Source organism: Vibrio sp. 10N.286.48.F5, assembly GCF_041469785.1.
GTDB lineage: Bacteria > Pseudomonadota > Gammaproteobacteria > Enterobacterales > Vibrionaceae > Vibrio > Vibrio crassostreae_C.
Window position 1 is genome coordinate 33,837 of the sequence record NZ_JBFRLG010000041.1, and the last position, 57,671, is coordinate 91,507.

Here is a 57,671-nt window from a genome sequence, read left to right on the forward strand (position 1 = left end):
AACCTCTCCAGTTCTAACCTAACTAGCTCTGACTATATGATTGGTGCTGCGTTGGCCGTGTTGATTTCAATCATCAGCATTATTGCGACGCTCGTTATCTCAAGAAAAAGACAAGCTCTAAAGTCGGGTGATTCGCGACAGCAACAACAATCACTTGAAGCGCAGCTTAGCTCGAAGGACCTTACGATTAAGCAGCAAAAACGCCAGCTGAACACTATGTTCCACGAATTGAAGAAGCAGAAAAACAGCAAAGGTCTGAGTAATTTGCAGGTGGCCTGCGCGCTATTTGGCTACACACCTAGCTCAATCCCCGACCAGAAAAGCATCAAGATCCGATACAAACAGCTATCAAAGATCTACCATCCAGATGGTCACGGATGTGACGAAGAAATGAAACGTTTGAACAATGCGCTAAAAACCATTTTACAAAATGTTACAAAATCGTAAACAAACACACATCTTCATTTTCCTAGATCTCAAAGATATCGATTTTATTGGTGTTGCAATCGATCCCCCTCTCAAAAATGGGTAACAAACTATTAACTAATGGGTCTTACTTGTGTCATAATTTGCGCCGAAAATACACCTGACTTAAACAGGTGAGGAGAGAATATGTTCACAATAGAAGGCGTTTGTGATTGGTGCAAAAAGCCAAGCCTAGTTAAAAAGCACGACTACCTAGATGGTAAGTGTCATCATGCATGTAACGAGTGCAATGATATTGCAACCATTGATGTTCGCCAGTTCAATATTGGTGAAATGGAAATGAGAGCAAAACTCTCCCAAGCGACATTGAGATAAGCAACACCGTGAAATATAAGAAAGCGCCTAAGGCGCTTTTTTTGTGCCTGTGGTTTTAGATCTTCTTTCTTCTTTCTTCTTTGTTCTCTCTTCTATACAGGTATATACAGTACTTTTCTGCAAAAACCAGTGTATACACCTGTATAAAGCTCACATTTATTCAACTTATGATACAAAACAGCAGATTCATTCAAATTTAATTTATCGAATACTTTCAATGGTTTAATCATTTACCATCCATAACCTCAGACGAAATCGTCCAATAATCCCGCAAAAAACGCTTGACCTTATAAGTAACTAAAACTACTGTATACACATACAGCATGTATATAAGGACAGCAAAATGATTCAAGCACACGTTAAAGCACAACACTCTAGCCCGCTAGTTCACTGCGCATTTACATCAGTTTCTCGTAAAAGCAAAAATTCAAACGAGGAAGCGTTGTTTGCAAGAATGGCGTTGCTGTCCAATCAACATCAGTGGTTACTGTTTACGGCTCAAACACCAAGACCATCGGCTAAGCAGCTTAAGCAACATAATGTTTGCTGCGACCGCGTTATTCATATGAAAGCCTCTCATCAAATGACTGAGGTAGAGACTGTCGAGAAAGCAATCCGCTCTAAGAATGCGAGCGCGATTGTTGCAAGTGCATCGATTGATCAGTTCAGCCAACAGTACCTAAGAACATTAGGGTTACGCTTTCAATGTGAAGTCTTCTTTATGGATGCAAATTCAGAGCGTATTCACTAAGCCACCTTGCTTAATAACATGTTGGCTTAATAACATTTTGGCTCAAAAACATGGTCCACAAACATAGCTTAATCTTTTAGCTAACAAACTTAATTTAACTTAAGAAACAATTCGCCAAAACACAGTCCAAACATACTGCCTTCCCCTGCCCTACAATTCGCCCATTTTTTAGCGGATTGTTAGGCGGGGGTTTTTATTTAAACAACAGATTTAGCAAACGTTTGCTTTTTCTCTGGAAGCAAATAGTAGATTGGGTATAATGCCCGTCTAATCATGTGCACACCGCACTTCTCTGTATGACGTTTGATAAAAGATAGGAATGTCTAAATGAGCCTTGCTGATCAAGTTCTTGCCGTAAATGATGACCTACCAATCCGTACTGATAAACCTGTCCACAGTGGCAAGGTTCGTTCGGTCTACTGGTTAACTGAAGAAGATAGCCAACGACTAATTAAAGAGAAAGGCTACGATGTAGCACCAGATGCGCCTTTAGCAATCATGGTGATCAGTGACCGTATCTCTGCATTTGATTGTATCTGGCGTGGTGAAGGGAATCTTAAAGGTGTTCCAGGTAAGGGAGCGGCTCTGAATGCTATCTCTAACCACTGGTTCAAATTGTTTAAAGACAACGGACTTGCTGACAGTCATATTCTTGATATCCCTCACCCGTTCGTATGGATTGTACAAAAAGCTCGCCCAGTCATGATCGAAGCGATTTGTCGTCAATACATCACTGGTTCAATGTGGCGTGCATACGCAAACGGCGAACGTGAATTCTGTGGTATCGAGATGCCTGAAGGCCTTGAGAAAGACAAGAAGTTGCCTGAGCTACTGATCACGCCTTCAACAAAAGGGATTCTGAAAGGTATTCCTGGCGTTCCAGAAGCTGACGATGTGAACATCACACGCAACAACATCGAAGATAACTTCGCAGCATTCAACTTTACTCAAGCAAGCGACATCGCGCATTACGAAAAACTTCTTAAAGAAGGCTTCAACGTAATCAGCCAAGCGCTAGCAAAAGTAGACCAAACCTTTGTTGATACCAAATTTGAGTTTGGCTACGTCAACGATGCTCAAGGCAAAGAAAAGCTTATCTACATGGACGAAGTCGGTACTCCAGATTCATCTCGCATTTGGGATACTCAGGAATATAACAACGGCAACATCGTTGAGAATTCAAAAGAAGGCTTCCGTCAGTTCTTGCTTAACTACTTCCCTGATGCCGACATTCTTTTGAATAAAGAGCGTATGCCAGAACGTGAAGCATTGGCTCGTGACAATGAACTTCCACTGGATTCACTAATGTCTCTGTCTCGCACTTACCTTGATATCGCAGCGAAAATCACAGGTGCGGAGATCGTACTGAGCGAAAATCCGAAGCAAGAGATCATCGATGTACTGCGCGCTGACTATGGTCTAATCGACTAGTCGCTTAATCTCAAAATAAAAAGCTCGAAAGCTAATAAGCTCGTAGACTCAAGTTTTAGATACTAAAAGGGCCTCAATATTTGAGGCCCTTTTTACGTGTACGTTTTTACTATTCCTCGAGAGAGATTATAGGCGAGCTGAAGTTACAGCTTAATCGTGAACTCTTCTCCAGAATTACCCGCAATCACTAAATGACTGCGCGATTCAATATACTCGATCTGCTCTTCTTCAAGTGAATATGGCATCACCACTTTGAGCTCATTGATCCCTTCCAGCTTAGCGAGCTTGAGTAAGGTAACAATGTTCGACTCATCACTTTTACGCGTCGACATTGATTTCAATGCCATCTGCCATAAACGATCCTCTGGGGTGCCCAACTCTTTAATGCTATCTCGCCAGACGGTACTGAACACTGGCGCAATTGTGGTGAGTGCTTCCAGAAAAGTCCATTTTTTACTGCATGAGGCGCCAAGAAATGTTGTGTAATCGAACTCTACACGCGTCTCTTCCTGTTTATCCATGATGTCCCCCGACACTTTGGCAACACAATATACTCAATATCTATCAACTCTTTCTTTATAGCAATAGGATATAGAAGAATAGTCTTTTATGACCTTTTGATTGGTTAAAAAGGCATATAAAAATCAAACTTGTAACAAAATAAGCACTGAAAAATCATATATGCATCTATTTGATTAATATTTTAGAGATAAAACTTATCCATCTATTTGATATCAATTATTCGACTCGCTTTTTTGAACTGAATACGCCAACCAGACCATGTCGGTAGCTCCCAACGTTTTGGCGATAACTTTCGGCTACCCGACTGATAATGGACGTAAATCAGCTTTCTTGCGGGCAAGTATTCAACATCGAGTTGCAAGTCGGCAAGGCTCAATGCAAACGGGTATTTTTCCGAAAATTCTGAGTAGAGCCAAGTTGGAATGCCATCGAACGGTATGTCTGCATGATCGAACATTTCCAATTCGCTGACATCAGTAACACCTAGTACTTCAAGCTGCTCTATAAACCATAACTCAAAGTTAATGTTCTCAATTTCTGGTGTGTATTTAGTTTGTTCATCGAGACCAAGTTTCACATACAACTGCCAGTGTTTGATTTCTTGAGTGCGAGCCTTTGCAAAACCGGGAAGCTGCTCTCCATTTAACACAAGGTCGACGATAGGTTTTAACGATAGTTGCCCTTCAGCGGCGACGAGTTTGGTTGTAATCGTGCGGCCTGCGTACACCAATGCCATCTCGGTAAAAACACCATCATCATTCACAACGGTTTCGCCTTGCTCCCACTCTCCTAGTTCAGCATCAATGAGAAGCTCAAGAGGAATGGGTGTCGTGACCGTCGCTAAGGTCAGTGTTTGCTTAACGCCTCTTCCCGGCAAGCTGTGAGTATCCAACACCAACATCGCTTGTGCATTATCAGGGAAACGGTTCTGACGACCGAGCACCACTTCTAAAACACCATTGGCAAAGGCTTCTTTCCTTTTCAGTCGGCGCACAAACACCAGTTCAGGATGCAGATTCACAATGGTCTTGAGCAATTCAATGCGTTGGAAACGTGACGCGACTTCTAGCTGAGGAAGTTCAAATACCTCCCGCATTTGCTTCGCCAATCCTTGAGCTTCATTCAGAGCCTGTTGGTCGATGTCTAAATGCGGATATTCTCGACCGCGCACAATCTGAATCAACAGGCTTAAATCACACCCTTCCTTCTCTTGTTGCGCGAGCGCTTCAAGATGTTCTGCATTGTTTGGTAACTGATACAAGCGAGCAGGAACGGACAGCGCCGCAGTGAGATCAACCATCGCCTCTTTTAATGCTTTGGTTTTGATTCGAGTAACGATATCGGCATACAAAGCATCAATCGGCAACGGATACAGCTTTTTACCATGCTCGGTAACTTGATGGTCGGCGTTAATCGCTTCCATCGTCAGCAAGGTTTGAGTTGCACTGTTGAGTGATTTCTCTGGAATAGGGTCAAGGAAGGACAAGCTCTCAAGCGGAGATCCACAACATGCTGCGGCCAACATAGGTTCAGTCAGCTCTTCACGCTGCAATTCAGGCGGTGTGACTAACTCTAACGCCGCATGTTCACCATATAGACGCACGCAAACGCCATCCATTACCCTACCCGCGCGGCCAGCTCGCTGTTTGGCACTCGCTCGTGATATGGATTTAAGCATCAGTGTGGCTCTGCCATTACGCTGAACGGTGCGTCTCTCTAATCCTGAATCTATCACCACGCCAATGTCAGGAATGGTTAATGAGGTTTCTGCAACGTTGGTCGCAAGGATGACCTTTCTCAAACCATTACCTTCAGTATGGATATTCCGACCCGATAACGCTGAATCTCGCTCTGTATCACTGACCGACGCATGCAATTTAACAACTTGGATATCTGGATTTTTCGCTAAGGCTTGTTCGCATTGCACGATCTCTTTTTTACCCGGTAGAAAAACCAACATATCGCCAGAAGAAGCGATCAACTGATGATTAACTTCTTCCACGATACGCTGCTCTAGATGTCGGATATCAGGCAGTGTTCTGGATTCATTCGCTCTGTGCTCAATCTCAACTTGATAGGTTCGCCCTTCACAGCTTATGCGATTCGCATCCAAATAATGAGCAAGGCGTTCACCCTCAATGGTTGCTGAAGTGATCACCAAACGATGGCTCGCTTTTTGTTTCAGAATCGCCACCAGCAGATCAATGTCCCAGCGCCTCTCGTGAAACTCATCCACCACGATCACATCAAAACTAGCTAATCCATCTTCTGATAACCAACGCAGCGCGATACCGGGCGTCACAAAAACAACGTTAGTTTGCTCGTTGTATTCCGACTCAAGCTTAATCGCATAGCCCACTTTGCTACCCAACTTCTCGCCTGATCGCTGCGCGAGATATTTAGCCAGTGATGTACACGCGATGCGTCTTGGCTCCACCACTAACACTCGTCCATGCTGAGAAGCCCAAAGTGGCAGGCGCGTTGATTTACCTGATCCGGTTTCCGCCTCTACGACAAGGTGAGAATTAGCGATTTGTTCGTGGAATACGTTTTGATAAGCATCGATGGGAAGTAATGACATAAAATGGCGAGTAGCGAAAAAGTGTGAGCAAAGTATAACGAATTATCGTGTTGAAATTCGATAAGTGTGGGACAGAGGTAAGAATATCATTTTGTTTGCTCAGATCGCGGAGAAACTATTTACAATTGAATAACTAAACCGTTATCATTTTTTAGTTACCCTTTCTCCCATATTAGGCATCCAATGAACAACGATAAACGCCCTCTATATATCCCTTATGCTGGTCCTGCTCTACTAAGTACACCTCTTCTAAACAAAGGCAGCGCATTCTCTGCTGAAGAGCGCAGTTCTTTCAACCTTGAAGGTTTGTTACCGGAAACAACCGAAACAATCCAAGAGCAAGTAGGACGTGCATACAAACAATATTGTAACTTCGAAAGTGATATGGATAAGCATATCTACCTTCGTAACATCCAAGACACTAATGAAACGCTTTTTTATCGTTTAGTTCAAAACCACATCTCTGAAATGATGCCTATCATTTATACGCCAACAGTTGGCGCAGCATGTGAGAACTTCTCAAATATTTACCGTCGTGGCCGTGGTCTGTTTATCTCATACCCGAACCGCGATCGTATCGATGACCTACTGAATAATGCGACAAACCACAACGTTAAAGTTATCGTGGTTACGGATGGTGAGCGTATTCTTGGTTTGGGAGACCAAGGCATCGGTGGTATGGGTATTCCAATTGGTAAGCTAGCACTTTATACAGCTTGTGGCGGTATCAGCCCAGCTTACATGCTACCAATCGTGCTCGATGTGGGTACTAACAACCCTCAACGTCTTGCTGACCCAATGTACATGGGCTGGCGTCATCCTCGTATTACGGGTGCTGACTACGATGCATTCGTTGAAGAGTTCATCCAAGCGGTTCAACGCCGTTGGCCTGATGCATTAGTTCAGTTCGAAGATTTCGCACAAAAGAACGCAATGCCACTGCTTGAGCGCTACAAAGATCGCATCTGTTGTTTCAACGATGATATCCAAGGCACAGCAGCCGTAACGGTTGGTTCTCTACTTGCAGCATGTAAAGCAGCAAACAGCAAACTTTCAGATCAACGCATCACCTTCTTAGGTGCGGGTTCTGCAGGTTGTGGTATTGCTGAAGCTATCATTGCCCAAATGGTGTCTGAAGGTATCAGCGATGCACAAGCTCGCTCTCAAGTTTACATGGTTGACCGTTGGGGTCTGCTACAAGAAGGCATGCAAAACCTGCTTGATTTCCAACAGCGTCTGGTTCAAACCAACGAAAACACCAAAGACTGGGAAAGCGATGGCACTGGTTTCTCTCTACTAGACGTAGTTCGCCACGCGAAACCAACCGTATTGGTTGGTGTGTCTGGTGCTCCAGGTCTATTCAGCAAAGAAGTCATCAAAGAGATGAACCTACACAGTGAACGCCCTATCGTGTTCCCACTGTCGAACCCAACAAGCCGTGTTGAAGCGACGCCAAACGACATTATTCGTTGGACTGATGGCCAAGCACTTGTTGCGACAGGTAGCCCATTTGAGCCAGTCGTTCACAACGGCACAACTTACCCAATCGCTCAGTGTAACAACAGCTACATCTTCCCAGGTATTGGCCTTGGTGTATTGGCTGTGAATGCTTCACGCATCACTGACGAAATGCTAATGGAATCAAGCCGTGCACTTGCTACGTGTTCTCCACTAGCAATCAATGGCACAGGTGCTCTACTTCCACCATTGGAAGAGATCCACACGGTATCTAAGAAAATTGCTCTTGCGGTAGGTAAAAAGGCGATTGAACAGGGCGTTGCTCTAGAGATCACTGAAGAAGCACTGCAACAAGCGATTGACCAGCACTTCTGGCAGCCAGTTTACCGTCGCTACAAGCGCACGGCATTCTAATAAAGCGTACTGCGCTTGGAATAAAGAGCGTTAACGACTCTTATATGAGCCTCTGCAATTGCAGGGGCTTTTTTCTTTAAACTGTCTTGTCTTTTTAACTGATTTTTCTCATTTTTATTTGGTATTATCGAGCACTCAAAAATTAATGCTCAGTGAAAGGACCATACCGAGAGTGAAATTTGATTCTCACATTATCCGTAGCTACATAAAAAAAGCTTACAAAAAACTGCAAGGTTTTCTGTTTGGCGCTTTCCTCGTGTTCTTAGTAGGCAGCGCTGCGGTTATTGCGATCGATTATTGGGTTTCATGGCAAGCGGAAGATCGCATCATCTACGATATAGATGAAGTGCCCGAGCTTGAGGTCGCCGTTGTGCTTGGCACAAGCAAATATTTGGGTAGAACACTCAACGACTATTATAAACATCGAATTGAAGCCGCGATTGAGCTGTTCGATCGTGAAAAAGTTGACCAATTTCTACTGAGTGGCGATAACGCTCATCGCTCTTACAATGAGCCGTGGACGATGAAACGCGACTTGTTGAAAGCGGGTGTCCCCGATGAACGCATCAATCTAGATTACGCAGGTTTTAGAACCTTGGACTCGATTGTTCGCGCTAAAAAGATATTCGATACTGATAATTTTCTGATCATCACTCAGAAATTCCACTGTGAAAGAGCGCTCTTCATCGCCAATTCTTACGATATTCATGCGCAGTGTTTGGCGGTTTCAGGACCAACTCACCATTCGGGAACCTCAATACGTTTACGTGAAGTGTTTGCGCGCACCAAAGCATTCCTTGATCTGTATATTATGGGGACAACGCCAAAGTTCCTTGGACCTAAAGAGCCGATTCAACCGAGTCCAAAACCGGAATCATTTCCGATTCCAAACCCTATTACTGACCCCACTGTAAACCCTGTTGTAGACCCTACAACAAGCCCTATTTTAGAACCAGCAGAGACCGATGTGTAGAAAACTACACATTTTGAATTTGTTGCCTCACACTTCCCCATTGTTAAGCAAAAACACACCAACACTCCTTTATTAACTTGAGTAACATTCTTCCAACAAAGTCTGACCCTACATCAAGCTATATACCTCGAAAATAATAAGCACGACTCAATGAAGTCGTGCACCAATAAAACGAGGATAACAAAAGGAGCGTCTTATGACGGCACTTGTTACTACACTGAAACACTGGTTGTTTACCCGCAACAGCATGATATTAATTGGTAATTTCACGTTATTTGCACTTTTGCTCAATAATCTTCCTTTCGAAGCGCAAGTGAATACGGGTTTGAGTATTCTCGTGTTCGTTGCCATTTTATGGTTAACAGAAGCGATTCACGTCAGCATCACCGCTTTGCTCGTTCCCCTATTGGCTGTCTTGTTTGGTGTATTCAACACGCCCGCTGCGCTGGCTAACTTTTCGAACCCAATCATCTTCTTGTTCATGGGTGGCTTCGCATTGGCAGCCGCGCTGAACAAGCAAGAGTTAGATAAAGCGATTGCTGACAAAGTACTGTTGATTGCAAAAGGCAGAATGTCAGTCGCCGTGTTCATGCTGTTCGGTGTGAGTGCGGGTCTATCCATGTGGATCTCTAACACAGCCACCACAGCAATGATGCTTCCTCTTGTTCTAGGCATCATGAACAAAGTTGACCAAAGTGAAGACCGTAACACCTACGTGTTCGTACTATTGGGTATCGCTTACTGTGCTTCAATCGGTGGTATCGCAACCTTAGTGGGTAGCCCACCAAACGCAATTGCTGCCGCAGAAGTTGGTTTAAGTTTCACAGAATGGATGGCGCTAGGTCTACCTATCTCAATGATCTTATTGCCAATCACAATGGTTGTCCTGTACGTGATGACTAAGCCAAAGCTCGACCATAAATTTGAGCTAGACCACGCTCCTGTAGAGTGGACAAACAGCAAAAAAATCACACTGTCTATCTTCCTTTTAACCGTAACGCTTTGGATATTCGGAAAACCAATCAACGCAATGATTGGCGGATTCTCTAAGTTTGATAGCTTGGTAGCGATTGGTGCCATTGTACTGCTTGGCGCTTCTAGAGCGGTTGAATGGAAAGACGTTGAGAAGACAACGGATTGGGGTGTGCTTATCCTGTTCGGTGGCGGTATCTGTTTAAGTAACATTCTGAAAGCGACCGGAACCAGCGTATTCCTAGCACACTCACTAAGCGGATTTTTAGAAACAGCAGGTATACTTCTTACGATTCTAGCCGTAGTAGCGTTCGTGGTATTCCTAACGGAGTTTGCGAGTAACACAGCGAGTGCGGCATTGCTTGTCCCTGTATTTGCAACCATTGCTGAAGCGCTGGGTATGTCACCTGTTATCTTATCTGCACTGATTGCGATTGCCGCATCTTGTGCCTTCATGCTACCAGTCGCGACACCACCTAATGCGATTGTATTTGGCTCTGGTCACATCAAACAAAAAGAAATGATGCGAGTCGGTATGGTGTTGAACTTAGTTTGTATCCTAGTACTAACACTGTTCGCTTGGATCTTCTGGTAAGCACTAACGCCCTATAGACTTATGTTTATAGGCAAGAGCTTATAGGAATGCCCCCAAAACTGGTTGAACTTCCCCCGGCTCAACCAGTACAAAAATGCCCGTTCAGCTAACAAGATCAGCTAAACGGCCATCTAAAAACAAGAAACGCTTTTCCCTTTTGGTGGCCCCGCGCCACCTTTTTTGTATCAACTTGCCACCAAGCACTCATTACCGTTCTAAGATCTGGCTCTCACGCCACACTTGGCACCAAACGCGTCCAACCTAACAGCAACATAGAAGCACACATAACCCAAACGACAGTGGCTAAAGAAAGCGTCGATACCAAATTGTAGCGATAACTGAACACATAAACCGCGCCAAGATAAGCCGCGTATGGCACAAGCGAGAACAAACCAAAGAGTGCCGTGGTACGTAACTCCACCATGGTTTGTTCCGTGCCAACAATGTAGTGAGCAATCAGAGCAAAGGTCGGAAACAACGGTACTAAGCCTGCTATGTAAAAGCTCTTACTTTTCGACAGCAGCGCAATCAACAAAACAGCCGCCGCACCAAGCAAACATTTAAAGAACAGTGAGATCATTTTTTATACGCTATCCAAGCAAATCAACAAAGGCTCTAGAGGGTAAACTCATATAGCGCCCATAAAAATGCCACACGTCACATATGCACGTGTGGCTTATAAACTAACCAAAACAATTTTCAGATTAGTGACTCAAGATCACCTGATTTCGGCCTGAATGCTTCGCTTGATATAGAGCTTCATCAGCGCGAGCAATGGTCTCTGTCACCCGCTCTTGTTTCATCTCAGCAATACCGATACTGCAAGTGAGTGGATCGCCATGAACCCAAAGGTGCTGACTGACTAAAAGTCGGATTTTCTCGGCCTTTCTTTGTGCTTCGCCAAGATCAGTCTCCGGGCAAAAAACAATGAACTCTTCACCACCCCACCTCACTAATTTGTCGGAAGCGCTGATCGAACTGCCGACCACCATGCTGAATTCTCGTAAAATATGATCACCCATTTGGTGTCCGTATTTATCGTTGACGCTCTTGAAGTAGTCAATGTCGAGATACAACATACTCAACTTTCCATGCCCCTGCTTTACCTGCTGAGACTGCATTTTTAGCCAATCACGAATCGCGTGTCGGTTGAGAATCCCAGTCAGTTCATCACGATGAGCCTTTTCTGAAAACTCAAAGTTTTGCTCTCTCAGTGCTCGATTGACGTTCTTTAAGTGATGATGTCTTTTCTCTGCGATCACCATGCGTTTTCTTGAACGGTTTAACTCAGACAATAAGAATACGGTGCCTGTACCAACCCAAACAAACAGTAAGATAAGGAACAAGCTTTCGCCTGAAATATAAGATCCCTCGAACTCAATACTACGGATGACTATTCTGTGGTGACCCAGTTTCGCACCAGACGCAGTAGCAAACTCGACCATATTCACATTCGAATACTCAGGCGCTGAATGCTCTAGCGCAATCTCGTTATCCGCTAACCACCATGTCATTACTTGCAGGTTTTTGATCGGAATCTCTATCACACCACCATCCACGCCAGGAGAAAACTCCATTCCGTTGTACTTATGCGTGTACTCGTCATCAGGAACCGAATAAGCAGGATTGTAATTACGCAGGTAAGTTCGCAAACGACCGCTAGAATCGGCCTCCGCATGGTAATCAATATTGACTCTAAAGGTGTGGTACTGAGAAAGGTCAAGGCCAGTGGTAATGTCTGGGTTGATACGAATCGATAGGCCGCAATAAGGCCACGGATACTCAGACTTTTTAAGCTCACAGTCGAGAATATACTGACCATTTTGATAAGATAATTGGGACGTACTGACGCCTCTATCCACTTGATCGCTGGTCGCGATAAACTCATATTTATGCGGCGTAATTGCCGTTATCACACGATTTCCGCTCACACGGTAATACTGGACAATCGCCAGTGTCGTGATAACTAAAAAGATGACTATTTTATGGATCCACTTCACGTCTAAGCTTCCGGCTTAAGGTCCCTATAGTTGGGATTTCACGATAAAAAATAAGTTAGGTAAATTAGTGATCTTAATGCCAATAATTTACTAAAAAACGTTATATCACGCCTGAACAAAATGTCATACCATAATTTTGAGCGAGCGTTTACTCATCAATTATCCATCGCAATAATCAAGTAATATTGCGTATTAAAACGGACTCTATTTGTTATACTCATCGCATAATCATCGTTAACCGTAGCGCCTGCTTACAGAGCGTCCGAGTCGACGAAATAATAATCAAAATACAACGAGTAATGTCATGTCTTTATTAGCAAAAGGAACACTCAAGAAAATGAGTGCTTCGCTCGATGGTGCGGTTACCTACCGTTTACCTGTCGGTGAAGAGTTTGTAGAGCTAAACCCTCTGATTGGTAAAACCATCAACCTTACCCATACCGGCAATATTTTTTGTTGTTCGTGTGGTAAGAAAACCAAGAAAAGCTACTCTCAAGGCCACTGCTTTGTGTGCATGAGAAAGCTAGCAAGCTGCGACATGTGCATCATGAAGCCAGAAACTTGCCACTACGATGAAGGTACTTGTCGTGAGCCTGAATGGGGCGAAGCGAACTGCATGGTTGATCACTTCGTTTACCTATCGAACACATCAAGCCTTAAAGTGGGTATCACTCGTCATACTCAAATCCCGACTCGCTGGATTGACCAAGGTGCTACTCAAGGCCTACCAATCTTGAAGGTAAAAACTCGTCAGATTTCTGGCCTGATTGAAGTTGAGTTAGCCAAACACATTGCCGACAAAACCAACTGGCGCACGTTGCTAAAAGGCGACGGTGACGATATGGAGTTGGTAGAAAAAGCCAAAGAACTCTTGCCACTAGTAGAAGATAAGATTCAAGAGATCAGAGCGAAGTTTGGCGACGATGCAATCGAGATTCTTAGTGAGAACATCACTTCACTGAGCTACCCAGTTGAGCAGCACCCGATGAAGATTGTGTCGCACAACTTTGATAAGAACCCTGAAGTATCTGGCGTGCTGCAAGGTATTAAAGGCCAATACCTTATCTTGGATACTGGTGTGATTAACATCCGTAAATTTGGCTCTTACGAAGTAGAAGTGTCTGCATAACTTGTAGAACTTAAACATTTCTTATAGTTAGAAGCGCTTAGTGAATAGCCAAAAAATAAAATGCCCTCAAGTGATGACTTGAGGGCATTTTTCGTTGTCGATCCTATTCGCTTTCGATGACGATTTTAGGCGTTAGAGCGCAACCACATCTCCGTCTACACAATTCTTGCCGTTGGCTTTCGCGCGATAGAGAGATTGATCGGTTAAATTCACGAGTGCATCAATCGTGACACCGTCTTCACAGGCTTGGCTATCACTGATTCCGATACTGACACTCGAATTAAATCGTAACTGTTCATCGATTCTGAATTCAACTTGATTGAACTGTTGGCGAATCTCTTCTGACACTTCATGTGCTGTTTCAAGAGACGTGTTTGGGATAAATATAATGAACTCTTCGCCACCCCAACGGCCTGCGACTCCGCCGGCTTTCTCGGCACTGCGCTTGGTAATATTAGCCAAAGCACAAATGACCTCATCACCGACCATATGACCGTAAGTGTCATTAATCGACTTAAAATCATCGATATCTAGCAGCATACAAACAAGGTAGTTTTTAGAGGACATGTGCTCTCTCAACCACTCATAAATCGCTCTGCGGTTAAGTAAGTCGGTCATTTCATCGAAGTTCGCTTGGTGAACCAATTGCTTTTCCAACATCACCTTTTGAGTCACATCTTCGAGCACAACCTGAACGGCCGGCTGACCTTGCCAAGTAATCGCATTATCGTAAATATTGAAGAATCGATGAATGCCATCGAACCCAATGTTTTCAACCACAGTGCTGGTTCCCGACAACTCACCCGACACGATCGCTTGATAGTGCTTACTGATGCCATCCGTATTCTGTTTTGGCACCAATGTAAGGATAGAGTCCAGCTTTAAAACCTCTTCTATGGAAGAACCACCCTGCATTTTAACCCACGATTGATTGACCATCAGCGGTTTGAACTCTCGGTGAACCAAGATGCCCTGCCCAGATTGCATGATCATATCGTGATACATCTTATCTTGTTCACGCACCGCATTTTGTAGCTGAATCGCAGGGGAAAGATCGATCACCGTGACTTGCAGTGCTGGCCGACCTTGCCACTCTGTCACATGGTCGATAGAAAGCACAGTGAACTCTCTGCCATTACGATCAATATTGGTATAGGTGTGAACCTGAGGGTCGCGTTGACCACTGATCGTTTCAAGGTAATTTTGATAGGCTAAAACATGGTATTCTTCTGAGATTAGATCTAGGAAGCTATCTATATTAGTAAGTAGTTCTTCGGGTGATTGGTATCCATAGATGCGAGCATAATTAGCGTCTACACTAACTACATTCATATCTTGAATAGTTATTACACCGTACGTGGATTCGAAATTTATTGAAGACATTGCCAACTCCGCACTCTCGCTACACTCCACAAACTGGAGCATAACAACACATCCTACCAACGCTTCCACACAATCTTTCACGCGTTAGGGGCATTAATATGGTATCTAGTATATCGTACTGCTACAGGCTTCTCTACAATTCTATCGCTAACACGAGTCACTAAAAGTAGACAAGTATCTCAATCCTATTACTCGCGTCAAAAAACAAAAAAAGATAACGTATATCTATGTAAGCATTAGCTTTTCTTTTTTCCGCTTTCAAGTTGGTAGCTAGAGCTAATCACGACTCTTTTCAAATCCGTTCATTATTCACTTCTATCTTGTTGGCTGTTCGCTTGAAACCTTGTCGGTTATTCATTCCAATCCGAAAAGTAAGCGACTAAGAAGTCGATCGCTAGTCTTGCTCTCTGGGGTAAAAAACGGCGGTTTTGATATACGACCCAACTGCTGGTTCCTGCTCCCCAATACTCTTCAAGCACTGGGACAAGCTTTCCATTACTAAGGCCACCATTGAAGCTGCTTTTGGGTAGGTAGACAACACCAAGCCCCTCTTCACATGCTTTCAGTACTGCACTCGAATTGTTGCTGCGCCAGCGCCCATGCACTCGCACCGCATTTAACGGTTTACCCTCTTTCTCAAATAGCCACTGATCACTGTTGGCGATAATACAGCTGTGCATTTTTAACTGCTCTGGATGAGTCGGCGTACCAAATTGCTCTATGTAGTCTTTACTGGCTGCCGCCGCCATCGGGCGATCGACGAGCTTTCTTGCCACCAATCCTGAATCGTCCAATCGGCCATAACGAATCGCGAAATCGATGCCATCTTCGATGAAGTTAACCATCTTGGTATTGAAATTCATTTCTATGGTGAGCTCAGGATGATCTTTAGCAAATGCCATCAGCGCCGCCGCGACATGGTTTTCTGCAAACGCGCCTGCGGCACTCACACGCAAAGTACCGCTAAGCTGAGCCTGCTGAGAAGTCACTTGCTCGTTCGCTTGCTGAAGCCCAATGACCAAATCTCTACACTGCTGATAATAGGTATGACCCGATTCGGTCAGGCTCACCATTCGTGTAGAGCGTGCAAGCAGTGCCACACCCACTCTCTCTTCTAACCTTGAAACTTGGCGACTTACATGACTGGTACTGCAACCCAGTTGTTTTGCTGCTGCAGAAAAGCCGTGACATTCGGCTACCGCCACAAACTCATTAATCCCTTCAAAGCTATCCATACTTCACCTGTTAACGTCTAACGAATTCACATTCGACTAATTCACATCTTACTATTGCTATATAGCAATAATGTTTTGCCTATTCGGCATATTATCACTCAAATGGTTTACTACTAGTATTACAGGTAACGAAACAGCGGCATCTAAATTGAAAACTTTGGTTTTCTAAATAAAAACCACGATGCCTAAAGAAAAACCACAACGCTGAAACCAAACAAACGTGCTCAAAGGGACAAATCATGAAAAAAATACTAATACCTGTAACTAACCACGCAACACTAGGCGACACAGCTCAAGCGAACGGTACTTACGCGCCTGAACTGACTCATGCTCTGAAAGAGATCATTGCTGCGGGTTTTGAGTACGACATCGCGTCTATCAAGGGTGGTAAAGGCCCATTGTATGGGACAGATATTGAAGGGGATTCAGTAAACGCTGAGATCTTGGCTGATGATGACTTCCAGAACCGCATTAACAACACGATTCCTGTAAGCCAAATTAACGTAGAAAGCTACGATGCTATCTTCTACCCAGGTGGTTTCGGTTTGCTTTCTGACTTAGCAACCGACGAGCAATTCGCAACGATTGCAGCTAAGCACTATGAAGATGGCGGTGTGATCGCATCTGTATGTCACGGCCCAGCAGCACTGCTTCCGATTGTTTTAAGCAACGGCGAGAAGCTATTGAGCTCAAAATCGGTGACTGGCTTTACTCGTGAAGAAGAGATCGACTTTGGCACAATCAATGACATTCCGTTCTTATTGGAAGAGTCTCTTGCTCGCAGCGCAGCGCGTTTCAACAAGGTTCAACCTTGGCAAGAGCTTGTGATTGTTGATGAGCGAGTGATTACTGGCCAAAACCCAACCAGCGCGCACGCAGTAGGTGCAACTCTAGTTAAGCAGCTGTCTTAGTTAAATCAGAAACTTAATCGAGTAACGGTTTTAGTCTTAGTAACCGTCCTAATAGAATAACTGTCGTTAAACAGATATAAGCTCAATCAAATAAAAAGAGCATGCTTCCTACTCAATATTCTTGAGAGAAGCATGCTCTTTTTTTCGATCTAAAGGCACAAACGCAAAGGTCAGTGCCTTCTTATTAATTACTTCTTGCTAATATTTTCTCACTAATGGCTTCTCGCTAGTTACTTCGCAAGACCCCTTCAAGCACATTGAACAACAAGTCGATCTCTTCAATCGAGTTGTAATGCATACAACCAATACGCACCACGCCCTGCTCTTCAATACCCAACTGTTTCACCAAACCTAATGCGTAGAAGTGACCATTCCAAACACAGATATTATGCTCGCCCAACTTCTTAGCGATGAACTCTGGGGAGTGCTCATCAAAGGTAATCGCAAAAGTCGGGGTTCTTAGGTTCGAATCAAATTCGGTTTTCCCGTAAAGCTTTGCCCCTTCTAGATCAGACAAGCGTTTAAGGAAGTACTCACTCAGTTGGCTTTCATGCTTATTATAAAGCGCGTAGCTTTGCTCTAAACGAGAACGCAATGAGTCGGTTGACTCACCAAACTGCGCCAAGTAATCTACCGCCGCAATCACACCGGCAAGGCCTTCAAAGCTTTGTGTTCCAGTTTCAAATCGACCTGGGCCGATATTGGTTGCAGGCTCAACCTTGTAAGGCTTTAACGTGTGTAGCCATTGAGGCGCAACATAAGCAATGCCCACATGCGGGCCGAAGAACTTATACGCTGAACACGCTAAGAAATCACAATTCAGTTGCTGAACATCAATCAAGTGGTGTGGCGCGTAATGCACGGCATCGACATAAACCTGAGCACCATGTTGATGTGCTAGTTCGATCACTTTCGCCATATCAACAATCGAGCCCGTCGTGTTCGAAGCAAACGTGACTGCGACAAGCTTGGTTTTCTCGTTAAGCAGCGATTCAAAATGCGCCATATCCAAACTGCAATCCGACTCGTCGACACGAACCTGGCGAACAATTGCGCCTTTGTCGTCTGCCGCTTGCTGCCAGCTCGATACATTTGAGTAATGGTCTAACGCCGTAACGATTACTTCATCGCCCTCTTTCCAATCGCGGCTGATCGCTCGGCTCAATTGGAAGGTCAGAGATGTCATGTTCGCGCCGAACACAACGTTGCCAGAAGACTCCGCATTAAGCAGTGCTTGCGCCGCTTCTCTTGCTTGCTGCATTAAGCTCGTGGTCTTTTGGCTAGAAAAATAGTGGCCACCTAGGTTTGAATTAAAATGCCCTAGGTATTCGGTCATTGAAGCTAAAACATTCTCAGGTACCTGAGAGCCACCCGGCCCATCAAAAAAGGTCACCGGCTTACCGTTATGGTATTGGCCTAGCGCGCTAAACTGCTGGCGCACATCATTAAGAGTGAAGGACATTGCGCGCATCCTTAGCCGTTAGAACAAACACATCCATGTAGCCCATCTCGCCGTGGTCTATGGTACGAATCGGTTGTGCATTGTGCCAAAGCTTACTATCAGCAAGCATTGCTACTTCACCATCGCCTAACACTTTTCTGAAGAACGGTGCTTCGTGGCTATCTTGATAAAGCATCACTTCACCACCCACAATGTTGTGGCGAGTAACACCAATGATCGCGATGTGGTCAAAACCGTCCTGGTGAACACCTTCTGGTGCAACTTGAGTCTCTTCAAAAATAGCGGCAATTCGAATCTGATGGATTTCGATTTCTTGCCCGTCTTCAAGCCCATTGGTTTCAATAAACAGTTCACACATTTCTTGCATGCCTTCACTGCCTAAAATATTCGCTTCAATCGGCTCGAACTGACGAACAACGTCACCTTGAAAGTGATTAATGTTTTCAGACTGAACAAAGTTATGTTTGTCTTGCTCAACGACTTGTCCATTACTGAATTGAACCACCGAGTATCTTCTCAATCGAAACTGGCCATCCGCATGCTCTGTGCTTGGTAGCTTAGAGAATGATGGTGACAACTCCTCAACCGCGTGATTACTGAGGTGGGTAATATGTAGGGTGTTTTCGTGAGCATGTAACATCATCGACTCCTTAATGATTGTTAATTTACTTTCGATATTTAACGTTTTGTTTACATAAAGGATACTTGAAGATCTTGCCAAATCAACATTAAACAATCATTTATCCCGTCAGATTTAATAATTCAGACACTAAACCCAACTTGAAAATAAAAAGCAGTGTATAACACCAGAATAAAAGATGACCAACTCTTAAAACCAGCACACTCCACTAGCTAGTTATAAATGCCTGCAAATTTAAATTTAACGATATTATTAACTGGTAAGTCATGTTTCATATTGTGTCAGCCCTTTCGCTTCAATACGCCAGCCTCCTTGCATGAACTCAAGTACCACGCTCGCCATCATTCATTTCTATGCTTTTGCACAGCAAAATACGACCTACCTATCAATTGCCAAGCTATTGATTATTTACACAACAAACTGAAATTGGTTAATTTATGAGTACGCCAGAAACCAAACGCCTTTGCTTGCGCGTCTGGAACAGATCGAGTTCGGGGGGAACTCGGCCGCCCTCAAATAGAGTGCTTTCTAATAAAACCTACAATTATAAATGATGCGTTTATTTGGAATATGATGGTCTGCCTTTATGTCCTAACTTAGAATTCGTTAAAAATAGGCGACTATAAAGATTGGGAATGTTCTACACAAAACAGATGAGAGGGTAAGCAAGCTTGAAAGATTGGTTGCTAAAAGAGCCACCTTTGGTGACATTTACACCAAAAGTCAAAACGAAAATAAGTTAACTAGACTTAAAACGATTCACTTAGAAAATAGGGAATTTAGCTAACACTCAATTTCACTGGACTGATTTTTAAAACCGTTCTTCGAGCGCTTCTGCTGGTACATTCGCTGGTCAGCTAAGCTCAAACACTCAGAAAAATTGACACATTCAAAACTAGATGCGCTTCCAAAACTGAGGCCAGACTGAGGCCAATCAGCACTGCGAATTTGCTCTTCCACCTGAGTCACTCTAAGCTCAATCTGAGAATAGAGAGCCTCAACTTGTTTCTCTTTATCCACTTTCAACAACCAGATAAATTCGTCGCCACCAGCTCGATAAACCATTCCAAGGTCTGTAAATTTTTCTCGCATCATGCGGCTGGTGTATTCTAAAAAGCGATCCCCTTCATCATGACCATAAGTATCATTAATCGATTTAAGGCCATCACAATCGATGAAGACGATACAATAGGAATGATGTACTAATTGTTTACTCGCATCATTAAAATCCAGCCGGTTTCCAAGCCCCGTTAAACTATCCACCCTCGACTGGATATAGGTTTTCTGATGTTGATGTTGTTGAATCCGCAACCATTCAGTCAGTGACAATAAAATGCAGGTACAATCTATTGCTAATGCAACAACAACGATGACTTCTGTCGATCTCTGAGTCGGCAATGGTGCAAAATGCGCAAAAATGTAATATACCAAAGCCGTGCCATAACAAAGACCACCGATCAAATAATATTTAGCGACAAAGTTTCGTTGACAAACCATCAATACGCCAGTCACTATCATTGTCGGCACCCAGATTGCCGCAATTAAATGGGACATAACAAAAGTCAACGAAAACGGGGCAAAGACATTAATAAACCCGATAATGACACACAGCCAACTAAAGGCCTGAAAGGTAAGATTAATACGAATAAAATGCTGCGGAAATCCAAACAATAATCTTGTGTAATAGCAAGAAAAAGCAACCGCAAACGGAAACAATACCATTCCAAAATAAACTGGGTTCCAGCTTTGGCTTGGTAATAAGTACCCCCAAGCGCCTGAAGCGGCGAACCATCCCAGGCCATGTAGCCCAACATAACCAGCACAAGCCAGTGTGACTGGATGTTTAGTTTGAAAGTAACAAAAAAGAGCGAAAACTCCCAACGTTAGCATGACAGTAATAGAAGCTAATGTGAGCGTATTGTTGCGGAAAACGTGAATATAAAATGGATATTCAGGTTGAAGAGTGAAGTTAACTGCCTTTGGAAATTTCTTTGCTTCCAAGTAGAGCCAAAGTGTTCCAGATTCCTCCGCATTCAATATTAACGGGAAGCTTTGCCTATGCAGATGCAAGATACTCTTGTTACTTAATTGGCCAAAATCAAGTATTCGCCTTACTTGACCATTTGTTGATTGCCAGTAACCCCAACCTTGATCCAAATAGTTTGCATGGAGTGTAACTATTTGTTGTGACGACTTGATATCGGAGTTGGCCAAATCAACTCTCAACCCAAACGCCCCTTCACCACCAAATATCGTTTCAATCCTTGGAGAGGATTCAATGTGTTTTTTTAATATGGGAAAATCGACTGGATCAGATAACAAAGGCATTTCATACCATCTTACAGCTTCATTAGCTAACACAGATTGTTCCCCGCTGACCTGCAGCGGAGAAGCAAAAACCGAATTCAGGCACACAATAAACACATTGATAAAAAGGATTAGAATCTGCATAGAGTTCAAATGATTCCGCGAAATATATAAATATCAATAATAACACATACAAAAAAATAACAACTGATAAACACTCAATAGTTCAAGTATTAACCAACATTACACCTGTTTGTAATCATGCCGTTCATACTAAAAGTGCGTCTTGTGGTCGCTTATCTGCACGCTAATTTTGATGAATTCTTGCAGCGTCTTTTAACGCAAACTTTTTAAAATAAAACATAGGATTCAGGTTCTCTTGTTTTTCTACTCATCAATGTATACGCAAAAAAGTAAATACTGCTATAGAAACACCATGATCAAGAAGGCCCTAAAAGTGAGCAATATGCATAGCTGTTTGCAAGAGCACTTTCCTTGACTTATCGCTATTGATCTAAGACACAGGATTACAAGACCATCATTTAGTTCGGTTATGTTCTAACGTATAACGATTAATTACACTTCTGCCCTTGTTTAACCTTTTATTGCCTCCATATTTTCCATACAATCCTAAGCGATTATAAATTAAAACAAATTCAATTTCGGAGTCCTCATGAGCGACGTAAAGCACTGTAATTTATTGATTCTTGGTTCTGGCCCTGCTGGCTATACAGCTGCAGTTTACGCTGCTCGTGCAAACCTAAACCCAGTACTTGTTACGGGTATGCAGCAAGGTGGTCAGCTTACAACCACAACAGAAGTGGAAAACTGGCCGGGAGATGCTGAAGGTTTAACGGGTCCAGCACTGATGGATCGCATGAAAGAGCACGCAGAGCGCTTTGAAACAGAGATCCTGTTCGACCACATTAACGAAGTAGACCTTTCAAACCGCCCTTTCCGTCTTAAAGGCGATTCTGGCGAGTACACGTGTGATGCGTTGATCATCTCAACGGGCGCATCGGCTAAGTACTTAGGTTTAGAGTCTGAAGAAGCATTCAAAGGCCGTGGCGTTTCTGCTTGTGCTACATGTGATGGTTTCTTCTATCGCAACCAGAAAGTCGCGGTTGTGGGTGGTGGTAACACGGCTGTTGAAGAAGCACTTTACCTGTCTAACATCGCGTCTGAAGTTCACCTAGTTCACCGCCGTGACACGTTCCGCGCTGAAAAGATTCTAGTGAAGCGTTTAATGGACAAAGTAGAGAACGGCAACATTGTTCTTCACACTGATCGCACGCTAGACGAGGTTCTGGGCGACGACATGGGCGTAACTGGCGTTCGTATTAAAGATACTCAGTCTGATAAGACAGAAGACATCGAAGTAATGGGCGCATTCATTGCTATCGGTCACCAACCAAACACTGAAATCTTCAAGGGCCAAGTGGATATGAAAGATGATTACATCATCGTTCAGTCAGGTCTTGAAGGTAACGCGACACAAACCAGCATCCCAGGCGTGTTCGCTGCAGGTGATGTAATGGACCACAACTACCGCCAAGCAATCACTTCTGCTGGTACAGGTTGTATGGCTGCACTGGATGCTGAACGCTTCCTAGATGGCCTTAACGATAAGTAAATCTGAGATTGCAGATTTGATTATCGGTGCTCTCGCCTCAGTAGATGCAGGGCGTCATCACATTTTGTTGTAAATCCCTAAAGCCCAGTGGTATATCCACTGGGCTTTCTTTTGTATACTAGCCGCCCTCAACAAATAATAATTATCATTAAGCCTTCATAATGGATAAGAAAAAACAACGCAGCTTGAATAAGTGGCTTAAGCAACAGAGTAAGTTAGCGAAACGCTGGCTTATGATTGCGATTAGCCTTGGCGTACTTTCAAGCGTGTTTTTAATTGCTCAAGCAGCTCTTCTCGCCTCTATTCTTCACCAGCTGATCATCGAGAATGTCGATAAATCTGAACTGGTTGGTCATTTCGCAGGCTTGGCATTATCGGTCGTTGGCCGTGCTGGCTGTACATGGGGACGTGAGATCGCAGGTTATCGCTGTGGTGAACAGATCCGTGTTTACATCAGGCAACTCATCCTTGATAAGTTACGTGAGTTAGGCCCTGCTTATATCAAAGGCAAACCTGCCGGTACGTGGGCAACCCTGTTGCTAGAACAAGTAGAAGACATGCAGGACTTCTTCTCTCGTTACTTACCTCAAATGTCTTTATCGGTAATGATTCCATTCATTATTTTGGTCGTGGTATTCCCTGTAAACTGGGCAGCTGGCCTTATCTTCTTGCTGACTGCGCCACTGGTGCCGATGTTCATGGCATTGGTTGGCATGAAAGCAGCCGATGCAAACCGTAAAAACTTCAAAGCACTGCAACGTCTTTCTGGTCACTTTTACGACCGTTTGCAGTCAATGACAACCATCCGTCTATTTGACCGCACAAACGCTGAAACAGAAGTATTGAAAGGTGCATCTGAGGTGTTCAGAACGCGCACCATGGATGTATTGAAGATCGCTTTCTTGTCGTCTGCAGTACTTGAGTTCTTCACGTCTATCTCGATTGCGATGACGGCGGTTTACTTTGGTTTCACTTACATCGGCGAGCTTAACTTCGGCCACTACGGCGTTGGCATTACGCTATTCGCAGGTTTGTTTATCCTTATCTTGGCGCCAGAGTTTTACCAACCTCTGCGTGATTTAGGTACTTTCTACCACGCGAAGCAACAAGCGGTTGGCGCAGCTGAAAGTATTGTCGAGTTCCTAGAAACCGACATCACTAAGGTTAAATCAGGCGATACTCAGCTTGATCCGGCTCAAGGCATCAATATTGAAGCTCAAGATCTCAAAGTGTTAAGCCCTGAAGGTGTTCAACTGGTTGGCCCTATCTCGTTTGCACTGAATACTCGCCAATCGACTGCGTTAGTTGGTCCAAGTGGTGCGGGTAAAACAAGTTTGATCAACGCCATTCTTGGTTTCATGCCTTATGAAGGAAGCTTGAAAATCAATGGCATTGAACTGCGTGACCTAGACTTAGCCTCTTGGCGTAAAACGATTAGTTGGGTTGGTCAAAACCCGTTGCTACTGCACGGCACAATTCGTGACAACGTTACTCTAGGTAAGCACGATATCACTGACCAAGTTGTCGAGAATGCACTTGAGCAGTCTTTTGCTAACGAATTCGTAAATGAGCACGGCTTGGATTACATGATTTCTGATCGCTCTGGCGGTCTGTCTGTGGGTCAATCTCAGCGTTTGGCTCTAGCTCGCGCAATGATTCAAGACGGTCAGTTCTGGTTGCTCGATGAACCCACTGCCAGCCTAGATACTCGTAGCGAACAGTTGGTAATGAAAGGCATCAATAGCAACATCGAAAGCCGCACTGCCTTACTTGTGACGCACCAACTTGCCCCGCTTCAATCGGTCGATAACATTCTGGTTATGCGCGATGGTGGTCTTGTTGAACAAGGTCATTACTCTCAGCTTTCGACTGCGGGTGGTTTATTCGAAGAGATGCTTAACGCGAACTTAGCTCAACAAGATAATAAGGGTAATTTAGATGCGTGATTTACTGCCTTACCTGAAACTCTATAAAAAGCATTGGTTTGGCCTATCGCTAGGCATGCTATTGGCTTTTGCTACTCTATCGGCTTCTATCGGCTTGTTAACGCTATCAGGCTGGTTTATTTCAGCTTCTGCGGTTGCTGGCCTTACGATTGCACGTGAAACCTTCAACTACATGCTACCAGGTGGTGGTGTACGTGGTTTAGCAATGAGCCGAACAGCGGGTCGTTGGGGTGAGCGTGTTGTGAGCCACAATGCGACATTCAAACTACTGACTGATCTGCGTATCTTCTTCTTTAAGAAGCTGGCTCCGCTGATCCCAGGTCGTATTTCAAACCTTCGTGATGCTGACCTACTGAACCGTTTGGTTGCTGATGTCGATGCAATGGACCACGTTTACTTGCGCTTAGTAAGCCCAGTGACGGTGGGTGTATTTGGGATCTTCTTCCTGACTCTGTTCTTGATGTGGTTTGATAGCTCACTAGGTTTAATCCTAGGTTCTATCCTTCTTATCATGCTGTTGGTTTGGCCAATCTTGTTCTACAAGCTTGGTAAACGTAATGGTGGTGAGCTAACACAGAACAAAGCGGATCTTCGTGTAACGACGCTTGATTGGATTGAAGGCTACAGCGAGCTAACTCTGTTCGGTGCTGAGGAGCGTTACCGTAATGCGATTCTAGAAACGCAACGCAAGCTGATGGCGAATCAGTTTGTGAATGCTAACCTAACCGGTATGGCTTCAGCTGCGCTAATGCTGTTCAACGGTTTAACGTTGGTTCTTATGCTTTGGCTTGCGGCTGACGGTGTGGGTGGTAATGCACCAGACCCGTTCATCGCGCTAATGGCATTCGCAACCATGGCAAGTTTTGAACTGCTGATGCCTATCGCAGGCGCGTTCCAGCATTTAGGTCAAACTCTGTCTTCTGCTCGTCGCTTGAATGAAGTTATTCTGTCAGAGCCTGAAGTTCAGTTTGCTGAAGAGAAACTCGACATCAACAAGCCGCTTGATATTACGTTCTCAAACGTGACGTTCAACTACCCTGACTCTGAGCGCAGTGTTCTGAACGCTGTTGACCTAACGATCCCTGCCACGCACAAGGTTGCGATTGTTGGTCAAACGGGTTCTGGTAAATCGACACTGATTCAGCTTCTGACTCGCTACTGGGATCCTAAAAAGGGTTACATCTCAATCGCGGGCATTGAACTGACTCAGTGGAACGAATCACAGCTTCGTGAATCAATCAGTGTGGTAAGCCAACGTGTCGACATTCTAAATGGTACTTTGCGTGACAACTTGTTGATTGCAAGACCAGAAGCGACCGATGATCACTTAGCGAATATCCTAAAAGATGTTGGTCTTGAAAAGCTGCTGGAGAATAACGCGCTTGATAGCTGGTTGGGTGACGGTGGTCGTCAACTGTCTGGTGGTGAGAAGCGCCGTATTGGTATTGCACGTGCAATCCTTCATGATGCCCCTATCCTGCTTCTTGATGAGCCAACAGAAGGCTTAGATAAGCAAACAGAGCAAAGCATCATGACGCTGTTCGAGAAACACTTCGAAGGCAAGACGGTTATCTTCATTACGCACCGTTTGATTGGTCTGGAAGCGATGGATTCTATCGTTCTGATTGAACAAGGCGAGATTGTTGAAAACGGCTCTCATGAGAAACTGTTAAGCGAAGAAGGACGTTATTTCCAACTTCGTCAGGCAATCTAGCTTCCCCTTAAGCTATCAAGAAAACTATTCAAGGCCCGAGTTTATGCTCGGGCTTTTTGTTGTCTGCGATTCTAGTCTCGAGCAACCATTCCCCCCTAAACGGTTGTTCATGCGCTGATTAGTTTTGCCCTTTCCTACAAAAACTTACCATTTACAAAGCAACGAGTTGCACACAATTCAAGTCGTAGCACATTACTATGATCATCTTTCTAGGATAATGCGTATCAATCAACCTCATGGAATAACCTCCCCCTAAAATAATGGAGAACAGTGTATGTCTTTACGATTAATCGCAACAACGATAGCGCTTGTAGGTGCTAGCTTTACCGCTCAAGCGATCTCGGAATGTGAAGTATCGATTGATGCTAGTGATCAAATGAAATTTTCAACTGACACATTAAGCGTTCCAGCGAGCTGTAAAGAAGTGAAGCTGACGCTAAACCATACTGGTTCTATGCCAGCCCAATCAATGGGTCACAACGTCGTTATAACAGACACTGCGTCGCTACAAGCAGTGGGCATCGATGGTATGTCGGCAGGTATCGACAATAACTACGTAAAACCTGACGACAGCCGCGTTTACGCCTTCACTCGTGTTATCGGTGGTGGCGAGTCAACCTCAATCACTTTCAGCACAGAGAAAATGACAGCCGGTGGCGACTACTCTTTCCTATGTTCATTCCCGGGCCACTGGGCAATCATGAAGGGCAAATTTGAGTTTAAATAACTCGTTAGTCTAGATTGTACAGATACATCAAAGCCCCAACCTAGGTCGGGGCTTTGTTATATTGGCTTCGCTTACAGCTTGAAGCGGCTGATTTCGCTTTCTAGCTCGTGAGACAGTTCAGATAACTGAGCAGCTTGCTCTGCAGCTTGGTGCGCTTCGTCTGCTAGCTCGTTAGATACGTCACGGATTCCTTCAGTGTTACGAGTAATCTCAGACGTTACTGACGCTTGCTCTTCTGCAGCAGAAGCAATCTGTGTTGCCATGTCACTGATGCGTTCAACAGCAGCATGGATTTGCGTTAGGCTTGCAGCCGCTGAGTTCGCGTCATCAACACTGGTTTCAGCAAGTGTACGGCTATCGTTCATGATGTTAACCGCTTTGCCTGTTGTACCTTGCAGCAACTCAATCGTTTGTTGAATTTCTTGCGTTGAACCGTGTGTACGTTGGCTCAGAACTCGAACTTCATCCGCTACTACTGCGAAACCACGACCTTGCTCACCGGCACGTGCTGCTTCAATAGCGGCGTTAAGTGCAAGTAGGTTCGTTTGTTCTGCAATACCTTGAATGTTAGACAAGATAGCGTTGATGCTGTTGCCGTGCTCTTCAAGCTCGAGAATCACGTTAGTTGCGATTTGAACTTCTTGAGCAAGGTTTTGGATAGAGCTTTGAGTCTGTGTTACTTGACCAGTACCGTGCTCACACGCGCCAACCGCTTCAGATGAGTTCTGTGCAGTATGGTCTGCGTTACCTGCGATCTCTTGTGTTGCTGCAGCCATTTCGTTAACGGCTGTTGCTACCATGTTGATCTCGTCTTGTTGCATTTGGATACGAGCACTACGTTCTTCAGCTTGAGAAGCCGTTTGACGCGCTTGGTTGCCCAGCGCAGCAGATACTTCGCTTAGCTTGATCACCATGGTGTGCATGTTGCCCACAAAACGGTTGAAGTTTGCTGCAAGCTGACCAATTTCGTCGTCGCTCTTAGGCTCAAGGCGTTGAGTAAGATCGCCCTCACCTGAAGCAATTTCTTCAAGTGCTGCTGAAACGCGGTTTAGGTCGCGGAATAGGAAGCTTACTAACCAAGACACAAGTACGATTACGATGAGCGTAATAATGACAGCAGTGATGATCAGCTGAGTAAGTAGCGTTGAGTGGTTCGCTTCTTCTGTTGCTTTGTCCATCTGAACCGCGAAGATCCAGTTAGTGTTAGGCACCTTCGTGAAGTAAAGCAGCTTGTCTGCGCCGCGCTCTTTGATGATCTCGATGCTACCCGTACGCACTGCGTTTTCGATGATAGGCATAGAGATATCGTTTGAAAGTTGGCTTACCGGCTTCAAGCTTAGTGCTGAATCTGGGTGTGCTAGGAATGTGCCGTCAGAGGCATCAATTAGCATTGCGTAAGCGTTGTCACCAACATCAAGGCTGATTACATCGTTAACCAACTGGTCGATCAGTACGTCTGCACCAACAACACCAACAAGTTGGCCGTTGTGGCGAACAGGTTCTGCGATCGTTACTAGAAGTGCTTTGGTGATTGCATCTTGGTAAGCCGTAGTAATGATTTGCTTACCTGCAGCGTTTGCTTCTTGGTACCAAGGACGTTGACGAGGATCGTAATCTGCACGATTACGTTCAGGATGTGAACGGTACATTCCACCTTCTGGAGTACCTAAAAAGATATCGTCAAAGCCACCCGCTACACGAGCTTGTCTAAGGAAAGGAACAACATCATCCTCTCGTGAAAAGTCATTAAATGCTGATGCGATATCAGTACGGATATCAATCCAGTTTTTAATACCTTCAGATGCTGCTTCAGATACGCTTTCAGCTCGTAGGTATACGCCATTACGAGTCTGTTCAAATAATTGGTTTGCTGACAACCAAGTCAACGCTGTAGCCATAACGACAACAGCAGATAGGCAAGCGCCTATCAACTTCTGCTTTAGTGTTAGTTTCATGTCAAAGTTTCACGAGTGGTGGGAAATCTCGCGCATACTACCCAATATCAGTATTAAATTCGAGCAATTTTATAATTTAATATCGGAATATAATTTTAAGCAAACCATAAGCTTACCTAATGTCAATTCCTTGGCTTGTCGCCAGATTTAAGGCGGCATTATCTCTACGGTTATTAGTATTTTTATCGCACTTCACATGTTAAAAAGAGACAAGAAAACACGGTAAAGAAGAAACAAAAAAGGCAGAAGAGTTTCCTCTTCTGCCTTCATATTATTTACCACTCTACTGCGTATAAATTGCAGTAGATTTCAGCTTACAAAGCCTAGCGTTTTTCTGTACGCATACCCATTAGCAAGCTCACACACATCAGTAATAGAATGATGGTGAATGGCAATGCTGTAGAGATTGCACCCGCTTGTAGAGCTTGTACTGCTTCAGTACCACCAACCCACAATAGAGCCACAGCAATCGCACCTTCTAGGAACGCCCAGAACACACGTTGAGGCACAGGCGTATCAACTTTACCACCCGCGGTGATGCTGTCGATTACTAGAGAGCCTGAGTCAGACGATGTAATGAAGAATACTAGAACCAATACAACCGCAATGATTGAAAGCAGAGTCCCGAACGGCAGTGCATCAAACATTTGGAACATTGCTAGTGATACATCTGTTAGGCCGTCTTGACCAAGAATACCAACGTTATTCACGATTTGGTCAATCGCCATGCCACCGAATACTGACATCCAAATGATAGTCACTGTAGTCGGTACAATCAGTACTGCTGTGATGAACTCACGAACCGTACGACCTTTAGAAACACGTGCGATAAACATACCTACGAATGGAGACCATGAGATCCACCAAGCCCAGTAGAATACAGTCCAACCGTGCATCCACGTTTCATCTTCACGACCGTGAGGGTTACTCAACGGAATGATGTTTTCAATGTATGCCATCAATGTCGTTGGGATAGAACCTAAAGTCACCGCGTAGCCGATTAGAGCCACTAAGATAAGCAGTAGGAAAGCCACCAACATGTTGATGTTACTGATAACTTTAACGCCACCATCAATACCACGAAGTACTGATACTACCGCCAATAAAGTCACCGCTGTAATCACAATAACTTGCAGACCTAGGCCCGCTTCAATGCCGAATACATGCTGAATACCACTTGCCGCTTGTTGTGCACCAAGACCTAACGATGTCGCCAGACCAAATAGCGTTGCAAGTACAGCAAGAATATCAACAATGTGACCTGCCCAGCCCCAAGCTCTATCACCTAAAATTGGGTAAAAGATAGAACGGATAGAAAGAGGCAATCCCTTGTTGTAAGAGAAAAACGCAAGTGACAGTGCTACTACGCCATAAATCGCCCAAGGGTGTAGACCCCAGTGATACATGGTTGCGCCCAATGCCAGTTTTGCAGCTTCTGGTGTGTTTGGTTCAACACCTAACGGAGTTTCAAACCAACCCGTGAAGTAAGCCGCTGGCTCTGCCACACTCCAGAACATCAAGCCGATACCCATACCTGCGGCAAACAGCATCGATAGCCAAGAGAAGAATGAGTAATCTGCCGTCGCATCAACACCACCAAGGCGGATTTTGCCGTACGGAGAAACAATCAAACCTAAGCAGAAAATTACGAAAATATTACCCGACCAGATGAAAAGCCAATCAAACGAATTGATAATCTGGCCTTTAACGCCATCTAGCGCAGCCTTTGCTGAAGCGGTATCTGTAATAAGAACACCGATCAGGAACAAAGCGATAAGTCCCGCACTAATACCAAATACTGGGTTATGAACATCAAAACCCCATTTTTGGACGTTATCTTGACCGACAGTGTAATCCGTACTGTCGATACTGTATTTATCTATACCTTTAGTCATTATCCCTCTCTACGGAATTCTATTAGGGTCTATTGACCTCGTATTCCTTACTTACCTGCGACTTAATTACAAACTCGAACCTACGATCCAAGTAGTACAAGCTGTTGTCACAATAATTCAAATACTTGGATGTCTGAAGTTTAGCAGGTTAACTTGTTGTTTTCAGTAAACTAGAATCGGTTCGATGGAATTTCAAACAATATTCACGTAATTACTCAAGTTTATGACGAAAAAAAGGTCGACCCTGTCGACCTTTTTATCAAAAATACTTTTAACTCAAAGCATTTTGGTGCTTAACCAATTGATTTTCAGTTCGTAAACCTAGCAATAAGCTTAGGCACATAAGCAATAATATGAAGGCAAATGGTAGCGCCATCGATACCGTTCCAGCTTGCAGTGCTTGAATAGATTCCGTACCACCAACCCATAGTAGAACCGCTGCAATCGCGCCGCCCATCAACGCCCAAAATACACGTTGTGGAACCGGTGCATCCACTTTACCGCCAGAGGTAATGCTATCGATAACCAATGAGCCTGAATCAGAAGAGGTGATAAAGAACACCATAATCAAACCAATCGATACCACTGAAAGCACAGAGCTCATTGGCAGAGCATCGTAAGTATGGAAAAGAGAAAGTGTAATATCTTGCAGACCATTCACACCAATCTCGCCCACCTTGTTCGCCACTTGATCAATCGCGATGCCACCGAAAATAGCCATCCAGATGATGATTACTGTCGTTGGGATGAACAATACAGCAACGATGAATTCACGAATCGTTCGACCTTTAGAGATACGAGCGATGAACATGCCTACGAATGGTGACCAAGACATCCACCATGCCCAGTAGAATACCGTCCAACCTTGCATCCACGTTTCGTCATCACGACCGTGAGGATTGCTTAAGGGAATGAAGTTTTCAATGTAGCCCATTAGCGCGGTTGGGATTGCTTTAATACCCGCCATGCCACCAGCGATGGTAACGAAGATAAGTAAGCCCAAAGCAACCAGCATGTTCACATTACTCAGAAGCTTTACACCACCGTTGATGCCACGAACCACGGACATTGTCGCTAAGAAAGTAACCACAGCGATAACAATCAGCTGCATGCCAATACCGCCATCGGTACCAAATACATGGTTAATACCACTTGTTGCTTGTTGAGCACCTAAGCCCAATGAAGTTGCAAGGCCAAATAGCGTTGCAAGCACAGCGACGATATCAACAATATGACCAAACCAACCCCAAGTTCTATCACCCAAGATAGGGTAGAAAATAGAGCGGATTGATAGAGGTAAACCTTTATTGAAGGTGAAGAAGGCAAGCGCTAGAGCAACAACCGCGTAAATCGCCCAACCGTGCAGACCCCAGTTGTAGATGGTTGCACCAAGAGCCAACTTCGCCGCTTCAGGAGAGTAAGCTTCAACACCTAGTGGTGTTTCATACCAGCCAGTGAAATAAGCTACTGGCTCAGCAACACCCCAGAACATTAAGCCAATACCCATTCCTGCGGCGAATAACATCGACATCCAAGATAGGTTTGAGTGCTCTGCTTTGGCATCATTGCCACCCATACGTATCTTGCCATACGGGGAGACAATGAGGGCAAAACAGAAAATTACGAAGATGTTTGCTGCCCACATGAAGAAACCATCGAAGTTACCAATGACTTTCCATTTGATTCCATCAAGCGCCGCTTTTGCGGTTTCAGGGTCTGCGACTAGAAGTGCCAACAGGAAGATAATGATCGCCCCTGCACTGATTCCAAATACTGGGTTATGAACATCAAAACCCCATTTCTGAACGTTATCTTGTCCTACTGTATAATCGGTATTTTCAATACTATACCTATCTTTTACAGGCTCCATGCTTCCTCTCTAATTTGCAGCGCACAGTTTGCAACATTGCATTCGGCGCTTAAATTTCGAAAAGAAGAATATCAACCTGTCGCAAAAATACTAAAAAAACCTCCATAAAGGAGGCGTAAATTACACATTTAGTAATTAAATTACACATTTAACGTTATTTAGCGTAAGATCAGTCCACAAGCCCGGAGCTGACCGCATATTTAGCAAGCTCTGCCGTAGAGTGAATATCGAGCTTATGCTTAATATTTTGCCTATGGGTTTCTACCGTTCGATAGCTGATATTCAGCGCCTTTGCGACCTCTTTACTGCTCTCCCCTTTTGCGACTAATTTCAGCACAGCCTCTTCACGTCTGCTCAATGGATTCTTGACAGATGGCGTGGGAGTAATCGGCTGAGTAAACAAATTCTGCGTGACTTTTTCACAGAAATAGGTCGATCCTTGATTGACCGTTTTGATTGCCTGTACCATTTTTTCAGCCGAAATCTCTTTCAACATGTAACCGACAGCACCCGACTGCATCACCTTCATGATGTATTCACGGTTGTTATGCATGGTCAGCATCAGGACCTTGGCTTCTGGGTCTTCTTCTTTAATCAGATGGGTGGCATCAATGCCATTCATGATAGGCATGCTGATATCCATCAACACCACATCAGGGCGCAGAGACTTAACGACCTCTACCGCTTCTAGTCCATTGCTGGCGGTACCTATCACGCTAATATCTGGCTCGAGTTCCAATCTCGCCATAAAGCCATCCAGTACCACTTGGTGATCATCAGCAATCACAACTCGAATAACTTCACTCATTCATTAATCCCTCTAGTGTCAGTAACACTGTAATTTCCGTTCCGAGGCCAATCTCACTCATCAATTCAAAGTCACCACCGATGAACTCCACTCGCTCTCTCATGTTACGCAGCCCGATCCCTCGTTTTTCCATCGCTTTATAGGTGTTGAAACCGACACCGTTATCTTGAATCAGTAGTTGCAACACATTACCAATTTGCTGAGCGATAACCGTTACTTCGGTCGCTTGCGCGTGTTTCTCGATATTATTCAGCGACTCTTGCACGACTCGATATAGGGTCGTCGCCGCCTCTGATTTTAACTTACCAGGTTGAGTAGCAAACATGGTCTCGACTTCTATGCCCGAGTGCGCCTGAAAATCTAACAGTAATGAAGACAATGCCGCTTCTAAGCCTATGTCATCCAATGAACTTGGACGAAGTTGATGCGAGATGTGCCTCACTTCTTCGATCGCTCGCATCAGTGAATGCTGCGACTTATTCAAATGTGCTTTAAGGTCTTCATTTTGTAGCTTATTACCGAGCAGTTCCAAATGGCAACGACTCGACACTAATAATTGGTTAATACCATCATGCAACTCACGCGCTAGATGCTTCTTCTCGTCTTCTTGGAACATCACCGTCTTATGCGCCAGCTCCTTTAAGTTGTTATCAGCAATCCGATGTTCATGCATGTTAATAGCCAAGGTCAGCACGATGATGACCGCGACCGTTACGCTCAAAATCACCACAATCGAAAAGAACGTGGTTTCAATATTCTTATTTATCGCAGCCTGCATCGAAGCCACTTCTTGGTGTACGTCTTCAATATACAAGCCGGTGCCAATCATCCAGTCCCAACGCTCTAACCAAGCGGCGTAGCTCAGCTTAGACACCACCTCACCCGTCGACGGTTTTTGCCACAAATACTGGTGAAACCCGCCTCCGGTTTGCGCTTCTCTTAACAGAGCCTCTATCAGAAAATCGCCATCTTCATCTTGCAGTTGGAGTAGGTTTTGGCCTATCAATTCTGGCTGAATTGGATGAACCAAGTTGGTCCCGAGGCGATCGTATGCGAAGAAGTACCCATCAGAGCCATATCTAAGTTTAGACAATATGGTTCGAACTTTTTTTTTGGCTTGGGCTTCTTGGATATTTGGATCGTTATAGACGTGTTCTATGGCGTCGAACGCGAGATCAACCGTGTCTTTGAGGGCGTTTTCACGCGACTTGATTAGGCTGTCTCTAAAGATCTCGACTTCTTTAGCGCCTAACGTCTTAGTCTGGTGCAGCGAGATCCAACTAATACTCGCCGTTACCAGCAGCAACGGGAGCAACGTCAGCAAAATCAGCTTGGCTTTTAGAGGCATTCCTTTCCCTCACAAAAAACGGCTTACTGAACATCAATAAGCCGTTTTACTTTAGCAATTTATAGATAGCCGTCGAAACATATCATTCACATTCTTGGCTTCACTCACATTCCATAGAAAGATGGGAAAGCGAGAAGTGATCCAAGTACGAGGATTTGAATCAGAATGAACGGCATCACACCTCGGTAGATGTCCTTAGTCGTCACGCCTTTCGGTGCTACGCCTTTTAAATAGAACAAACTAAAACCAAATGGCGGCGTTAAGAAGGAAGTTTGTAGGTTCATCGCAATAAGGATAGCGAACCATGTCATGTTGATGCCCATCAGTTCAGCAACTGGCGCAATGATCGGCACGATGATGAAACAGATCTCTACGAAGTCGATGAAGAAACCCAGAATCAGAATCACCAGCATGGTAATGATCAGGAAGCCCCATTTTTCACCTGGCAGTTGTAGCATCCACTCTTCAACCAGATAGTCGCCACCAGTGTAGGTAAACGCCATTGAGAATGCCGTTGCACCCAACAAGATAGCAAATACCATCGCCGTTACTTTCACCGTCTCTTTCGACGCCTCGTACACCATCGACCAACTAAATTGACCGTAAAGCAGTGCAAGTATCATCGCACCCGCGCCACCTAATGCGGCTGACTCTGTTGGCGTAGCAACACCTGCGAAGATAGAGCCCAGTACAACAATGATTAACGCTAGAGGCGGAAGAATCGCTTTCAGTGCATTAAACACTTCCTGCTTACGGCTGATGGAGTCATCACGTTCAATAGGTTGAGCCGCTTCAGGGTGTAGCTTTGCGTATATCAAGATATAAACGATGTACGCGCCGACCAGCATCACGCCCGGCCAAATCGCCGCTTGGAACAAGTCGCCTACAGGAACACCTAGAACATCACCCAATAGAATCAATACGATGGAGGGTGGAATGATCTGCCCTAGCGTACCAGACACACAAATAGTGCCGCAGGCTAAGCCTTTGTCGTAATTGTACTTGAGCATTACAGGTAGGGAGATAAGTCCCATAGCAACAACAGAAGCACCAACCACGCCAGTAGAAGCCGCAAGTAGTGAACCTACTAATACGGTTGAAATCGCGATACCACCACGAACGCCGCCAAACAGTCGCCCCATAGACTCAAGCAACTGCTCAGCAAGCTTGGTCTTTTGTAGAACGAGCCCCATAAAAACAAACAATGGAACGGCCATCAGAACCGTGTTTTCCATAATGGATTGAATTCGATATGGCATGAAGGCAAACATTTCAATGCCCTCAGCCCAAACACCAAAGATTAACGCGATACCACCAAAGGTAAACGCCACTGGGAAGCCAAGTAAAAGCGCAAACAAGGCTACGAAAAACATTACTATTCCAATCATGTTCAGCCTCTACTTGTTTTTTGTATGAATATTGTTTGCATGGATAAGATGCGGATTAAAAATCTTATTCAGTGAATGCAGGATCAAACCTACGCCACTGAGTGCCATCAAAAAGAATGACAGCGGGATCATAGCTTTGATGATCCAGCGATACGGCAGGCCACCGGGATCGCCTGAGGTTTCACCCAGTTCATAACTCTCTTTGGCAACATCGATACCAAACCAAGCCACCAGCAGGCAAAACGGAAGTAGAAAGATAAGCGTGCCAAGCAGGTCAATAATCGCTTGTGCTTTAAAGCTCAGTTGCTCATAGAACACGTCAACTCGAACATGGCCACCAGCCTTGATGGCATAAGGAACACCGAGTAGGAAAACGGCGGAGAAAAGGTGCCATTCCATCTCTTGGAAGGCGATAGAGACATCGTTGAAGGCATATCTCATGACAACGTCATACACGACGTTGGCGATAAGTAGAATAAACAACATACTGGAAAGCCATCCCAGTGCGTCACCGATACGATTAAACAGGCGTTCAATATAAATTAGACTTCGCATTCCCGACTCCATGGAATTTGAAAAGACATCGCGCAGCTGAGGTAACGAGCTGTAGGACGTAGAAAAGGTTCTTGAGCGTAATACAGGATTTATCCTGCTTAGTTATTATGTTTTAAATGAACCCTCGGCTTATTCACTCTTAAATACTCAATAAGAAAAGCTTCGGGTTCATTTAGATTCAGTTCAACAACTGTCGATTATTTCGCTTGGCTATTTAGATAAGCTCTATGTGAAATATCCGTCCATGAACGTACTTGCTCTAGGTAGCTTGCTTGTGAAGCTTGAATCTCTTTTGCTAGCTCATCTTTCTCAGCATGTGCAGCCAGTAGGCGATCGTTCGCTTCTTTCAGAGCAGACATAACCTCTGGTGGGAAATCTTTCACTTGTACATCTGGGTATTCTGTCTTCATTGAAACCCAGTTCTTACCACTTTCGTGCGTTGCTTGTGTGTACATGTCGTAAGCCGCAGTACGCATTGCAACACGTAAGATTTCTTGTAGGTCTTCAGGCAGCTTGTTCCATGTACGCTTGTTCACTAGGAATTGAAGCTCTGAACCCGGCTCGTGCCAACCTGTGTAGTAGTAAGGCGCGATTTTGTGGAAGCCCATTCGTAAATCCAGCGATGGACCTACCCACTCTAGTGCATCAATCGTGCGACGCTCTAGAGACGTGTAAAGTTCACCTGGGGCAATGTTCGTCGGTTTAGCACCTAGCTCAGCAAGAATCTCGCCTGCAAAGCCCGGGATTCGCATTTTCAGACCTTGTAGATCTTCAACGCTGTTGATCTCTTTTTGAAACCAACCCCCCATCTGGATATCCGTGTTACCACCAGGGAAAGACATCAAGTTATGTGGAGAGTAAACCTGCTCCATTAACTCCATACCACCACCGTGATAGAACCACGCGTATTGTTCTGCTGGCGTCATACCGAAAGGCATAGAAGTGAAGTAAAGAGTGTTTGGAACTTTACCTTTCCAGTAGTAAGAGCCTGAGTGACCCATGTCGTATTGACCAGACTTAACCATGTCAAAAACGCCAAGAGGTGCTTTGTGTTTGTTTGCTGAATCGATTCTGATTTGCAGTCGACCATTCGACATCTTCTCAGCCATCGCCGCCATGTTTTTGGTTGCATCACCGAAAACTGGGAAGTTTGGTCCCCAAGTTTCCGCAAGTTTTAAACGGTAAACCTTATCAGCGGCTGTAGCACCAGTAGCGACCAAAGCTAAACAAGCCGCAGCAGTTACTGCAACGTTTTTAAAAACTCGTGTGAGGGAGTTAGAAATGAGACTCATGTTCACGTCCTTTGTTGGGTTAACACTCTTTCTATGAGCATTTTTTATGATTCAACATAAGAGTGCACCGTGATGAGGCAACAAGATATCAGGGAGAGCACGCACGCATGGCGTTAACAAAGTTACGTATTAGACCAAAGGATTAAGTAGAACTACGTAGGAGATGATTGAATAGTGTCGATTTCAAAGGAGTTTGGATATTCACCAAGGCAATGCGTATTGATAAATACCTAAGTATTAATAATTAAATACTCTTAACAATTGATTGCCATTTCGTGATGAAGCTCTATTCATTGCTGTATTTTAGGGGAAAAAATCAAGGCTTTGCTCTCTTGATCTACCTAGCTAACGCCCTAATTTAGTGCTTGCTGATTCGAAGCTCTGACACGAGACAACACTAATCAGTTAAGCCGTATATCGAATTGGAATTGAGATTATAGAGCCTAGGTTTAGGCTTGGATTTGGGCTCGGACTTGGCATAATGTGCCAGATACAAAAAAGCCTCGAAAATCGAGGCTTAAAAACTTAACGAAGCGAATGTAATCCCACAGGATTAGATAGCTTTGTAGATAACCTTGTTACCTGCTAGCTGCTCTTTCGCTACTAGGTTTTCTTCAAGAAGTTTTTTCAATGCGCCTGTTGCCCATGAAGCTGCTTTCGCGTCTTCTTGACCAGCTTCTAGGCCGATACCTTTAGGGTTAATGCCTTCAGCATTGCTAACAACGATGTCTAGAACTTGTTGTTGCTTAGGAGTCAGTGCTACTGCAACTTCTTTAGTTGCTGCTACTGCTTTCTCTACCGCTGGTTTTGCTGCTACAGTTTTTTCTGCTACAACTTTCTCTGCGACAGGCTTCGCTTTTTTCGGCGTTGCCACTGCTTTAACTACAGCCGCTTTAGTGCGTTTCTGCAGTTTAGCCTGCACCTTACGCTTATGAGCAAGTCTCATTGAATATTTCTCCAGTTCACTGCTCTTTTCGCAGTGGTGAAAATTTGAAGCGCGATTTATACCAAAAAACAGGAGCTATTTGTAGAGTGAAGCGTCGAAAGTCGACGAAAAATACCGATATTGTCTACTAGCGTCTATTATTTAAACATCGACTTATCAATTCAGGGTCATATACACTGGTTATCCATCCAGACAAAAATATGAAAACTTGGTGTTACCTATGGACACTCGTCACCTTAGTAATTTCTCTTTGCCTTCATTCACTCGCTCGTACCGTATCCTCGCCATTATTTTAGGCTTCATTTGCTTGATCGTTTCGCTCTACAGTGACAATCCAAAGTTACTGATCGTGGGTGCTTTTTGCAGTATTACGCTTCTGGGAACTGGCTACTATTTGATGCTGCGCAGCCGAGTGATGTTCACACTTACCCCGACTCATTTTCAGCAGCACTTTTACAAAGGGGGTTGGGTTTTAAAATGGAGTAACATCCAAAAAATTGGTCTTTGCACTTATGAACAAGATGGTTGGCATCAACCTCTGCCCTGGGTCGGAATTAAAGTAAAAGATTACTCGCCCTACCTCGATTCGATTTGCCCTAAAATAACTTGTGAATTATTGCTCAGCCAACGAGCACTTTTGTACTTAGGAGCCAAACAAGCAGGCAAAGAGTCCAACTTTGAGGATATGGTTCTCGACTCATCGCATTACCATGCGCGTTGTACTGAAAGTGGCTGTGTCGAACTAAGCCAATACAAAGAGTCGCAGAATACCGACAACGTAAATTTCAACGATAACCAATCACAGGACAACCTTGATTCACCGAATGAGACAAACAGTCCAAACGCGGTGATTAAAAACTATTCTGGATTGCAGGCGATGCTTGCCAACAGAATGAAATATCAAAGGGGCTTCCACGGTTATGACATTTTCATATCAACCCATGATTTGAATATGAGTGGAGAAGAGTTTGTGGGGCTGGCTCGACGCTACTTGGCTGCCGCTGAACGTCTTTCTGATTAAGGTTTACCAGTAAGTTCACACACAATAAAAAAGCTTAGCTTTCAGGACAAAAGCTAAGCTTCATTTTCAATCAATCGACACAAATAATCGGTTTGAAAATCAAAGATTTAATTAGTACAGAGGCATTTCATCTGCGACGAACGGGTTTGATGCACGCTCGCGACCGAATGTCGATTCAGGACCATGGCCCGGAACGAATGTTACGTCACTGCCTAGTGGCCAAAGCTTAGTCTTGATTGAAGCGATAAGCGTATTGAAGTCACCTTGTGGGAAGTCAGTACGGCCAATTGCGCCGTTAAACAACACATCACCCACAAACGCTAAACGAGCTTGCTCACTGAACAGTACAACGTGACCTGGCGTGTGGCCCGGCGTGTGAATCACATCAATTACTTGATTACCAAAAGTGACTTTGTCGCCCTCTTCTAACCAAGTGTTTGGTTCAAAAGCTTTACACAGTGGGAAACCAAACATCTGACTTTGATTCTCTAGACCTTGTAGCCAGAAGTTGTCTGCCTTATGCGGGCCCACAATTTCAACCTTCAAGATCTCAGCAAGTGGTACCGTACCGCCAACATGATCTAAGTGACCGTGCGTCAGTACCAAGTTCACAACCTTAACACCGAGTTCTTCAATGATAGCCGCGAGTTGTTGAACATCACCGCCCGGATCGACAACGATGCCTTCCATGGTTTCATCACACCACACAATCGAGCAGTTCTGAGAAAAAGAGGTAACAGGTACAACTTGATACTTAAGAGACATATACAAACCTTAAAGAGCGAATCTGGTGAACAACTCGAATATCGCTATGTTATTGGCAACAAACCCAACAATAACAAACTAAACAGCAACAAACTGAGCAGCAATAAACCGAATTATTAGAACAAACTGAAATTTGGGCAAACTATGACATTGGATGTCTACTTTGACAAGTGCCTACCGTATCACTCAATAACTCAGCTTAGTTCTACCAGCTGCGAACTGGACCAGTATCAATGTGGATGAAGTTACTACGAGCGTAATAACCAACACCACCTGCTTGCAGACTTTTAGCTACGTCTCTCAGTTCCTTTAAATCAACACCATCGATACGAAAATCGATCGCTTTACCAAGCATGTGATAGCTCTTTTTAGCGACACCACTCGACTTAGAGCGCAACGCTTCGTTGGTTGCTGGAGAGCGGTAGCCAGAGATGATTTGAACTTCTTTTTGAATACCCAGTACATTTTGAATCTGAGTGATCTGATCAAACAGGTTCTTATCCATTGGATGAATCTCATTGCGGCGGAAGTCACGGCACAGTTTGCTAAGGCGTGCCATCTCGTCACCAACATAGTTAGTGCCATCGAAATAACAAGTCTCTAATCGTTCACCAGTGTGAAGATTGTTCATTCTAATCGTTCTTGGTTGATCCGGGTATGAAGCGAAAGCGATAGAAGGAGTAAGAGAGGCGACTACAGCAGTACCACCAGCGTAAGTCAGAAACTGACGGCGTGAAAATAAACTTTGAGACATACAGCAAAAAAACCAATTAGATCGAACGAAAAATGCACGATACATAATGGAATTTGCTGCGTCAACGTACAAAAACCGTGCAAAACGTTAGTATTTGTAACCTTTGCACGGTTAGTTATTGATACTCATTATAATTTTATCAATAGAAGCTTGGTTGTCATTTTTCAGTCAAGATCACCTTTCTTGACCATATTTCAATCAACCGCCCTCTTTATCATATTGGTAGATATCACCGCGGTATTGTATGCCTCCTTCTTCAAACAACACGGTTTGATAAATGATATGCACTGGAATTCGCTTCTTGAGACGAACCTTAGTATTGGGCGCAAGTTCATCATCCTGATTCGGCACTTTCTTTACCTTAGTCGCAAATAACAACTCCGCGAGTTCCTCGGCATGCTCAACACGAATACAACCAGAGCTATAGGCGCGGAAGTCATCGTAAAACAAGCTTTTACTTGGGGTGTCATGGAGATAGATGGCTCGCTTGTTGGGCGTATTGAACTTATACAAACCCAATGCGTTACTAGAGCCTGCTTGCTGGCGCATTCGATAAGGAAAAGAGTTAAAGTTAATCGTTTGCCAATCTATCTCGTTAGTATCGACAGTTTCCATCGAACGCCAACCATCGATCACTTGAAAATTGTGTGTTTCAAGATAACTCTCGTCGGCTTTTACTTTAGGCAAGATATCTTTAACCATGATTTTCCATGGCACGTTCCAAGTCGGATTTAAGATAACCGAATCAAGCTTTATCTCTAAGAGTGGTGTTTTTCTCGATTTTCTCCCAACCACAACTTTAGATTCAAAAACCTCTTCCCCATCTTCCCAATACTTCATATCAAAACTAGGTACATTCACCACAATCAGTGAGTCTCTATTTCTTGGCCATAAGCGGGCACGCTCGGCGTTCAATGCTAGGGAAGTAAGTCGATCATCAAAGCCCATATTGATCCATTTGATCGTGTCTGGCCCGATGATCCCATCATCCGTAAGACCGTGCATGCGTTGGAAAGATTTAATCGCCTTTTGCAGATCTCGATCGAACTTGGGAAAATCGACCGCGATCATCGAGGTATCAACACCAACCAAAGCAATGCGCTCAACAAGAACCGTCTTGTCTGAAAGCTCGTCACCCAAGCGCTTCAAACCTTTCTGTCTATATCGTTCAATATTGAGTTCAGAGGCGGTTTCTAACACCGAATAGGTTGCTTTGAATTGGTCAAAATCCCCAACAGGCGGCGCGTAAGACAACACCATCTCCAATAAGTAATCATTGGCAACGCTGCTTTTTAAGCTCATCAGAATATGCGGAGAAGGCGCAGGTAATTTGGAATGCAACTTGCCCGAGAAGTACCAATCTTTACCGGCAAGCGGCGCATTTTCAACGTAGCTCAGGTAGTAGATAAAAGTATCGGTAAGTAATATGTCCAACTCTTGCCATTGAGCATGGGATTGATAGTGACGGATTTGCTTGAGTTGTCGCTCGAAGAGTGGTGCCATTTGCGCTTGTTCAAGAAGCGACAATTGGAACTCAAACGCTTTAACCAGCTCAGGAGAATCCCAAAGGATAGGCAGAGAAGTGTCTTGATAGATACTCTGTGTGAGCTCTGGATATATAAGCATGAAAGAGAGTTCTGATTCCGCCGGAATGAAACGGCTCTCGTCAGAACTCGCATAACTCCATGCATGCACGGAAACTAACACCAATAATCCACAGAAGTATTTTGCTAACATGCTTAACTCCGTCACCAGCAATTCCATAAGTATGGCAAAGAAACGGGAGTAAGCATGTTATTTTTTAAGGGATTTATGAATCAAATTGCACTCCAGTGATTATCCCACTGGACCGATGATTGCTGAGTTGATTTCTCATAAGGCTTGCGCTGGCTAACCACACTGCCCGCCCCAGAGCTTAATCGAAACTCACCATCAAACAGCACAGCACCAGAAGCGTCAGATAATGCAGACAGTTCTACTAATTCTTTGGTCTCTTTCGACCAAATACCGTAGCAATTGCCTCTTGGCGAAGTCGCAATAATCCAATCGTCTGACGCCGCAATACTGGCGATATAGTGATTGAACCTTGCCCATTGCTCAGGCTCTGCGTTCAGTGATTCAAACTGGCCGCCTTTAGTATGCATCGCCAATAGCGAAGGATACTCATCTGGTTCACCACGATATTGCTGGCCACAAAGTACCGTTTCAGCACCATCATGGGCTAAATGTCGAATGCTCAGCTTCTTATCCAACAATTCAACCTGATCAAGTAACACACCTTCAGGAGAAACATAACTCAAGCTCGGCAGCATCGAATCGAGGTTTTTCGGTGTTCTACCATCAGTATGAACGCCACCAACGCCGATCGCGAGATTACCATCCGGCATGATGATCACTTCATGTGGGCCGATACCGAAACCAGTGAACTCTTCGACCTTACGATAGCCTTGCGCGACATCGTAAACGCCAATCACGCCTTGGCTGGTGTCCGTTTTCCCTTCGGTGGCATACAGTAACTTGCCATCTAATGAGTAAACCCCATGACCATAGAAGTGGCGGTTGTTACCTTTGACGACCATTTTGATCTGCTGACCGTTTTTATAGTCAAACACCATAAAATAGTCACCAGGACGACGAGCAAAAACCACCGCATGCGATGAGGTTGGGCAAATCGCGACGCCATGGCCACGATTGGGGATGGGAAGTTGGCTCAGTGGCATGCCAAATTCGTCAGCCACAACTGCAGAATATTGACCACGACCATTAAGCGCACAGCCAATCAGTTGGGGATCGTTCGACGCACTCACCCCATCCTTTCGAGTCGCACACCCAAACGGAAGCAATGGAACAGCTGCACAACCCAGTGCAGCCTTGAGTAACGATCTTCGCGTATTATCAGTCACCATCGGTAGCATTAAATCCTATTACCACGCCAAGCTCTATCGCTACTTCTTCATGAATCAGGTACTTCAAACGTTCTAGTTTGTTGTATTGAGTCAGCACCTCTCGGTAGCCCTCTTTGCTCTGTAATAGAGTAAACAAGCTAGAGTCTGTAGGCCAAGTATCTAAGGTTAGCGTGAACTGGGCAGCTACACGATCGGCAAGGTCATTTAAGCCCTTTTCTCTCAATAAACCATCAAGACCATTACCATCTGCTAAGTACAATTTCTCTAGCGCCGCTACGTTCGATTTCAGCTGAGTCATTGAGGTTTGAGCGCGCCATGATTCCGAGAAGTAAGGGCGTGGATGACCAATTTTAGCCATCGGACGACTCAGTTTTTTCATGCTGTAATCAAGTTGATTGGTCAACAAAGCGATGTACTCCGATTCCCAACGCATCTCGTCCAGTGCTAACCACGGGTTAACCTGCCAAGCTTCAGCAATAGAGGCCGATTTCATCGCCAGGTTTTGTGCGATAGCTTGTGAAGATAGACAACCTGAAGCTTTATCTTGAAGCAATGGAGATTGCTCGTCGTACAGAGACCACTCCAAGGCGCCAAGCCCTTGAACAGTCACACTCTGCTGTGCGATTTCATCTTGTGACCAAGCTTTATCTTGCTGAGTCAGTTGACGCATTTTTAGACCTGTGGTGTTCTTTTTGTCTGGCCAAAACTGAACATTCCAGCTCTGTTCCAATGCCGCTGTTGGGCCTCTTTCTTGTCCTTGCAGTGCCATCCAGCTGTTCATGGTGAGCTGCCACTGATTTTCCAACGCATCCAGCTCAATATTGTTGGTTTCACAGTAACCCTGCATCAAGACTTCCAGCTCACCGGCTTGCTTAGCGAATAGCACGGCTGAATCAAACTCTTGTTGATACACGCTACGGCTGATATGAGCAGTCGTGTCTGCTTGATAAGAGACACCGTTAACCTCAGATGAAGCCGTTTGCTCACCCGATGACTGGCAGCCTGCCATGATTAATACCGACAAGGGCATTAACAAAAATTTATGTGCCATGCTGTTACCTTACTTCCTAGTTTTTCTTTTAATTATATGAGTTCAATAAATATGAAACGACCGCTGGCCTCGTATTCCTACAAGTTCAGCAGTAGTCAGTCTTTTGTTAGCGGTTTTCTTAAGTAACTAAGCCGTTGGCTTAACTGAATTCAAGACAGCCTATAATGAGTCCAAAAACGCTAGTAGTGCTTCGCGTTCACTGCTACTCAAAGCTAATACTTTTTGTTTTGCCATTTCTGCTTCACCACCATGCCAAAGTACCGCTTCCATAACGTTTCTTGCGCGACCGTCATGAAGTAAGAACGTATGACCGTTCACTTCTTTGGTATAGCCTAATCCCCACAATGGCGTGGTGCGCCACTCTTGACCGTTTGCTAGATACTCTGGGCGATTGTCGGCTAAGCCTTCTCCCATATCGTGCAGTAACATATCGGTATATGGGCTGATTAGCTGTTTAGACAACGCAGGTAAGCCTTCACGTTCTGCTGTGCGAATTTCAGCTTGGTGGCAACTTTGGCAACCAATAGCTTTAAACAGTTTTTTACCTTGAACAACCGCAGGCTTATCAACGTTGCGACGAATTGGGACCGCCAAATGCTGCGAATAGAACTCAACAAAATCTAGGATATTATCGCTGACTTCAGGTTCACCACCATTTGGAAAATCATCACAGGTTGATTGAGCTGATGTGCAGTTTTCGTTCGGGAACAAACTGCTTGTTAAGCCCAAATCGCCGTTAAATGCTGCAGCATTTTGTTGCATTAGGTTTGGCTGTCCGGCTTTCCAACCAAATCGACCCAACGCCATTTCGTTAGTTTGAACATCAAGAACATAATTGGCTTTGCCTGTTACGCCTTGGCTGTCCGCAGCTTGTTGCTTCGCGAAGCCAAGAATCGTTTCTTGTGGGATGCTCTCAAGCAGACCTAGGCCGATCATTGGTGGCGCAACACGAGCCGAAAATTCTGTTTTAGGGTGCATTTTACCAAACGCGAGTTCAGTGATTTTTAATGTTGGTTTACGTAGAGTAACAACCGTGCCGTCTTTGAATTCAACAGGAACATCGGTGTAACTGATGTTCACTTTACCCTCTGGTTTCACACCTTGAAGCGCGAAATCTTGTAGCTGTCCACCGTAAGTCGGTTCTGGAATGCCACCATCGCGAATAAAGGCTTGTCTCTGCTCTGGTGTTTCAGCAGGAATACTCAAGCGAACCAGCATGGATACCGCGTTCTCATCGCCTTTTTCTGGCGCGTGGCCACGACCATCTTTGATGTGACAGTTTTGACAACCGTTGGTGTTGAACAATGGGCCCAATCCATCACGTGCATCGGTTGATGATGGTGCAGGAACCCAAGGGTTTCTAAAGAAGCTGTTACCTACACTGAAATCTAAGCGTTTGCTCATTGGTAGGTTGGCAGCAGGAAGAGAAAAAGCGTTTGCTCCCTCTTTCTTCACGGTTGTTTTGCCACCTGAGTAGGTTTCATGGGCATGTAATGGAGCTAAGAAAAACAGTGCGGTTAATAGTGAGGCTGAGAGATACGACTTCATACATTGCCTTGCTGTGTTTTTGATTTTAGTTTTTATGTGGGTGTGGCTTTCTTGAGGATCAAACAATTAAGGGCTCAATCAGAGCCCTTACATTTGTGTCGGCTCGGGTTCTTAGAACTCGTGATCCGCTGTGTCTGGGTTTAGGCTATCAATGCCAATCACACCCGCAGCACGCTCAATAGCCGCTGTTTGAGACACTAGCGCAACAATTGTTTTGTTTACTAGTGCATTACCCGCAGCGTTGTCAGCAGCGATTAGCTGATCGAAGTGCTGGTTGTTTTTCTCTGCAGACGTTACTAATTCGCCTACTTGTGCACGTGCTAGGTCAAACTGCTTTTGAATCTCTTTCGCAGCTTGCTCATCTTTTTGCTCTACTAGGTCGAACAGGCTTGGGCCGGAAAGCAGAGTACCGTCTTCACGCTTGTATAGACCCGTGTAAACGTTGTAGATGCCTTGCTCGTTGTAGTAGTGAGAGTTGTGCGTGTTATCAGAGAAGCAGTCGTGCTCATCTTCAGTAGAGTTAGCTTCTAAAGCCACCTTCATACGCTCACCAGCAAGCTCACCAAGAGACAGTGAACCCATGCCGAATAACATTTTACGTAGGCCGTTTTCGCTAGATTCAGAAAGCAGTTCTTGACGGTAGTTGCCTTTCTCGCCTTCAGCCCACTGCTTTTCCATCCATTCTAGGTCTTGGATAAGTAGCTCAGCAGATGCTTTTAGGTATGCGCCACGACGGTCACAGTTGCCGTTAGTACACTCAGCGCCAACAACGAAATCAGTGTAAGCACGCTCACCTGCACCGCTGTTTGTACCGTTTAAATCTTGGCCCCAAAGTAGGAATTCAATTGCGTGGTAGCCAGACGCTACGTTCGCTTCAGAACCACCGATCTCGTTCAAGTCTGCGATTAGCTCAGGGGTGATGTTGGTTGCATCAACGGTAGTCTGACCAATTTGGAAAGTCTTGTTAGCCACGATGTTTGCGCTAGCGCCTTCGTTACCAAGTTCATATTGGTAATCAGTCGAAACATAATCAATCAGGCCTTCATCTAGTGGCCATGCGTTCAGTTGGCCTTCCCAATCATCAACAACAGCGTTGCCGAAGCGGAAAACTTCTGACTGTTGGTATGGTACGCGAGACTCAAGCCAAGCTTGTTTTACTTGTTCGAAGTTGCCAGCAGAAGGAGAAGCTAAGAAGGTATCAATAGAAGAGTTCAACGCTTTTGCTGTAATTACTGAATCTGCAAACACTGCATGCGCAATATCTGCGTAATGTTCTACAACTTGATCTTGAGTTACTGCTGCGAAAGAAGAAGCAGAGGCAAAAATGAGTGACGAAGTTACGGCTTTTGTCACTAAAGATTTAATGGTCATGAAGCATCCTTGTTGAGCTTTAAATTATTACTCGTAGTAATAGTGCAAACCATTATCATTTGCACTACGGATTGAAATAATACAAACTTACAATTTTATTGCAAGATAAATACAAAAAAACCTCACATATGTGAGGTCTTTAAACATTTTTATGTTAAGCGTAACAAAGAGGCTAATCAGATATCCAGATTATGCTTACCGTGTGAGACTTTTGCCTTCAGGTAGCTTTCATTACCCGATTTGATATGAGCAGAGGTATTCACCACTTCTTCAATCTCAATACCAAAAGATTTTAGCTCATTGATCTTCTTAGGGTTGTTGGTGACTAAGCGGATTTTTGTAGTACCTAAGGCGCGTAGCATTTCAGCAGCTTCAGTAAAATCGCGTAGGTCATCGCCAAAACCTAGGTGGTTGTTGGCTTCATAGGTGTTCATGCCTTCGCTTTGCAGACGGTACGCATCGATTTTGTTGTACAAGCCAATACCACGACCTTCTTGGCGAAGATAAAGGATCACCCCACCCGTCTCACCCATAATTCTAATGGTTTCGTCTAACTGCTCGCCACAGTCACAGCGAGAAGAATGGAAAACATCACCAGTCAGGCACTCAGAGTGCATACGAACAAGAGGTATGTCTTGTGTCTTGTCTGCTGATTTAAATATCACAGCAACATGCTCTTTATCTGTTTTCAATCCATGAAAAGACAGAAGTTCAGCATCTATACTGCTTGTTACCCCTACTTTGAAATCTATTCTGGCACGCACTTCCGCCATAGCTATACTCACTTGAAAATTCGATGTATTTAACGACGCTACATTATATGTCTAGGCAATATTTTGTAGCTAACTATCTAATGATAGACACTATGAGGCTGTTAACAATTTTTTTCAAGGTCGACCTTGTACAAATTGTTATAATATAACAATTATTTTTCAAGTAAGAAAAAACCCCACATTGGGATGACCAACATGGGGTTATAAATTAAACAGTTGCGGCTAAAACTACACTTTTTTACAGAACGCTCAACTTACTTGAGTTTGCTTCCAGATGACAAGTTGCACCCAAGCATTCTCTAATTCGGTTAGCTCTTCTTGCGTAAGCGTAGAAATGCTCGACTTAGCACTGTATCTCTCTGCCCATTTATCTGACTGGACATGAGTATGGAACTCTTTCTTTAAATTTGAGATTACGTTATCCACAGATACATCCTTATATAGCAGTGCTTAGCCTTTATAATCGGTTAATGTTACAAAATACAGGTCAGTTGGTAAACAGTAATACACAATTTTTATGAGCTCTTCCTAATACTTTTTACTGATAAATATATAAATAAGAGAAGTAATAGGCTCGGTAGCAACCAAAGTAATAGATTTGAAGCCGTCATTGCCGGTTTATAAAGTACAAACTCACCAAATCTTTCCGTCATATATTGAGTAATTTCACTATTACTCTTCCCTGCTTTCACCATATTGAACACAACAAGACGTAAGTCTTTTGCTATTGGTGAGTTGGATTCAATCAGATTTTGGTTTTGACATTGTGGGCAGCGTAACGTTTTCGCCAAGCTGATAGCACGTTGCTGTTGTTCTGGATTATCAAACTCAAACAGTTCAACTTGAATACTCGTCTCTTTATTACTGGCAGTAAAAAGATCTTCAGCCATAGTCGGAAGGCTAATCACTAAAAGCGCTGACAGCATAAACAACGTTTGTATTAGAGACTTCATCATCCATTCACACCATCAAAATACATCGCAAGCTCATCTTTCCATACCGTTTCATTAATAACGCCCAATAGCTTCTTAATGATCTGGCCATTGGCATCAACCAAATACGTTTCAGGTGTGCCGATTACGCCCAACTCTAACGCTAACTTGCCTTGAGGGTCACTGATCACGGTTGAGTACGGGTTGCCATCGTTCGATAACACGTTAATCGCAGCCCCAGAGTTATCTCGATAATTGAGCCCGACGATTGGAATGCCTTTATCGTGAAGTTGAAGCAAAAATGCGTGTTCGGTTTTACATATCCCGCACCAAGAAGCCCACACATTAACAAGTTGATAAGGATGTTGCGTGACATCAGTGAGCGTAATGTCCTGCTGACCACTGACGCCTTCACTATTCACTAACGCACTCGATGTAAATTCTGGAAATGCCCTTTGTTGTTCAGACACAATGGTCGACTGCTGCTTATTATCAAGCGCAAAGACAAACCCCAGCACCACAATCAATGCTAAGGCAATTAGACTAATTAGCTTGTTACGAACGCTGGTATGCATACTGTGACGCCTTAACAGTTTTCTTTTTACGATGAGTCAATGAGAGCAAAGCGCCGATAATGGAGAACAGCCCACCAAACCAGATCCAGCGCGCATACGCCTTATACTGAACACGAAATGCGTAAGCGGTGGAATCGACTTTCTCGCCCATGGTGATATAAACATCACCATGCCAGAACCACTTCATTGCGGGCTCACTCATGTTCATGACTCGAACTTGGTAATGTCTTCTTTCCGGCGCGATAGAAAAGCGCTGCTCACCAGACTCTAGGCTGAGTATCGCTTTTTCTGCGGTAAAGTTTGAAGCGACATACAGCTCAGTATCACGATGAGAAAGCGTCCAGCCCATAAACTCAACCTCTTCACCTGGGCTCAATTTGTAACTTCGCTCAAACGAGTGGTAGCTATTCATCGCGGCACCTATCGCTAATACTGCGACACCCACATGCGCCAACGTCATCACCCATACTTTGCGTTGAAACTTAGAGTTGCGCGTTACCGCTAAGCCGTAAACATGAGTCAGGGCTACCCAAAACGCAAGTGACCATGTCATTAGCACCATCACTTGGATCGCTTCAACTTGCAAAACATAAGTTACAAAGCCAAGACAGAGAGACAATAAGGCAATAATTCCAATCACACCTTTCGACGCTTGAGGTTTGATACTGAGCAATGGCGCTAACCCTATCACTCCCATCGCAAGCAGAGCCAATGGCGCAATAAGAAGATTAAAGTAAGGTGCGCCCACAGAGATATTTCCAAGGCCAAGTAATTCAAAAACCATTGGGTAGAAGGTACCAAACACCACCACCGCCGTACCCAGTACAAATATAAGTACCGCCACTAAACTCAAAAAACTTTTACTCGCAAAGCTAGTGATTGGATTCGACTCGAAAGATTCACCACGAACAATAAGAAGAGAAAACGAACTCACTAACACCAAAACCAGTATCAGCAACAGCGCGATACCTTTGGTTGGGTCAACAGCAAAAGCATGAACGGAAGTGAGGACGCCAGATCGAACAATAAAAGTACCGAGGATACTTAAACAAAACGTAATGAAAGCAAGGCTAAGTGACCACTTCAGCAACTGTTGCTTGCCTTTAGCAACACCCAAACTGTGCAATAGAGCGGTTGATGTTAGCCAAGGTAATAGGCTGGCATTTTCTACCGGGTCCCAGAACCACCAACCACCCCACCCTAACTCGTAGTATGCCCACCAAGAACCAAGAATGATCCCTGCGGTTAAAAAGATCCAAGCGACCAAACAACAACTGCGACAATGAGCGACCCAATCGAACTCAATCGGATCCACCAGCAAAGCGGCCACAGCAAATGCCAAGACCACAGAGAAACCAACATAACCCAAATACAACAGAGGCGGATGGAATATCAAACCAACGTCTTGCAGCATTGGGTTAAGGTCACGCCCTTCAAGTGGCAAGGTCGAATTCAGTTCAAATGGGTTCGAAGCAAATAAGGTAAACCATGCAAATATCGCGAGTAACACATTCATCACCCACAATACGCGGCTCTGATACTCAGAAGAATATTGCTTTTGTAGGGCAATCACACCCGACCAACAGCCAATGGTTAAGACCCAAAATAGCAATGAGCCTTCATGTCCAGCCCACACAGCGGCCATTTTGAAGAAGGTGGGTAATTGAGTATTGGAGTGTTCTGCAACATAGAGGATGGAAAAGTCGTCACCTACAAAGGCATAGCCAAGTAAAACGATAGCGCCAATGGAAAACAAAGCGCTAGAGAGGGAGAAACTGCGAATTAAAGCCACATTTTGTGCTTGTTTAGTTAGCATTTGATACATCGAATACACAGCGATAATGCTGCTGAGAACAGCGACCAAAATTAAACTAAACAGCCCCAAAGAACCGACCATATCACCTCAATCAGGCTCTACCTAAGCAGAACCAAGTTAAACCATTATTGGCATTGATTGCTCAACTAGCTGATGTAACTCAACTAGCTATTGCTACTCAGCGAAAAGAAATTTAGTGAGCAGATGTTTAGTATCCAACATCCACTCACTTATAACCTTGAGCGAAATTAAGCTAACGTTAATTGTCCTGCATAAAGGACAAACGTTCTTAGCATTAATACGCCCATCAGACTCAATGAAGTAACAGAGAAAATATACACAGTACTATGGCGAACCGATGCTGGTGTCACGGCGTTAAGCAACAAGGGTAAAACCATACCCACACCAATTACGCCATACCAGAACCAACTTGCCCAGAAACCACCGCCAATCGCGTTCCATACTGCCTGCTCACTTTGACCACCAGCAAATATCAACCCAGTGAAGAAAGTAACAAGGACAAACAGTTCAAACATAACAACAGGACGTTCGAAGCCGTGGATCCAAGAAATACTCGCACTATGCGGAGACTCCTTAAAGACCAACACACCAAATAAAATACATGCCGCCGCTCCCGAGGATAAACTCGAGAATAAGAACAAAATCGGCAGCACTGGGTTATTCAATAGTGGGAAAGTATTTAAAGCTGAAAGCAAGAATCCGGTATAAGCGGCAAGCATCAGAGCAAGAACAGCTAAGAATATTTCCAGAGCATTCTCAAACACTTCTAATTTGCCAATCCAATTACCGACAAAATCAAGTCGCCCTTTTAGCCATGCTTGATCATTCAAGAACACGACTATTTGATCTCTAAATATAATGCCGATCCAAAGGAATAAGATCACCATATATACTTGGAATAAGATCACACCCATCGACATCACAGACGTTGGATTATAGAAGATCATGATCTTCCAAAAGGATAACGGTTTTGTCAGGTGGAAAACCAAGATAAGCAGACCTGAAATGATCCCAAATGGCGCAAGAAAAGCCGTGGCCTTTAACACACCATTATGAGCAGGATCGCCTTCAATGACCTTACGTTTTAGGTAAATGGAGATCATTACGGCACCCGCCGACATCCCCGCGAGAAATAGATAGATTGCTATAATCCAGTCCCATACCACGGTACCAGACTGAAAAGCTGCGTCCCATGCACTCATAATCAAATCTCCCCTTTTTGGTGTGGCACTTTATAGAGTTTTGGCTGAGTACCTAGATAAGCTTTATCTCTGTAAACCACCTCAGATTGAAGCACCTGGTTTATCTCACTCTCAGGGTCATTTAGATCGCCAAAGACCAGCGCATTGGTCGGGCAAGATTCGACACAAGCAGGCAACTTCCCTTGTGCAAGATTGGTATCACGACAGAAGTTACATTTATCTGCGGACTTGTTCTCAGGATGGAAAAAGCGCACTTGATATGGGCAAGCCAATAGACAATAACCACAACCGACACACTTCTCTTGATGAACGTCGACAATGCCGGTTTTTTCATCTTTGTAGGCCGCGCCTGTTGGGCAAACCATCACACAAGGTGCGTTATCACAATGCTGGCAAGAGTTACGAGTAAAACGGTAATCAACATTGGGATATTCGCCTTGGGGCTCACTCTTAATAATTTCTAAGCGCGATACACCTTCAGGTACTTTATTTACTTCACGACATGCTTCGGTACAGGCGGTACAACCAATACAAGCGGTTTCGTCATGAATCATTCCATAACGTTTAGTGCCATCTTCTTGAACATTGGCTAGCGTCTTGCGACTTGTTACCGCCGCAGTTCCCGCTACACCTGTGGTAAAAATAACGGCACCAGCGCCTGCTAAAAAGTTTCTTCTTGAGCAGCTCATAGATTACTCCTCTTCTTTCTTCTGGTTGAAGTCTGAATGGCAATCCACACACAGCTTGATGGTTTGCTTCTTATCTAAGCCCAACACCTTTGCTTCAGTCGCATGAACATCGTGACAGTTTGAACACGTTAAGTTTTGTGCGTGTACGTCATGAGTCCAACTCGCTTCGCGCAGATCATCAGGCTTATGACAATCGATACATTGGCTGTTGGCATCTAGGATTAAGCTAGGATCGAGGAAAACCTTTTCAGTTCCCGGTTGTGATTGAGCCTCGCGATACTTCACCACTTCAGGCGCACCTTCACGGTGATCGGGGCCAATTGAACTATGACAGTCGGTACAATTTACTTCGCGGCCAAGCAAAGCGTGTGCACTTTCACCATGTGAACCCAATACCGTTTCTTTTGAATCTTTATGGCATTGAACACACTTGTAGTCTTTGTCGCGGATTAATTCGACTTCATGTCTTGTTGATTCTCCTACTGGCGTAACAGCAGGCTCAGCAACAGCATGAATGGAATAACCATAGAGGCAGAATGCTAGAAGGGATTTAAGCATTATGACTATGGCCAATTTAATATTGCCCATTTTATCCTTTCCTTATACCGGCATTATTTAACTCTCAACTAAATAATATTCCGGTTAAACAAAAGTACCCTTAAACGATATTATTACCGCTTAAATGATATCAATTCTTATTTTGGATAAGCCACAACGCTTTCTATAGTTAGAATATACCTCTAATTGGGTAATACGAAATTTGGATGGGTTAATCTGTGAACGCAATCACCCTATTTATATCATGGTCAATTTAGGTAATTGATTGTTATATATGATAATAATTCTCAATTAAATTTTAATAATACTGCCCACCAATACCCCTTTAGGGGTATATAAACTTCAACGTGATTGAAGTCACTACCATTAATTGATCTAAGACAAGCTATATCCAACACGTAACAAAATGTGTTTGTTTATGAATTAATATAAACAGGAATTCTCCAGTTCTTAATTTGAATAGCAAACTCACAACGCTTGGTATAAGAATCAGTATATTGGAGATATCACTGTGAAAAAGCATTGGATACGTAATTCGGTAACAGCACTATTAATGGTTAGCGCATCACTAGCAAGCACGACCAGTTTTGCTGCGTCTGAACAAAAAGAAATTGGCGATCCTCGTAACGACCAGTTCGAGCAAAACCACCCAGATCAATATCATTCATGGAGACAGACTTCAGAAAGCGAAACCATAGAAGATGCACTAAAAGAAGATCCCAACATGGTTATCATGTGGGCTGGCTACGGCTTCGCAAAAGATTACAACAAGGCACGTGGTCACTTTTATGCGATTGACGATGTACGACAAACGCTTCGTACTGGCGGCCCAACAGACGAAAGCTCAGGCCCAATGCCAATGGCATGTTGGAGCTGTAAGAGCCCAGACGTAGCACGTGTTATTGAAGAACGTGGCGAAGATGGTTACTTCGAAGGTAAGTGGGCGCGTCTTGGCAACGAGATCATTAACCCTATTGGCTGTTCAGACTGTCACGATACCAAAAGCGAAGGCTTTAAAAATGGTGAACCAGCTCTTAAGGTGACTCGTCCTTACGTTGAACGTGCATTTGAAACGATTGGTAAAAAGTTTGATGAACAAAGCCGCTTAGACCAACAAGCATCTGTTTGTGCTCAGTGCCACGTGGAATACTACTTCACAGGGCCAACCAAAGGTGTGAAATTCCCTTGGGACCAAGGTACAACCGTTGGCGACATGGAACGCTACTATGATGCAATCAACTTTAAAGATTGGACGCATAAAGTATCGAAAGCACCAATGCTGAAAGCACAGCACCCAGGTTTTGAAACATGGCGCGAAGGCATCCATGGTAAGAACAAAGTCGTTTGTGCTGACTGTCATATGCCGAAAGTTACCAAAGAAGATGGCACTGTTTATACCGACCATAAAGTGGGTAACCCATTCGACCGCTTCGAAGATACGTGTGCAAACTGTCACACTCAATCGAAAGAAACCATGCGTAACATCGTTTCAAGCCGCAAAGCGCAAGTTCTGAACATGAAGCTGACTGCTGAGAAACAAATCGTAGCTGCTCACTTTGAAGCAGGCGCGGCATGGGAAGCGGGTGCGACAGAGCAAGAGATGGAGCCTATCCTACTGGATATCCGTCACGCTCAATGGCGTTGGGACTACGCTATTGCATCTCACGGCATTCATATGCATGCACCTGAAATCGCTCTAGAAGTGCTAGGTACTGCCGTTGACCGCGCAGCCGATGCTCGAACTAAGATTGTTCGTCTACTGGCGAAGAAAGGCATCACCGATCCAATCGAGATTCCAGATATCTCGACAAAAGAAGCAGCTCAAAAAGCGCTTGGAATGGACATGGATAAGATGAACGCTGAGAAACAACACTTCTTAGACACTGTTGTTCCTAAATGGGAAGAGCAAGCTGAAAAGCGTGAAGCTAACTACGAATACTAGTTTCTTCAATTAGACCATTACGTAAAAACCAGTCACACTATTGTTGTGTGGCTGGTTTTTTTAGGTTTTGGGGAAGACACATCAATATCGCCCCCCCGATCCGCT

47 protein-coding genes and 1 pseudogene are annotated in these 57,671 nt (G+C 44.3%); 15 read left to right on the forward strand and 33 right to left on the reverse strand.

All coding sequences use genetic code 11. The features are described 5' to 3' along the window. From AB4185_RS19440 to AB4185_RS19455, 4 genes and pseudogenes are all read left to right on the forward strand, one after another. Positions 1 to 447 (forward strand): annotated as a pseudogene (locus AB4185_RS19440) (hypothetical protein); the annotation flags it as partial. Between the two features lie 165 nt (positions 448 to 612). Then, on the forward strand, positions 613 to 801 hold the full coding sequence (locus tag AB4185_RS19445) for a hypothetical protein (protein WP_017059767.1): 189 nt from the start codon (positions 613 to 615) through the stop codon (positions 799 to 801). Between the two features lie 343 nt (positions 802 to 1,144). Beyond that, positions 1,145 to 1,552 (forward strand): SulA-like leucine-rich domain-containing protein, encoded by a 408-nt coding sequence (locus AB4185_RS19450; protein WP_017055178.1) that lies wholly within the window; start codon positions 1,145 to 1,147, stop codon positions 1,550 to 1,552. A 327-nt stretch (positions 1,553 to 1,879) separates the two neighbouring features. Further along, a complete protein-coding gene (locus AB4185_RS19455) occupies positions 1,880 to 2,983 on the forward strand; it encodes a phosphoribosylaminoimidazolesuccinocarboxamide synthase (RefSeq protein ID WP_017055177.1) in 1,104 nt (367 codons plus the stop codon). A 143-nt stretch (positions 2,984 to 3,126) separates the two neighbouring features. Here AB4185_RS19455 and AB4185_RS19460 read toward each other — a convergent pair whose 3' ends face one another. After that, complete coding sequence (locus AB4185_RS19460; protein WP_017059766.1) at positions 3,127 to 3,504, reverse strand: hypothetical protein; 378 nt, start codon at positions 3,502 to 3,504, stop codon at positions 3,127 to 3,129. 203 nt (positions 3,505 to 3,707) lie between these two features. Next, positions 3,708 to 6,086, reverse strand: a complete 2,379-nt coding sequence (locus tag AB4185_RS19465) for a helicase-related protein (RefSeq protein ID WP_372135802.1) — start codon at positions 6,084 to 6,086, stop codon at positions 3,708 to 3,710. Between the two features lie 183 nt (positions 6,087 to 6,269). On the opposite strand from AB4185_RS19465, the gene AB4185_RS19470 reads away from it, so the two are divergent. The 3 genes from AB4185_RS19470 (at position 6,270) to AB4185_RS19480 (ending at position 10,498) form a co-directional block, all read left to right on the forward strand. After that, on the forward strand, positions 6,270 to 7,958 hold the full coding sequence (locus tag AB4185_RS19470; RefSeq protein WP_017059764.1) for an NAD-dependent malic enzyme: 1,689 nt from the start codon (positions 6,270 to 6,272) through the stop codon (positions 7,956 to 7,958). Positions 7,959 to 8,130: 172 nt separating this feature from the next. Beyond that, the gene (locus tag AB4185_RS19475; RefSeq protein ID WP_372104742.1) at positions 8,131 to 8,931 is read left to right on the forward strand and encodes a vancomycin high temperature exclusion protein; all 801 of its coding nucleotides are present in this window, start codon (positions 8,131 to 8,133) and stop codon (positions 8,929 to 8,931) included. A 196-nt stretch (positions 8,932 to 9,127) separates the two neighbouring features. After that, positions 9,128 to 10,498, forward strand: a complete 1,371-nt coding sequence (locus AB4185_RS19480) for a DASS family sodium-coupled anion symporter (protein WP_102461850.1) — start codon at positions 9,128 to 9,130, stop codon at positions 10,496 to 10,498. A gap of 229 nt (positions 10,499 to 10,727) precedes the next feature. Here the strand turns inward: AB4185_RS19480 and AB4185_RS19485 are convergent, their stop codons facing one another. Both AB4185_RS19485 and AB4185_RS19490 read right to left on the reverse strand, forming a co-directional pair. After that, positions 10,728 to 11,078 (reverse strand): GlpM family protein, encoded by a 351-nt coding sequence (locus AB4185_RS19485; RefSeq protein ID WP_004733411.1) that lies wholly within the window; start codon positions 11,076 to 11,078, stop codon positions 10,728 to 10,730. A 124-nt stretch (positions 11,079 to 11,202) separates the two neighbouring features. Beyond that, on the reverse strand, positions 11,203 to 12,498 hold the full coding sequence (locus AB4185_RS19490) for a GGDEF domain-containing protein (RefSeq protein ID WP_372135803.1): 1,296 nt from the start codon (positions 12,496 to 12,498) through the stop codon (positions 11,203 to 11,205). A gap of 304 nt (positions 12,499 to 12,802) precedes the next feature. Here AB4185_RS19490 and AB4185_RS19495 point away from each other — a divergent pair, with 304 nt between their 5' ends. Beyond that, the gene (locus AB4185_RS19495; RefSeq protein WP_372135804.1) at positions 12,803 to 13,627 is read left to right on the forward strand and encodes a DUF2797 domain-containing protein; all 825 of its coding nucleotides are present in this window, start codon (positions 12,803 to 12,805) and stop codon (positions 13,625 to 13,627) included. Positions 13,628 to 13,759: 132 nt separating this feature from the next. Here the strand turns inward: AB4185_RS19495 and AB4185_RS19500 are convergent, their stop codons facing one another. Together AB4185_RS19500 and AB4185_RS19505 are read right to left on the reverse strand one after the other, a co-directional pair. Beyond that, positions 13,760 to 15,052: a diguanylate cyclase gene (locus tag AB4185_RS19500; RefSeq protein WP_372135805.1), complete on the reverse strand. Its 1,293-nt coding sequence runs from the start codon at positions 15,050 to 15,052 to the stop codon at positions 13,760 to 13,762. A gap of 308 nt (positions 15,053 to 15,360) precedes the next feature. Then, positions 15,361 to 16,245: a LysR family transcriptional regulator gene (locus AB4185_RS19505; RefSeq protein WP_121603134.1), complete on the reverse strand. Its 885-nt coding sequence runs from the start codon at positions 16,243 to 16,245 to the stop codon at positions 15,361 to 15,363. A 239-nt stretch (positions 16,246 to 16,484) separates the two neighbouring features. Between AB4185_RS19505 and AB4185_RS19510 the strand changes: the two genes are divergently transcribed. Then, a complete protein-coding gene (locus tag AB4185_RS19510) occupies positions 16,485 to 17,156 on the forward strand; it encodes a type 1 glutamine amidotransferase domain-containing protein (RefSeq protein ID WP_372135806.1) in 672 nt (223 codons plus the stop codon). Between the two features lie 226 nt (positions 17,157 to 17,382). On the opposite strand, the gene AB4185_RS19515 is transcribed toward AB4185_RS19510, so the two are convergent. The 3 genes from AB4185_RS19515 to AB4185_RS19525 form a co-directional block, all read right to left on the reverse strand. Further along, entirely contained in the window at positions 17,383 to 18,618 is a 1,236-nt protein-coding gene (locus tag AB4185_RS19515; RefSeq protein WP_280583028.1) for a cysteine desulfurase-like protein, read from the reverse strand. Next, positions 18,602 to 19,258 carry a 2OG-Fe dioxygenase family protein gene (locus tag AB4185_RS19520; protein ID WP_050052964.1) on the reverse strand — a complete coding sequence of 219 codons (657 nt, stop codon included), beginning with the start codon at positions 19,256 to 19,258 and terminating at the stop codon, positions 18,602 to 18,604. The genes AB4185_RS19515 and AB4185_RS19520 overlap by 17 nt, the downstream gene beginning before the upstream one ends. A 783-nt stretch (positions 19,259 to 20,041) precedes the next feature. Then, the gene (locus AB4185_RS19525; RefSeq protein ID WP_372135807.1) at positions 20,042 to 21,709 is read right to left on the reverse strand and encodes a GGDEF domain-containing protein; all 1,668 of its coding nucleotides are present in this window, start codon (positions 21,707 to 21,709) and stop codon (positions 20,042 to 20,044) included. Between the two features lie 529 nt (positions 21,710 to 22,238). Between AB4185_RS19525 and trxB the strand changes: the two genes are divergently transcribed. From trxB to azu, 4 genes are all read left to right on the forward strand, one after another. Continuing rightward, positions 22,239 to 23,198: a thioredoxin-disulfide reductase gene (gene trxB / locus AB4185_RS19530; RefSeq protein WP_050052961.1), complete on the forward strand. Its 960-nt coding sequence runs from the start codon at positions 22,239 to 22,241 to the stop codon at positions 23,196 to 23,198. Positions 23,199 to 23,359: 161 nt separating this feature from the next. Continuing rightward, on the forward strand, positions 23,360 to 25,144 hold the full coding sequence (gene cydD, locus AB4185_RS19535; protein ID WP_017063579.1) for a heme ABC transporter permease/ATP-binding protein CydD: 1,785 nt from the start codon (positions 23,360 to 23,362) through the stop codon (positions 25,142 to 25,144). After that, entirely contained in the window at positions 25,137 to 26,858 is a 1,722-nt protein-coding gene (cydC, locus tag AB4185_RS19540) for a heme ABC transporter ATP-binding protein/permease CydC (RefSeq protein ID WP_372135808.1), read from the forward strand. Before cydD ends, cydC begins: the two co-directional genes overlap by 8 nt. A gap of 274 nt (positions 26,859 to 27,132) precedes the next feature. Then, on the forward strand, positions 27,133 to 27,585 hold the full coding sequence (gene azu / locus AB4185_RS19545; protein ID WP_372135809.1) for an azurin: 453 nt from the start codon (positions 27,133 to 27,135) through the stop codon (positions 27,583 to 27,585). 71 nt (positions 27,586 to 27,656) lie between these two features. Here azu and AB4185_RS19550 read toward each other — a convergent pair whose 3' ends face one another. From AB4185_RS19550 to AB4185_RS19590, 9 genes are all read right to left on the reverse strand, one after another. Further along, a complete protein-coding gene (locus AB4185_RS19550; protein ID WP_372135810.1) occupies positions 27,657 to 29,540 on the reverse strand; it encodes a methyl-accepting chemotaxis protein in 1,884 nt (627 codons plus the stop codon). 323 nt (positions 29,541 to 29,863) lie between these two features. Further along, positions 29,864 to 31,435, reverse strand: a complete 1,572-nt coding sequence (locus AB4185_RS19555; RefSeq protein WP_017060963.1) for a BCCT family transporter — start codon at positions 31,433 to 31,435, stop codon at positions 29,864 to 29,866. A 271-nt stretch (positions 31,436 to 31,706) separates the two neighbouring features. Further along, positions 31,707 to 33,305 carry a BCCT family transporter gene (locus AB4185_RS19560; RefSeq protein ID WP_372135811.1) on the reverse strand — a complete coding sequence of 533 codons (1,599 nt, stop codon included), beginning with the start codon at positions 33,303 to 33,305 and terminating at the stop codon, positions 31,707 to 31,709. A 169-nt stretch (positions 33,306 to 33,474) separates the two neighbouring features. Next, positions 33,475 to 34,113, reverse strand: coding sequence for a response regulator transcription factor (locus AB4185_RS19565; RefSeq protein ID WP_017060961.1), 639 nt, complete (start codon positions 34,111 to 34,113; stop codon positions 33,475 to 33,477). Next, the gene (locus AB4185_RS19570; RefSeq protein ID WP_372135812.1) at positions 34,106 to 35,461 is read right to left on the reverse strand and encodes a cache domain-containing protein; all 1,356 of its coding nucleotides are present in this window, start codon (positions 35,459 to 35,461) and stop codon (positions 34,106 to 34,108) included. The genes AB4185_RS19565 and AB4185_RS19570 overlap by 8 nt, the downstream gene beginning before the upstream one ends. A 104-nt stretch (positions 35,462 to 35,565) precedes the next feature. Further along, positions 35,566 to 36,849 carry a TRAP transporter large permease subunit gene (locus AB4185_RS19575; RefSeq protein ID WP_372135813.1) on the reverse strand — a complete coding sequence of 428 codons (1,284 nt, stop codon included), beginning with the start codon at positions 36,847 to 36,849 and terminating at the stop codon, positions 35,566 to 35,568. Between the two features lie 9 nt (positions 36,850 to 36,858). Then, positions 36,859 to 37,404, reverse strand: a complete 546-nt coding sequence (locus AB4185_RS19580) for a TRAP transporter small permease subunit (protein WP_017060958.1) — start codon at positions 37,402 to 37,404, stop codon at positions 36,859 to 36,861. Between the two features lie 197 nt (positions 37,405 to 37,601). After that, on the reverse strand, positions 37,602 to 38,696 hold the full coding sequence (locus tag AB4185_RS19585; protein ID WP_017060957.1) for a TRAP transporter substrate-binding protein: 1,095 nt from the start codon (positions 38,694 to 38,696) through the stop codon (positions 37,602 to 37,604). A gap of 553 nt (positions 38,697 to 39,249) precedes the next feature. Continuing rightward, on the reverse strand, positions 39,250 to 39,642 hold the full coding sequence (locus AB4185_RS19590) for a hypothetical protein (RefSeq protein WP_017060956.1): 393 nt from the start codon (positions 39,640 to 39,642) through the stop codon (positions 39,250 to 39,252). A 220-nt stretch (positions 39,643 to 39,862) separates the two neighbouring features. Between AB4185_RS19590 and AB4185_RS19595 the strand changes: the two genes are divergently transcribed. After that, on the forward strand, positions 39,863 to 40,663 hold the full coding sequence (locus AB4185_RS19595) for a DUF2982 domain-containing protein (protein WP_102332084.1): 801 nt from the start codon (positions 39,863 to 39,865) through the stop codon (positions 40,661 to 40,663). A 111-nt stretch (positions 40,664 to 40,774) separates the two neighbouring features. Here the strand turns inward: AB4185_RS19595 and AB4185_RS19600 are convergent, their stop codons facing one another. The 15 genes from AB4185_RS19600 to nrfB all read right to left on the reverse strand — a co-directional run bounded on the left by AB4185_RS19600 (position 40,775) and on the right by nrfB (position 55,654). Further along, positions 40,775 to 41,428 carry an MBL fold metallo-hydrolase gene (locus tag AB4185_RS19600; protein ID WP_017060954.1) on the reverse strand — a complete coding sequence of 218 codons (654 nt, stop codon included), beginning with the start codon at positions 41,426 to 41,428 and terminating at the stop codon, positions 40,775 to 40,777. Positions 41,429 to 41,633: 205 nt separating this feature from the next. Beyond that, positions 41,634 to 42,182, reverse strand: coding sequence for a YcbK family protein (locus tag AB4185_RS19605; RefSeq protein WP_017066830.1), 549 nt, complete (start codon positions 42,180 to 42,182; stop codon positions 41,634 to 41,636). Positions 42,183 to 42,380: 198 nt separating this feature from the next. Beyond that, the gene (locus AB4185_RS19610; RefSeq protein WP_102332083.1) at positions 42,381 to 43,919 is read right to left on the reverse strand and encodes a murein L,D-transpeptidase; all 1,539 of its coding nucleotides are present in this window, start codon (positions 43,917 to 43,919) and stop codon (positions 42,381 to 42,383) included. An 80-nt stretch (positions 43,920 to 43,999) separates the two neighbouring features. Then, a complete protein-coding gene (locus tag AB4185_RS19615; RefSeq protein ID WP_102332082.1) occupies positions 44,000 to 45,088 on the reverse strand; it encodes a DUF1513 domain-containing protein in 1,089 nt (362 codons plus the stop codon). Continuing rightward, the gene (locus tag AB4185_RS19620; protein ID WP_102332081.1) at positions 45,078 to 46,139 is read right to left on the reverse strand and encodes an imelysin family protein; all 1,062 of its coding nucleotides are present in this window, start codon (positions 46,137 to 46,139) and stop codon (positions 45,078 to 45,080) included. The genes AB4185_RS19615 and AB4185_RS19620 overlap by 11 nt, the downstream gene beginning before the upstream one ends. Positions 46,140 to 46,298: 159 nt before the next feature. Next, a complete protein-coding gene (locus AB4185_RS19625; protein WP_372135814.1) occupies positions 46,299 to 47,687 on the reverse strand; it encodes a di-heme oxidoredictase family protein in 1,389 nt (462 codons plus the stop codon). 111 nt (positions 47,688 to 47,798) lie between these two features. Next, positions 47,799 to 49,058 carry an imelysin family protein gene (locus tag AB4185_RS19630; RefSeq protein WP_017063566.1) on the reverse strand — a complete coding sequence of 420 codons (1,260 nt, stop codon included), beginning with the start codon at positions 49,056 to 49,058 and terminating at the stop codon, positions 47,799 to 47,801. A gap of 176 nt (positions 49,059 to 49,234) precedes the next feature. Next, positions 49,235 to 49,831, reverse strand: a complete 597-nt coding sequence (ribA, locus tag AB4185_RS19635) for a GTP cyclohydrolase II (RefSeq protein ID WP_009848836.1) — start codon at positions 49,829 to 49,831, stop codon at positions 49,235 to 49,237. A 249-nt stretch (positions 49,832 to 50,080) separates the two neighbouring features. Then, complete coding sequence (locus tag AB4185_RS19640; RefSeq protein ID WP_017060980.1) at positions 50,081 to 50,257, reverse strand: hypothetical protein; 177 nt, start codon at positions 50,255 to 50,257, stop codon at positions 50,081 to 50,083. 89 nt (positions 50,258 to 50,346) lie between these two features. Then, positions 50,347 to 50,787: a heme lyase NrfEFG subunit NrfF gene (gene nrfF / locus AB4185_RS19645; protein ID WP_372135815.1), complete on the reverse strand. Its 441-nt coding sequence runs from the start codon at positions 50,785 to 50,787 to the stop codon at positions 50,347 to 50,349. Next, positions 50,784 to 51,338, reverse strand: coding sequence for a DsbE family thiol:disulfide interchange protein (locus tag AB4185_RS19650; RefSeq protein WP_372135816.1), 555 nt, complete (start codon positions 51,336 to 51,338; stop codon positions 50,784 to 50,786). Before AB4185_RS19650 ends, nrfF begins: the two co-directional genes overlap by 4 nt. Further along, on the reverse strand, positions 51,319 to 53,235 hold the full coding sequence (locus tag AB4185_RS19655; RefSeq protein ID WP_372135817.1) for a heme lyase CcmF/NrfE family subunit: 1,917 nt from the start codon (positions 53,233 to 53,235) through the stop codon (positions 51,319 to 51,321). Before AB4185_RS19655 ends, AB4185_RS19650 begins: the two co-directional genes overlap by 20 nt. Before the next feature lie 167 nt (positions 53,236 to 53,402). Continuing rightward, complete coding sequence (gene nrfD, locus AB4185_RS19660) at positions 53,403 to 54,377, reverse strand: cytochrome c nitrite reductase subunit NrfD (protein WP_371725455.1); 975 nt, start codon at positions 54,375 to 54,377, stop codon at positions 53,403 to 53,405. A gap of 2 nt (positions 54,378 to 54,379) precedes the next feature. After that, positions 54,380 to 55,066 (reverse strand): cytochrome c nitrite reductase Fe-S protein, encoded by a 687-nt coding sequence (gene nrfC, locus AB4185_RS19665; RefSeq protein ID WP_004733373.1) that lies wholly within the window; start codon positions 55,064 to 55,066, stop codon positions 54,380 to 54,382. Between the two features lie 3 nt (positions 55,067 to 55,069). Beyond that, on the reverse strand, positions 55,070 to 55,654 hold the full coding sequence (gene nrfB, locus AB4185_RS19670) for a cytochrome c nitrite reductase pentaheme subunit (protein ID WP_102483143.1): 585 nt from the start codon (positions 55,652 to 55,654) through the stop codon (positions 55,070 to 55,072). Between the two features lie 481 nt (positions 55,655 to 56,135). Between nrfB and nrfA the strand changes: the two genes are divergently transcribed. Continuing rightward, positions 56,136 to 57,566, forward strand: coding sequence for an ammonia-forming nitrite reductase cytochrome c552 subunit (gene nrfA, locus AB4185_RS19675; protein WP_181258323.1), 1,431 nt, complete (start codon positions 56,136 to 56,138; stop codon positions 57,564 to 57,566). Positions 57,567 to 57,671: the final 105 nt, after the last annotated feature.

Coding starts and splice junctions, on each gene's coding strand:
- AB4185_RS19445 (WP_017059767.1), top strand. CDS start 613: ATGTTCACAATAGAAGGCGTTTGTGATTGGTGCAAAAAGCCAAGCCTA.
- AB4185_RS19450 (WP_017055178.1), top strand. CDS start 1,145: ATGATTCAAGCACACGTTAAAGCACAACACTCTAGCCCGCTAGTTCAC.
- AB4185_RS19455 (WP_017055177.1), top strand. CDS start 1,880: ATGAGCCTTGCTGATCAAGTTCTTGCCGTAAATGATGACCTACCAATC.
- AB4185_RS19460 (WP_017059766.1), bottom strand. CDS start 3,504: ATGGATAAACAGGAAGAGACGCGTGTAGAGTTCGATTACACAACATTT.
- AB4185_RS19465 (WP_372135802.1), bottom strand. CDS start 6,086: ATGTCATTACTTCCCATCGATGCTTATCAAAACGTATTCCACGAACAA.
- AB4185_RS19470 (WP_017059764.1), top strand. CDS start 6,270: ATGAACAACGATAAACGCCCTCTATATATCCCTTATGCTGGTCCTGCT.
- AB4185_RS19480 (WP_102461850.1), top strand. CDS start 9,128: ATGACGGCACTTGTTACTACACTGAAACACTGGTTGTTTACCCGCAAC.
- AB4185_RS19485 (WP_004733411.1), bottom strand. CDS start 11,078: ATGATCTCACTGTTCTTTAAATGTTTGCTTGGTGCGGCGGCTGTTTTG.
- AB4185_RS19495 (WP_372135804.1), top strand. CDS start 12,803: ATGTCTTTATTAGCAAAAGGAACACTCAAGAAAATGAGTGCTTCGCTC.
- AB4185_RS19500 (WP_372135805.1), bottom strand. CDS start 15,052: ATGCTCCAGTTTGTGGAGTGTAGCGAGAGTGCGGAGTTGGCAATGTCT.
- AB4185_RS19505 (WP_121603134.1), bottom strand. CDS start 16,245: ATGGATAGCTTTGAAGGGATTAATGAGTTTGTGGCGGTAGCCGAATGT.
- AB4185_RS19510 (WP_372135806.1), top strand. CDS start 16,485: ATGAAAAAAATACTAATACCTGTAACTAACCACGCAACACTAGGCGAC.
- AB4185_RS19515 (WP_280583028.1), bottom strand. CDS start 18,618: ATGTCCTTCACTCTTAATGATGTGCGCCAGCAGTTTAGCGCGCTAGGC.
- AB4185_RS19520 (WP_050052964.1), bottom strand. CDS start 19,258: ATGTTACATGCTCACGAAAACACCCTACATATTACCCACCTCAGTAAT.
- AB4185_RS19525 (WP_372135807.1), bottom strand. CDS start 21,709: ATGCAGATTCTAATCCTTTTTATCAATGTGTTTATTGTGTGCCTGAAT.
- trxB (WP_050052961.1), top strand. CDS start 22,239: ATGAGCGACGTAAAGCACTGTAATTTATTGATTCTTGGTTCTGGCCCT.
- cydD (WP_017063579.1), top strand. CDS start 23,360: ATGGATAAGAAAAAACAACGCAGCTTGAATAAGTGGCTTAAGCAACAG.
- cydC (WP_372135808.1), top strand. CDS start 25,137: ATGCGTGATTTACTGCCTTACCTGAAACTCTATAAAAAGCATTGGTTT.
- azu (WP_372135809.1), top strand. CDS start 27,133: ATGTCTTTACGATTAATCGCAACAACGATAGCGCTTGTAGGTGCTAGC.
- AB4185_RS19550 (WP_372135810.1), bottom strand. CDS start 29,540: ATGAAACTAACACTAAAGCAGAAGTTGATAGGCGCTTGCCTATCTGCT.
- AB4185_RS19555 (WP_017060963.1), bottom strand. CDS start 31,435: ATGACTAAAGGTATAGATAAATACAGTATCGACAGTACGGATTACACT.
- AB4185_RS19560 (WP_372135811.1), bottom strand. CDS start 33,305: ATGGAGCCTGTAAAAGATAGGTATAGTATTGAAAATACCGATTATACA.
- AB4185_RS19565 (WP_017060961.1), bottom strand. CDS start 34,113: ATGAGTGAAGTTATTCGAGTTGTGATTGCTGATGATCACCAAGTGGTA.
- AB4185_RS19570 (WP_372135812.1), bottom strand. CDS start 35,461: ATGCCTCTAAAAGCCAAGCTGATTTTGCTGACGTTGCTCCCGTTGCTG.
- AB4185_RS19575 (WP_372135813.1), bottom strand. CDS start 36,849: ATGATTGGAATAGTAATGTTTTTCGTAGCCTTGTTTGCGCTTTTACTT.
- AB4185_RS19580 (WP_017060958.1), bottom strand. CDS start 37,404: ATGCGAAGTCTAATTTATATTGAACGCCTGTTTAATCGTATCGGTGAC.
- AB4185_RS19585 (WP_017060957.1), bottom strand. CDS start 38,696: ATGAGTCTCATTTCTAACTCCCTCACACGAGTTTTTAAAAACGTTGCA.
- AB4185_RS19590 (WP_017060956.1), bottom strand. CDS start 39,642: ATGAGACTTGCTCATAAGCGTAAGGTGCAGGCTAAACTGCAGAAACGC.
- AB4185_RS19595 (WP_102332084.1), top strand. CDS start 39,863: ATGGACACTCGTCACCTTAGTAATTTCTCTTTGCCTTCATTCACTCGC.
- AB4185_RS19600 (WP_017060954.1), bottom strand. CDS start 41,428: ATGTCTCTTAAGTATCAAGTTGTACCTGTTACCTCTTTTTCTCAGAAC.
- AB4185_RS19605 (WP_017066830.1), bottom strand. CDS start 42,182: ATGTCTCAAAGTTTATTTTCACGCCGTCAGTTTCTGACTTACGCTGGT.
- AB4185_RS19610 (WP_102332083.1), bottom strand. CDS start 43,919: ATGTTAGCAAAATACTTCTGTGGATTATTGGTGTTAGTTTCCGTGCAT.
- AB4185_RS19615 (WP_102332082.1), bottom strand. CDS start 45,088: ATGGTGACTGATAATACGCGAAGATCGTTACTCAAGGCTGCACTGGGT.
- AB4185_RS19620 (WP_102332081.1), bottom strand. CDS start 46,139: ATGGCACATAAATTTTTGTTAATGCCCTTGTCGGTATTAATCATGGCA.
- AB4185_RS19625 (WP_372135814.1), bottom strand. CDS start 47,687: ATGAAGTCGTATCTCTCAGCCTCACTATTAACCGCACTGTTTTTCTTA.
- AB4185_RS19630 (WP_017063566.1), bottom strand. CDS start 49,058: ATGACCATTAAATCTTTAGTGACAAAAGCCGTAACTTCGTCACTCATT.
- ribA (WP_009848836.1), bottom strand. CDS start 49,831: ATGGCGGAAGTGCGTGCCAGAATAGATTTCAAAGTAGGGGTAACAAGC.
- nrfF (WP_372135815.1), bottom strand. CDS start 50,787: ATGATGAAGTCTCTAATACAAACGTTGTTTATGCTGTCAGCGCTTTTA.
- AB4185_RS19650 (WP_372135816.1), bottom strand. CDS start 51,338: ATGCATACCAGCGTTCGTAACAAGCTAATTAGTCTAATTGCCTTAGCA.
- AB4185_RS19655 (WP_372135817.1), bottom strand. CDS start 53,235: ATGGTCGGTTCTTTGGGGCTGTTTAGTTTAATTTTGGTCGCTGTTCTC.
- nrfD (WP_371725455.1), bottom strand. CDS start 54,377: ATGAGTGCATGGGACGCAGCTTTTCAGTCTGGTACCGTGGTATGGGAC.
- nrfC (WP_004733373.1), bottom strand. CDS start 55,066: ATGAGCTGCTCAAGAAGAAACTTTTTAGCAGGCGCTGGTGCCGTTATT.
- nrfB (WP_102483143.1), bottom strand. CDS start 55,654: ATGGGCAATATTAAATTGGCCATAGTCATAATGCTTAAATCCCTTCTA.